The 46,589-nt window shown below is 41.6% G+C and carries 48 protein-coding genes and 3 tRNA genes (1 of these 51 only partly in view); 37 read left to right on the top strand and 14 right to left on the bottom strand.

Annotated elements, in window-relative coordinates; translation table 11 throughout:
* Positions 1-245: 245 nt before the first annotated feature.
* Together cysD and cysN are read left to right on the top strand one after the other, a co-directional pair.
* Entirely contained in the window at positions 246-1,151 is a 906-nt protein-coding gene (cysD, locus tag DK187_RS15655) for a sulfate adenylyltransferase subunit CysD (protein WP_111608271.1), read from the top strand.
* A gap of 18 nt (positions 1,152-1,169) precedes the next feature.
* Positions 1,170-2,783, top strand: a complete 1,614-nt coding sequence (cysN, locus tag DK187_RS15650; RefSeq protein WP_111608270.1) for a sulfate adenylyltransferase subunit CysN — start codon at positions 1,170-1,172, stop codon at positions 2,781-2,783.
* Positions 2,784-2,835: 52 nt separating this feature from the next.
* Here the strand turns inward: cysN and DK187_RS15645 are convergent, their stop codons facing one another.
* On the bottom strand, positions 2,836-3,576 hold the full coding sequence (locus tag DK187_RS15645) for a siderophore-interacting protein (protein ID WP_111608269.1): 741 nt from the start codon (positions 3,574-3,576) through the stop codon (positions 2,836-2,838).
* A complete protein-coding gene (locus DK187_RS15640; protein WP_111608268.1) occupies positions 3,569-4,030 on the bottom strand; it encodes a MarR family winged helix-turn-helix transcriptional regulator in 462 nt (153 codons plus the stop codon). The genes DK187_RS15645 and DK187_RS15640 overlap by 8 nt, the downstream gene beginning before the upstream one ends.
* Before the next feature lie 212 nt (positions 4,031-4,242).
* On the opposite strand from DK187_RS15640, the gene DK187_RS15635 reads away from it, so the two are divergent.
* The 14 genes from DK187_RS15635 to nadA all read left to right on the top strand — a co-directional run bounded on the left by DK187_RS15635 (position 4,243) and on the right by nadA (position 15,091).
* Entirely contained in the window at positions 4,243-4,734 is a 492-nt protein-coding gene (locus DK187_RS15635) for a transcription elongation factor (RefSeq protein WP_111608267.1), read from the top strand.
* A gap of 190 nt (positions 4,735-4,924) precedes the next feature.
* The gene (gene aspS / locus DK187_RS15630) at positions 4,925-6,697 is read left to right on the top strand and encodes an aspartate--tRNA ligase (RefSeq protein WP_111608266.1); all 1,773 of its coding nucleotides are present in this window, start codon (positions 4,925-4,927) and stop codon (positions 6,695-6,697) included.
* Positions 6,698-6,857: 160 nt separating this feature from the next.
* Positions 6,858-7,415: a crossover junction endodeoxyribonuclease RuvC gene (gene ruvC, locus DK187_RS15625; protein ID WP_229676480.1), complete on the top strand. Its 558-nt coding sequence runs from the start codon at positions 6,858-6,860 to the stop codon at positions 7,413-7,415.
* Positions 7,412-8,014 (top strand): Holliday junction branch migration protein RuvA, encoded by a 603-nt coding sequence (gene ruvA, locus DK187_RS15620; protein ID WP_111608264.1) that lies wholly within the window; start codon positions 7,412-7,414, stop codon positions 8,012-8,014. Before ruvC ends, ruvA begins: the two co-directional genes overlap by 4 nt.
* A gap of 2 nt (positions 8,015-8,016) precedes the next feature.
* Complete coding sequence (gene ruvB / locus DK187_RS15615) at positions 8,017-9,030, top strand: Holliday junction branch migration DNA helicase RuvB (RefSeq protein ID WP_111608263.1); 1,014 nt, start codon at positions 8,017-8,019, stop codon at positions 9,028-9,030.
* Between the two features lie 9 nt (positions 9,031-9,039).
* Positions 9,040-9,720: a protein TolQ gene (gene tolQ, locus DK187_RS15610; RefSeq protein ID WP_111608262.1), complete on the top strand. Its 681-nt coding sequence runs from the start codon at positions 9,040-9,042 to the stop codon at positions 9,718-9,720.
* Positions 9,720-10,148, top strand: a complete 429-nt coding sequence (gene tolR, locus DK187_RS15605) for a protein TolR (RefSeq protein WP_111608261.1) — start codon at positions 9,720-9,722, stop codon at positions 10,146-10,148. Before tolQ ends, tolR begins: the two co-directional genes overlap by 1 nt.
* Positions 10,148-11,134 carry a cell envelope integrity protein TolA gene (tolA, locus tag DK187_RS15600; RefSeq protein WP_111608260.1) on the top strand — a complete coding sequence of 329 codons (987 nt, stop codon included), beginning with the start codon at positions 10,148-10,150 and terminating at the stop codon, positions 11,132-11,134. The genes tolR and tolA overlap by 1 nt, the downstream gene beginning before the upstream one ends.
* Positions 11,134-12,432 carry a Tol-Pal system beta propeller repeat protein TolB gene (gene tolB / locus DK187_RS15595; protein ID WP_111608259.1) on the top strand — a complete coding sequence of 433 codons (1,299 nt, stop codon included), beginning with the start codon at positions 11,134-11,136 and terminating at the stop codon, positions 12,430-12,432. Before tolA ends, tolB begins: the two co-directional genes overlap by 1 nt.
* Positions 12,433-12,451: 19 nt before the next feature.
* Positions 12,452-12,997 carry a peptidoglycan-associated lipoprotein Pal gene (pal, locus tag DK187_RS15590; RefSeq protein ID WP_111608258.1) on the top strand — a complete coding sequence of 182 codons (546 nt, stop codon included), beginning with the start codon at positions 12,452-12,454 and terminating at the stop codon, positions 12,995-12,997.
* On the top strand, positions 12,997-13,779 hold the full coding sequence (ybgF, locus tag DK187_RS15585) for a tol-pal system protein YbgF (protein WP_111608257.1): 783 nt from the start codon (positions 12,997-12,999) through the stop codon (positions 13,777-13,779). The genes pal and ybgF overlap by 1 nt, the downstream gene beginning before the upstream one ends.
* A 41-nt stretch (positions 13,780-13,820) precedes the next feature.
* Positions 13,821-13,896 (top strand) — tRNA-Lys (locus DK187_RS15580).
* A gap of 27 nt (positions 13,897-13,923) precedes the next feature.
* Positions 13,924-13,999: transfer RNA gene (locus tag DK187_RS15575), tRNA-Lys, on the top strand.
* A 42-nt stretch (positions 14,000-14,041) separates the two neighbouring features.
* Positions 14,042-15,091, top strand: coding sequence for a quinolinate synthase NadA (nadA, locus tag DK187_RS15570; protein WP_111608256.1), 1,050 nt, complete (start codon positions 14,042-14,044; stop codon positions 15,089-15,091).
* Between the two features lie 17 nt (positions 15,092-15,108).
* On the opposite strand, the gene DK187_RS15565 is transcribed toward nadA, so the two are convergent.
* Positions 15,109-16,617: a coiled-coil domain-containing protein gene (locus DK187_RS15565; RefSeq protein ID WP_111608255.1), complete on the bottom strand. Its 1,509-nt coding sequence runs from the start codon at positions 16,615-16,617 to the stop codon at positions 15,109-15,111.
* Positions 16,618-16,728: 111 nt separating this feature from the next.
* Here DK187_RS15565 and DK187_RS15560 point away from each other — a divergent pair, with 111 nt between their 5' ends.
* Together DK187_RS15560 and DK187_RS15555 are read left to right on the top strand one after the other, a co-directional pair.
* Entirely contained in the window at positions 16,729-17,295 is a 567-nt protein-coding gene (locus tag DK187_RS15560) for a nitroreductase family protein (protein ID WP_111608254.1), read from the top strand.
* 91 nt (positions 17,296-17,386) lie between these two features.
* A tRNA-Ser gene (locus DK187_RS15555) sits at positions 17,387-17,474 on the top strand.
* Between the two features lie 80 nt (positions 17,475-17,554).
* Here DK187_RS15555 and DK187_RS15550 read toward each other — a convergent pair.
* The gene (locus DK187_RS15550) at positions 17,555-18,496 is read right to left on the bottom strand and encodes a hypothetical protein (RefSeq protein WP_162623533.1); all 942 of its coding nucleotides are present in this window, start codon (positions 18,494-18,496) and stop codon (positions 17,555-17,557) included.
* A 391-nt stretch (positions 18,497-18,887) separates the two neighbouring features.
* On the opposite strand from DK187_RS15550, the gene DK187_RS15545 reads away from it, so the two are divergent.
* Positions 18,888-19,499, top strand: coding sequence for an inovirus Gp2 family protein (locus tag DK187_RS15545; protein WP_162623532.1), 612 nt, complete (start codon positions 18,888-18,890; stop codon positions 19,497-19,499).
* A 71-nt stretch (positions 19,500-19,570) separates the two neighbouring features.
* Here DK187_RS15545 and radC read toward each other — a convergent pair whose 3' ends face one another.
* Positions 19,571-20,032 (bottom strand): RadC family protein, encoded by a 462-nt coding sequence (gene radC, locus DK187_RS15540; RefSeq protein ID WP_111608251.1) that lies wholly within the window; start codon positions 20,030-20,032, stop codon positions 19,571-19,573.
* Positions 20,033-20,136: 104 nt separating this feature from the next.
* Here radC and DK187_RS15535 point away from each other — a divergent pair, with 104 nt between their 5' ends.
* Complete coding sequence (locus DK187_RS15535; RefSeq protein WP_308422562.1) at positions 20,137-20,349, top strand: AlpA family transcriptional regulator; 213 nt, start codon at positions 20,137-20,139, stop codon at positions 20,347-20,349.
* A 40-nt stretch (positions 20,350-20,389) separates the two neighbouring features.
* Here the strand turns inward: DK187_RS15535 and DK187_RS15530 are convergent, their stop codons facing one another.
* The gene (locus tag DK187_RS15530; protein ID WP_111608250.1) at positions 20,390-20,785 is read right to left on the bottom strand and encodes a hypothetical protein; all 396 of its coding nucleotides are present in this window, start codon (positions 20,783-20,785) and stop codon (positions 20,390-20,392) included.
* A gap of 160 nt (positions 20,786-20,945) precedes the next feature.
* Here DK187_RS15530 and DK187_RS15525 point away from each other — a divergent pair, with 160 nt between their 5' ends.
* From DK187_RS15525 to DK187_RS15475, 14 genes are all read left to right on the top strand, one after another.
* The gene (locus DK187_RS15525) at positions 20,946-21,257 is read left to right on the top strand and encodes a helix-turn-helix domain-containing protein (RefSeq protein ID WP_111608249.1); all 312 of its coding nucleotides are present in this window, start codon (positions 20,946-20,948) and stop codon (positions 21,255-21,257) included.
* Between the two features lie 230 nt (positions 21,258-21,487).
* Positions 21,488-22,195, top strand: coding sequence for a zeta toxin family protein (locus tag DK187_RS15520; RefSeq protein ID WP_111608248.1), 708 nt, complete (start codon positions 21,488-21,490; stop codon positions 22,193-22,195).
* A 17-nt stretch (positions 22,196-22,212) separates the two neighbouring features.
* A complete protein-coding gene (locus DK187_RS21250) occupies positions 22,213-22,383 on the top strand; it encodes a hypothetical protein (RefSeq protein ID WP_188322983.1) in 171 nt (56 codons plus the stop codon).
* Between the two features lie 432 nt (positions 22,384-22,815).
* Complete coding sequence (locus DK187_RS21505; RefSeq protein ID WP_261599246.1) at positions 22,816-22,938, top strand: hypothetical protein; 123 nt, start codon at positions 22,816-22,818, stop codon at positions 22,936-22,938.
* 45 nt (positions 22,939-22,983) lie between these two features.
* Positions 22,984-23,190 (top strand): hypothetical protein, encoded by a 207-nt coding sequence (locus DK187_RS15515; RefSeq protein WP_111608247.1) that lies wholly within the window; start codon positions 22,984-22,986, stop codon positions 23,188-23,190.
* A complete protein-coding gene (locus DK187_RS15510; protein WP_111608246.1) occupies positions 23,187-25,367 on the top strand; it encodes an ankyrin repeat domain-containing protein in 2,181 nt (726 codons plus the stop codon). The genes DK187_RS15515 and DK187_RS15510 overlap by 4 nt, the downstream gene beginning before the upstream one ends.
* A gap of 226 nt (positions 25,368-25,593) precedes the next feature.
* On the top strand, positions 25,594-25,770 hold the full coding sequence (mads1, locus tag DK187_RS15505; protein WP_111608245.1) for a methylation-associated defense system helix-turn-helix domain-containing protein MAD1: 177 nt from the start codon (positions 25,594-25,596) through the stop codon (positions 25,768-25,770).
* The gene (locus tag DK187_RS15500; RefSeq protein ID WP_111608244.1) at positions 25,767-26,711 is read left to right on the top strand and encodes a restriction endonuclease; all 945 of its coding nucleotides are present in this window, start codon (positions 25,767-25,769) and stop codon (positions 26,709-26,711) included. Before mads1 ends, DK187_RS15500 begins: the two co-directional genes overlap by 4 nt.
* Before the next feature lie 9 nt (positions 26,712-26,720).
* A complete protein-coding gene (hsdR, locus tag DK187_RS15495) occupies positions 26,721-30,134 on the top strand; it encodes a type I restriction-modification system endonuclease (RefSeq protein ID WP_111608243.1) in 3,414 nt (1,137 codons plus the stop codon).
* 95 nt (positions 30,135-30,229) lie between these two features.
* A complete protein-coding gene (locus DK187_RS21585; protein WP_373289505.1) occupies positions 30,230-30,382 on the top strand; it encodes a hypothetical protein in 153 nt (50 codons plus the stop codon).
* Positions 30,383-30,406: 24 nt separating this feature from the next.
* Entirely contained in the window at positions 30,407-31,915 is a 1,509-nt protein-coding gene (locus DK187_RS15490; RefSeq protein WP_111608242.1) for a class I SAM-dependent DNA methyltransferase, read from the top strand.
* Complete coding sequence (locus DK187_RS15485; protein ID WP_111608241.1) at positions 31,912-33,534, top strand: restriction endonuclease subunit S; 1,623 nt, start codon at positions 31,912-31,914, stop codon at positions 33,532-33,534. The genes DK187_RS15490 and DK187_RS15485 overlap by 4 nt, the downstream gene beginning before the upstream one ends.
* Positions 33,531-35,129, top strand: coding sequence for an AAA family ATPase (locus DK187_RS15480; RefSeq protein WP_111608240.1), 1,599 nt, complete (start codon positions 33,531-33,533; stop codon positions 35,127-35,129). The genes DK187_RS15485 and DK187_RS15480 overlap by 4 nt, the downstream gene beginning before the upstream one ends.
* Entirely contained in the window at positions 35,129-36,007 is an 879-nt protein-coding gene (locus DK187_RS15475; RefSeq protein ID WP_111608239.1) for a hypothetical protein, read from the top strand. Before DK187_RS15480 ends, DK187_RS15475 begins: the two co-directional genes overlap by 1 nt.
* A gap of 284 nt (positions 36,008-36,291) precedes the next feature.
* Here DK187_RS15475 and DK187_RS15470 read toward each other — a convergent pair whose 3' ends face one another.
* From DK187_RS15470 to yciH, 5 genes are all read right to left on the bottom strand, one after another.
* Positions 36,292-37,542: a tyrosine-type recombinase/integrase gene (locus DK187_RS15470; RefSeq protein WP_111608238.1), complete on the bottom strand. Its 1,251-nt coding sequence runs from the start codon at positions 37,540-37,542 to the stop codon at positions 36,292-36,294.
* A 370-nt stretch (positions 37,543-37,912) separates the two neighbouring features.
* On the bottom strand, positions 37,913-39,811 hold the full coding sequence (locus DK187_RS15465) for an alkaline phosphatase D family protein (RefSeq protein ID WP_111608237.1): 1,899 nt from the start codon (positions 39,809-39,811) through the stop codon (positions 37,913-37,915).
* Between the two features lie 59 nt (positions 39,812-39,870).
* A complete protein-coding gene (locus tag DK187_RS15460) occupies positions 39,871-40,281 on the bottom strand; it encodes an acyl-CoA thioesterase (protein WP_188322982.1) in 411 nt (136 codons plus the stop codon).
* 26 nt (positions 40,282-40,307) lie between these two features.
* Positions 40,308-41,336: a GGDEF domain-containing protein gene (locus DK187_RS15455; RefSeq protein WP_111608236.1), complete on the bottom strand. Its 1,029-nt coding sequence runs from the start codon at positions 41,334-41,336 to the stop codon at positions 40,308-40,310.
* Between the two features lie 147 nt (positions 41,337-41,483).
* Positions 41,484-41,828 (bottom strand): stress response translation initiation inhibitor YciH, encoded by a 345-nt coding sequence (gene yciH, locus DK187_RS15450; RefSeq protein ID WP_111608235.1) that lies wholly within the window; start codon positions 41,826-41,828, stop codon positions 41,484-41,486.
* A 136-nt stretch (positions 41,829-41,964) separates the two neighbouring features.
* Between yciH and DK187_RS15445 the strand changes: the two genes are divergently transcribed.
* Positions 41,965-42,519, top strand: coding sequence for a GNAT family N-acetyltransferase (locus tag DK187_RS15445; RefSeq protein WP_162623531.1), 555 nt, complete (start codon positions 41,965-41,967; stop codon positions 42,517-42,519).
* On the opposite strand, the gene DK187_RS15440 is transcribed toward DK187_RS15445, so the two are convergent.
* From DK187_RS15440 to DK187_RS15430, 3 genes are read right to left on the bottom strand one after another with little or no spacing between them, the layout of a single operon-like run.
* Entirely contained in the window at positions 42,482-43,264 is a 783-nt protein-coding gene (locus DK187_RS15440; RefSeq protein ID WP_223232373.1) for a pseudouridine synthase, read from the bottom strand. The genes DK187_RS15445 and DK187_RS15440 overlap by 38 nt on opposite strands.
* The gene (locus tag DK187_RS15435; protein ID WP_111608233.1) at positions 43,261-44,205 is read right to left on the bottom strand and encodes a D-2-hydroxyacid dehydrogenase; all 945 of its coding nucleotides are present in this window, start codon (positions 44,203-44,205) and stop codon (positions 43,261-43,263) included. Before DK187_RS15435 ends, DK187_RS15440 begins: the two co-directional genes overlap by 4 nt.
* A 10-nt stretch (positions 44,206-44,215) precedes the next feature.
* Entirely contained in the window at positions 44,216-44,842 is a 627-nt protein-coding gene (locus DK187_RS15430) for an arylesterase (RefSeq protein ID WP_111608232.1), read from the bottom strand.
* A gap of 25 nt (positions 44,843-44,867) precedes the next feature.
* On the opposite strand from DK187_RS15430, the gene DK187_RS15425 reads away from it, so the two are divergent.
* Together DK187_RS15425 and DK187_RS15420 are read left to right on the top strand one after the other, a co-directional pair.
* Complete coding sequence (locus DK187_RS15425; protein WP_111608231.1) at positions 44,868-45,551, top strand: ABC transporter ATP-binding protein; 684 nt, start codon at positions 44,868-44,870, stop codon at positions 45,549-45,551.
* Positions 45,548-46,589 carry the beginning of an ABC transporter permease gene (locus DK187_RS15420; RefSeq protein WP_111608230.1) on the top strand. The gene runs 1,418 nt beyond the window's last position, so 1,042 of the gene's 2,460 nt are visible here — the first part of the coding sequence; its start codon is at positions 45,548-45,550; its stop codon lies off the right edge, out of view. The genes DK187_RS15425 and DK187_RS15420 overlap by 4 nt, the downstream gene beginning before the upstream one ends.

Raw genomic sequence — 46,589 nt, 5'->3', positions numbered from 1 at the left:
ATACGAGGCCCGTACGTACGGTTCTGTGAGAGGGATGAGGCGGCAACGCCTCACCCTACTCGATATGTTTGAAATGCTGTATTTGTTGTTATTTTGAGGATTAATAGTTGTTCCCTTAGAGGTTCTCCTTATAAAGCTTTTTTAATATGCATATGCCACTAAAGTCTATATGAGATGCTTTTTATAACCTAAAGGCATGTTATAGTTCAAAAAATGCTGAAGCCTGACAACAGAGATGGGAAATTATGACAGAGGCAAGACTGACTCACTTAAAACAGCTAGAAGCGGAAAGTATTCATATTATCCGTGAAGTAGCGGCAGAATTTGATAATCCAGTGATGCTGTATTCAATTGGTAAAGACTCGGCCGTGATGCTGCATCTTGCCATGAAAGCGTTTTATCCTGGTAAACCACCGTTTCCATTGATGCATGTGGATACCGGATGGAAGTTTAAAGAAATGATCACCTTCCGTGATGAAATGGTGGCCAAGCTTGGTTTAGAGCTTATTGTGCATCAGAACCAAGAGGGTATAGAGCAAGGTATCGGGCCATTTACGCATGGTAGCTCTAAACATACGGATGTCATGAAGACTCAAGCATTAAAGCAAGCGTTAAACAAATATGGGTTTGATGCGGCTTTTGGTGGTGCTCGTCGGGACGAAGAAAAATCGCGCGCTAAAGAGCGTGTGTACTCTTTTCGTGACAAACAGCATCGTTGGGATCCGAAAAACCAGCGTCCTGAGTTATGGAATATCTACAACGGTAAAGTAAACAAAGGCGAGAGCATTCGAGTTTTCCCATTATCCAACTGGACGGAACTTGATATTTGGCAATATATCTACTTGGAAAGCATTCCCATTGTGCCACTTTATTTCTCTGCGAAGCGTCCGGTAGTAGAACGTGACGGTACTTTAATCATGGTAGATGATGAACGTATGCCGTTAAACGGTGAGGTGCCCGAAATGAAGTCGGTTCGCTTCCGTACATTGGGCTGCTACCCATTAACCGGTGCTGTTGAGTCTGAAGCGGCTTCTTTGCCTGAGATTATTCAGGAAATGTTGCTGACAAAAAGTTCAGAGCGTCAAGGGCGAATGATTGACCATGATTCATCTGGATCCATGGAAGAGAAGAAGAAACAAGGCTATTTCTAAGTTTGGAGTAAAGAAAGAATGTCTCACCAGTCAGAATTGATCAGCCAAGACATACTTGGTTATTTGAAACAACACGAAGAAAAAGACTTACTGCGTCTTCTCACCTGTGGCAATGTTGATGACGGAAAAAGTACCTTAATTGGCCGCTTACTTCATGACTCTAAGTTGATCTATGAAGATCACTTAGATGCTGTGAAGCGTGACAGTAAAAAGTCTGGCACACAGGGCGAAGAGGTGGATCTGGCTTTGTTGGTCGATGGTCTACAAGCAGAGCGTGAGCAGGGCATCACAATCGATGTGGCGTATCGTTATTTTTCTACGGAAAAGCGCAAGTTCATTATTGCCGATACACCAGGGCATGAGCAGTACACTCGAAATATGGCGACCGGTGCATCTACCTGTGATCTTGCTATTATTTTGATTGATGCGCGTTATGGCGTTCAAACACAAACTCGTCGCCATAGTTATATTGCGTCCTTGTTGGGCATCAAGCATGTTGTTGTCGCCATTAATAAGATGGATTTGGTGCATTTTTCAGAGGAAACGTTTAATCAGATCAAACAGGATTATCTGACGTTTGTGGATCAGCTGGGCAATCGCAAGCCGGAAGACATTCATTTTGTACCCATGTCTGCACTGCGTGGCGATAACGTCGTCAACGCGTCTGAGAGTACGCCTTGGTATCAAGGTGGTCCACTCATGTCGATTTTGGAAACAGTACAGATTAATCGTGATGTGAAACGTGATTCGTTCCGTTTTCCTGTGCAGTATGTGAATCGCCCTAATTTAGACTTCCGTGGTTTCTCTGGAACCATTGCCGCAGGCGCTGTGAAACCTGGCGACAAAGTGGTCGCTTTGCCATCTGGAAAAGTGTCTACGGTTGAAAGAATCGTCACATTTGATGGGGATTTAGAGACAGCGAAAGCAGGGCAGGCCGTTACGATCACGCTGGAAGATGAAATCGATATTAGTCGTGGCGATATGCTGTCACACCTTGGACAAGAGCCGCTCATTGCAACCACACTGCGCGCTTCTATTGTTTGGATGGCGGATCAGCCGTTAGTGCCGGGTAAGTTGTACGACTTCAAATTAGGTACACAAACGGTTCCTGGTAAAGTGCATCACTTTAATCATCGAGTGGATGTCAATACTCTGGAAGTTAGCCATATAGATTCATTAGAGCTTAATGGTATCGCTGATGCTGTATTGCAGTTCGATGCGCCGGTTGCGTTCGATGAATATACGGACAGTCGCTTTACCGGTGCATTGGTTATTATTGATCGACTCACGAATGTGACGGTTGGCGCTGGGATGGTGGAAGAGGCTGTCGCTGAAATCGATCAAGATATGATTGTTAGTGCAGAAGATCGTGCCGCCAGACTTGGGCAGAAGCCCGCCGTTATTGCACTATCGGCTGACGTATTGGGGCAAAGCAGTATCCTTGAGCGGTTGTTGTTGCGCCAAGGAGTGGTTGCCTTGGTTAAAGCGGATGCAACGGAACAAGAGGCGGTGTTAATTCGCCAGACAGGGATCGCTTTCTTGGTTGGTAATCCAACAATAGCCGATTCCCATATTACGGAATCATCTTTGGATGCCGTGGTTGATTTGATCATTGAGAGTGTGCGGTTATAAAGCAAACACCAAAAGCCAGCTTATTTAAGCTGGCTTTTTTATGAATCAATGGTTATTGCTCCATTTCTTCTAAGTCAATGCGCTTTACTTCTTTATGCTGGTCTTCGTTGCTGCCTAACTTCCAGTAGCTAGATAAATACAAATTTTCCCTCTCAATTTTGGCGTCCTTTTTAAAAAAAGCACGTAACATCTTCATGCTACTGAATTCGCAAGCTGCCCACACAGAAACTTGACCTTGTAGCCATGGCAGTAATTGAACCTGTTCCACTAATAAGTTAGCGTTTTCGCCTGGGTGCGGATTAATAACCCATTTTAATTCTATGTTTTTAGGGTGTCTTAACGGCTGAATATCCTCTTGAGAAATGACTTCAATAATGGCATAGCCTTTTGCGTCCTGCGGAAGCATTTCTAGGTTGACACTAATTGCGGGGAGGGCCGTCATATCGCCAACAAAAATGTGCCAATCCGCTGCTTCGATGAGTTTTTTCGGTCCAGGACCACCAACAAGGATCAAATCGTTAGCTTGTGCTTGCTTGGCCCAAGATGACGCAGGGCCGCTGTCTTCATGAAGTACGAAATCAATGTCTATTTCGTCTGCACGCTGATGTCTAATGGTATAGGTTCGGACACACGGTTTTTGATCCTCTCTTGGAAAAATGAGTTTGACGTAACCGCTTTCTTGGTTTGCTGGAATGGTGTGTATATTGTCGCCACCTAATGTTACTCGGAGCATGTTGGTTGTGATCTGTGCCTTTTTGATTACAGTAAGTTCTCGTGGTAGTGGTCTATTCATTAGTGGCTCCTGAATCTTGTTTATGACAAAGTGATGGATAAGGGTTGTTCGTCATCATTTCTGCAATGTAAATGAAATCAACGATTTGTTGCTCAGTTAAATGGCGTGTCATCTTTTCGACGGCCAGTTGATCGAGCGTCATGAGTTTATTGAGTAATGCGTCACCCGATTCAGTGAGGCTCAGTAGCTGGCTACGGTGGTTGTCTGGATTGCGTACTTTTTTAACATAACCCAGGCTGACCAATTCTTTTAGAACTCGAGTGATTTGTGACTTATCGAGAGAAAGCCTCTCTGCTATGTCTTTGGCATGGCAGTTTTGAATTCTATGAATGCATTTAAGTGAGCGAATATGGCTGACAGGAATGGAAATGCCTGACCTTGATGCTTCCTCGCGCATATGGTGACGATAACTGTGTACGAGTTGGTGGAGCGACTCGGCAATTTTTTCCTTCATAAAAGTCTGTCTTGTTAATTGTGAGAATGGTTATCACTATAATTTTATTGGTTGATACTGTCAACTGAAGATTTCACGCTTTAAAAAGGCATTTTTTTACGCTTTTTGGTAAGGTGAGCAGCAGGCAAGTTATTTGAGAATAAGGCACTGATTTTTTTTATTCATATGAATCGCTACAATGCATAAATTGAAACGAAGCGGATAACATTCTGATGGATAAACAAGAGGTACATAGGGCTGTCACTGAAGCACTGCTACGCCGTTATGAAACAGCAAAGTGGGCTGCGAAACAGGCGCATGAAGCGGCAACGAACGAAGAAAGTATTGCTGAAAATAAATACGATACTTTTGGGTTGGAGGCGTCTTATTTAGCCCATGGTCAATCCCAGCGAGTATTGGAGTGCGAAAAGGATTGGTTGATTTTTAGCAAAACTACCCCTGTTATTTTTGCGGAAGGTAGTGCTGTTGGTCTATGGAGTATGGTGAGCCTGTCTGATTTGGCGTCCTCCTGTGGTGAGAAAAAATGTTTTTTCATTTCACCTTGCGCGGGCGGTCTTCACATTGAAGTTGAGGGGAGGGTGGTTTATCTCGTCACCACGTCATCGCCTGTTGGCAAAGTTTTATTTGGCAAAGTGATGGGCGATGAGGTTGATTTGCCTCAAAATGGTAAACAAATAGCTTATGAAATAACCACCATTGCATAATGCGTCTATTGTGTTAGACAAATTTGGTTCAGACCCTAGAGAGTCAGACTCGGTTCGCATATAATGCTTTGCCTTAAAATATTCTGTTATTCTATTCGGAGCTTAAAAATTCAGTTTACATTGCTGATCGAGTAGAAAACGTTCTAAGAAAAAATCACTCTCTTACTGAGAAAGTAATAGGAAAGAAATTATGCGCAGCCATTATTGCGGCGAGTTAAATGCTACTAATATTTCACAAGAAATTACCCTCTGCGGTTGGGTTCATCGTCGTCGCGACCACGGTGGCGTTATCTTCTTAGACGTACGTGATCGTGAAGGTATTACTCAAGTTGTTTTTGATCCAGATCGCGCTGAGAGCTTTGCGCTTGCCGATAGTGTTCGTAATGAGTTTGTTGTTAAGCTAAAAGGGTTGGTGCGCGCTCGTCCTGAAGGGACAACTAATCCCAATATGCGTACCGGTGAGATTGAAGTGCTAGGCACTGAACTTGAAATTCTTAACGTGGCAAAAACGCCTCCATTTCAGTTGGATGAGCATCAATCTGTTGGTGAAGACGTACGCTTGAAAAATCGTTTTATCGATTTGCGTCGTCCTGAAATTCAACAAAAAATGCGTTTTCGTTCAAAAGTGACTTCTGTTTTGCGTCGTTATTTGGATGGCAATGGCTTTTTAGACATTGAAACGCCTATTTTGACGCGTGCAACACCAGAAGGTGCGCGTGATTATTTAGTACCTAGTCGTACGCAGCAAGGTAGTTTTTTTGCGCTTCCTCAGTCACCACAGCTTTTTAAGCAGCTATTGATGGTGTCCGGTTTTGATCGCTATTATCAAATCGCAAAATGTTTCCGTGATGAAGATCTTCGTGCTGATCGCCAACCAGAATTCACTCAAGTCGATATTGAAACGTCGTTTATGAGCGAAAAAGACATCATGGCGATGACAGAAACGATGATTGTTAGCTTGTTTAAAGAGCTAATGAATGTTGATTTGGGTGTGTTTCCACGTATGCCTTACTCCGAAGCAATGGAGACATATGGCAGCGATAAGCCGGATCTACGCATTCCGTTGACCATCGTTACGGTATCTGACTTGATGGCCGATGTAGACTTTAAAGTGTTTTCTGGCCCAGCCACCGATCCAAAAGGCCGTGTTGCTGCGTTAAAAGTGCCCGGCGGAAACGCGCTGACTCGTAAGCAGATTGATGATTACACCAAATTTGTTGGTATTTATGGTGCAAAAGGTCTGGCTTATATTAAAGTGAATGACAAATCAAATCTTGAAGAAGGTTTGCAGTCACCGATCGTTAAGTTCTTGCCGGTAGAAGTTCGTGCAACTTTACTTGAACGTCTTGATGCTCAAGATGGTGATTTGATTTTCTTTGGTGCAGACTCTGCGAAGGTTGTGAATGAAGCCCTTGGCGCGCTTCGCTGCAAGCTAGGTGAAGATCTAGATCTTTACACTTGCAAATGGGCGCCATTGTGGGTTGTGGATTTCCCAATGTTTGAAGAAACCAGTGATGGCGGAATCACGGCTATTCACCATCCATTTACAGCGCCTTCTTGTTCACCAGACGATCTTAAGGCAAGCCCCTTGACGGCGCTTTCTCAAGCCTATGATATGGTGTTGAATGGTACGGAACTTGGTGGTGGCTCTATTCGTATACACCAAGCTTCAATGCAGGAAACTGTGTTTGAATTGCTAAATATCACTAAAGAAGAGCAAGAAGAGAAGTTTGGCTTCTTATTGGATGCACTTAAATTCGGTGCGCCGCCGCATGGTGGTTTGGCGTTTGGTTTGGATCGTCTTGTGATGCTAATGACAGGCTCTAGCTCAATTCGTGATGTGATTGCTTTCCCTAAAACGCAAAGTGCAACCTGTCTGTTGACTCAAGCGCCAGGCGAGGTAAGTGAGAAGCAATTAAAGGAATTAAACATTCGCGTCAGAAAGCCGATCGCTGAATCTTAGTTTTTTGCGATTAAAATCGCCTTAAAACAGTGAGTTATGTTAAAGAATTGCAAGTAAAATGTAAAAGACCGCTAATAAGCGGTCTTTTTTGTGTTTTGGCATTGCATACTTTGTAAAGGGCTGTTGAAATATACAGTAACTATGCAGGGCGTAAAGATTTATGGTCATGACCAGAATTTTAGCGATTGATCCAGGTTCTAGAATAACAGGCTTTGGCATTATAGACGTCATAAATGGCAAGACTCGCTATGTGAATAGTGGTTGTATTAAATTGCCTGACGAAGTTTTGTCAGTCAGGTTAAAGCATATTTTCAATTATATTTCTGTATTATTGGAAGAATATAAGCCTGATGAGTTTGCGATTGAGGAAGTGTTTTTAGCGAAAAATGCCAATTCTGCATTAAAGCTAGGCCAAGCAAGAGGGGTTGCCATTGTGGCCGCGTCTTTGCGGGAGCTTGCAGTGCATGAGTACGCTGCTAGGCGAGTTAAGCAGTCTGTTGTGGGTAACGGTAATGCAGATAAAAGCCAAGTCCAGTCAATGGTTCAGTTGCTGCTTAATCTGTCTTCTAAGCCTCAAGCAGATGCGGCAGATGCTTTGGCTATTGCCCTATGTCATGCCAATACACGTACTTCAGGTGGTTTAGAGTATGGCGTTGGGAAGAGAGCGGGGCGTTCATCTAAACGCTGGACTGAACTAGATGTAAGGAAGTCATTGTGATTGGTCGAATCGTTGGTACTTTGGTTGAAAAAGCACCGCCAGAACTGCTGGTTGATGTGGGTGGAATTGGGTATGAAGTGAGCTCCCCCATGACGACTATTTATGATTTGCCTCAAGTGGGTGGGGTAGTCACTTTATATACTCATTTGATGGTAAAAGAAGATTCTCACACTCTTTATGGCTTTATTGATAAAAATGAGCGTGCTCTGTTTCGCATTCTCATCAAAGTGAATGGTATTGGCCCAAAAATGGCGTTGGCGATTTTATCTAGTATGTCGGCTGAAGAGTTGATTGGTAATGTGCAAGAATCCGATGTCACCGCTTTGACTCGCATTCCTGGCGTTGGCAAAAAAACCGCTGAGCGTTTAATTATCGAGTTGCGAGATAAACTTGGTCAAGCTGCGAAAAATGATTTATTTTCTGCGCCAGCCGTGTTGCGACAAGTGCAGGCAGATCCAAGGCAAGAAGCTGAAGCTGCGCTTATTTCTCTTGGTTACAAGCCTCAAGAGGCGGCCAAAGCCATTGCGGGTGTCCCGGTTGATGCAGCAAATAGCGAAGATGTAATAAAAGCAGCCCTAAAAGGCATGCTAAGGCAATAAGCATGATTGAGCACGATAGAATTATTTCTGCTGAGCTAAAAGGTAATGATCGTCAAGTTGACCGGGCAATACGTCCGCAGGCACTTGCAGAGTACATAGGGCAGCCCGTTGTTCGTGAGCAGATGGAAATCTTTATCGAAGCGGCTAGGCAGCGCCACGAACCGCTCGATCATACTCTTATTTTCGGACCTCCTGGCTTAGGCAAGACAACGCTTGCTCATATAATAGGCAATGAAATGGGGGCGGAAGTAAGAACAACATCTGGCCCTGTTTTGGAAAGGGCTGGCGATCTTGCGGCTCTGTTAACGAATTTAAATGAAGGTGATATTTTATTTATTGATGAAATTCATCGCTTGAGTCCGGCCATTGAAGAAGTGCTGTATCCAGCAATGGAAGACTATCAGCTTGATATAATGATTGGCGAAGGTCCAGCGGCAAGGTCAATTAAAATTGAACTCCCGCCCTTTACACTTGTCGGAGCAACAACTAGGGCTGGTTTGTTAACCTCTCCTTTGCGAGACCGATTTGGTATTGTGCAACGCTTAGAATTTTATGATGTGGAGTCGCTAACAACGATTGTTGCTAGATCTGCAGGAAAAATGGGGATGCAGCTCGATCACTCAGGATGTTTTGAGGTGGCCAGAAGGTCAAGAGGCACACCTCGAATAGCAAATCGCCTACTGCGTCGAGTGCGTGATGTTGCCCAGGTGAGTGGCGAACATCTTGTTGGGCAAAAAGTTGCTCAAAGGGCGTTAGATATGTTAAGTGTAGATAGTCAGGGCTTTGACCATTTAGACAGGCGTATGCTATTGACCATGATAGAAAAGTTTGACGGGAGGCCTGTTGGCCTAGACAGTGTTTCAGCAGCATTAGGTGAAGACAAAGATACAATAGAAGATGTTATAGAGCCGTTTTTGATTCAGCAGGGCTTCATAATTAGGACGCCACGAGGGCGTCAAGTTACGAAGCGTGCTTATGAGCATTTTAATTACCAACTACCTACGGATTTTAAATAGAGGTTAATAATGTCAATTTGGGGACTTATCGCCAGTGCTAGTTTCGTTGTTCAACTTGTTATGTTGACGTTATTAGCTGCTTCCATTTTTTCATGGATTGTTATATTTCAAAGAATTCGAGTGCTAAAAGAAGCAAAAAAAGTTCGTGCTACATTTGAAGAGAACTTTTGGTCTGGTATTGATCTCAGTCAGCTTTACCGTAAGCTTACTCAGGAAGGTCGAAAAGTGGAGGGGATGGAAAATATTTTTACATCCGGCATAAAAGAATTTACTCGCTTAAGACAGAGCCATAATGTGGATCCTGAAGCGATTATGGATGGCGTTCAGCGGGCTATGCGGGTTGCGTTGTACCGTGAAGAAGAAAAGTTAGATCAACATCTACCATTTTTGGCCACAGTGGGTTCTACCAGTCCTTATATCGGTCTTTTTGGGACTGTTTGGGGGATTATGCATTCGTTTATTGGTTTGGCAGAGGTACAGCAGGCTACATTGGCGACCGTAGCCCCCGGCATCGCTGAAGCGCTTATCGCAACGGCCATAGGTTTGGCTGCAGCAATACCTGCTGTTATTGCTTACAACCGTTTTTCTTCGACTGCAGAATCGCTTGGCTCTAGTTACGAGAACTTTGCAGACGAATTTACAAGTATATTACATCGCAAGGTGCATGTTAGAGAGGGAGGCGCTGTATAGTGGCTCGTTCACGCAGAAGAAATAAGCGTCGCCCAATGGCGGAAATAAACGTTGTTCCGTATATCGACGTTATGCTCGTATTATTGGTTATTTTTATGATCACAGCACCAATGTTAACTCAGGGTGTTGACGTAGAATTGCCTAATGCAAATGCCACGCCAATACAGGATGATGAGAATGATATTCTCATTGCATCAGTAGATTCTAAGGGTCAATTTTATTTAGATGTGGGTGGCAAGCAAGAATCTATTGCTTTATCGCAATTACAAGATAGAGTACGCAAAGTTTTAAGCCAGAACCCAAAAATGTCCGTTTTGGTACGAGGCGATAAGAATGTGCCATATGGTGATGTGATTGGTTTGATGGTGGCTTTGCAAGGGGCTGGTGTTCCAAATGTTGGTTTAGTGACAGAGCCGGAAACGAATTAATGAAATGGCTACGCAGTGATAGTTATAGTATTCCAACAGTACTGGCTGTAGGTTTGCACGCTAGTATTGTTGTGGCTGGTTTAGTGGTGATTGACTTTGGTGATACTGAGCCGCCAAAACCTAAAAAGCCTCCAATTGTTAATGCTACCGTCGTGGATGTTTCGCAAACAATCATAGGTCAGCGTGAATCAGAACAGAGAGAGGCACAAAAGCAGGCTGCGGTTGCAGAAGAGAAGCGAAAAGACGCTGAACAAAACCGCAAAAAAGAAGCTGAGAGAAAAGCATTGGAAGACAAGCAAAGACAGCTTGCCCAAGCCAAAGAGGCTAAAGAGAAAGAAGACGCTCAGAGAAAAAGAGAAGATGAGCAAAAGCGTCAAGCACAAGAAGCCGAGCAGAAACGCGTAGCTCAAGAAGCTGAAACAAAACGCGTAGCTCAAGAAGCAGAAAAAAAGCGTTTAGCTGAGAAAGAGGCTGACGATAAGAAACGTAAAGAGTTGGAGCGTAAGGCTGAGGCAGATCGCTTAGCCGAAGAAAAGCGAAAAAAACAAGCTGAAGCAGATCGTTTGGCTGAACAAGAGCGTAAGCGGCAAGAAGAAGCGTCCCGCTTAGCTGAGCAGAAAAAAGCGGAAGCAGCGGCAGCCAAAGCGGCTGCAGAAGAAGCGAAGGAACGAGCCGTGGCAGAAGCGCAAATGGTTCAATCTATTAGTAGCTTGATTAATAACCGAGTAACGGCAGCTTGGATTCGTCCGCCTAGCGCACGAAATAATATGGTAACCCAGTTGCGCATTCATTTTTTGCCTACTGGTGAAGTAATGAATGCCCAAGTAACGAAAAGTAGTGGTGATGCCTTATTTGACCAAAGAGCTGTTGATGCTGTTTATAAAGTAAGACGAATAGAGGAGCTCGCAAAAGTGGACTCTTATGTTTTTGAGCGAAATTTCCGTCAGGTAGATTTAATTTTTAACCCGCAGGATTTGAGAAACTAATGATGTTTAAAAAATGGTTGAGTATACTATTTACGTGTTTAGTATTTGTGAGTTCAGCTAGGGCCCAATTAGTTATTGAAATAACCAGTGGTGCAGATCAGCTGCTTCCTATTGCGGTAGTCCCTTTTGGTTACGCTGGAATGGATGCTCTACCTGAAGACGTAGCGCAAATAGTGGAAGACGACTTGGCTCGTAGTGGTTTGTTTCAGCCGGTTCCACGAGCTAACATGTTAAGTATGCCAACTAGAGAAGCGGATGTTTTTTACCGTGATTGGCGCTTATTAAAGAGTGACTATGTGGTTATTGGTACGGTGCAAAAATTGCCAAATAATCAGTATAGAGTTGGGTTTGAGCTGTTAAATGTGTTGAGTCAAAAGCCAGTTGAAAGGCATAATTCGATTGACGTTAGCGCAAGAAATTTAAGAGACGCTGCTCATTATATTAGTGATAAAGTTTACGAATTATTGACAGGATCAAAGGGCGCATTTAGTACTAGAATATTATATGTTACCGCAGAGGGAGATAGAAAATCCCCCTTATTTAAATTGCAGGTAGCGGATGCTGATGGCCATAGACCACAGGTTATTGTGGAGTCTAAAGAACCCATTTTATCACCATCTTGGAGTATGGATGGCCGTAACATAGCGTATGTAATGTTTAGAAATCGCCGTCCTAATATTTTTACTCAGGAATTGGCAACGGGTAGACGTCAGCAGATAGCGCAGTTTAGAGGGTTAAATGGAGCGCCTTCATGGTCTCCAGATGGAAAGAAATTGGCATTGGTATTGTCTAAAGACGAGAATCCAGAAATTTATACGTTGGATATCGCGACGCAAAAATTAGAGCGTATGACAAACCATTATGCTATTGATACAGAGCCAAGCTGGGAACCAGATGGCAAAGGAATAATTTTTACGTCTGATCGTGGCGGTAACCCGCAAATATATCGATTAGATGTAAATAGTAAGCGAGTAGAAAGAGTCACATTTGAAGGTGAGTTAAACACTAGAGCAAGAATGACACCAGATGGTCGTTACCTTGTCACCGTTCAGAAGAATGATGGTAATTATCATATTGCTCTACAGGATATGAAAACAGGCCGCGTTCAGACTCTTACTGAGACTTACTTAGACGAATCGCCTAGCATTGCACCGAATGGTAGCATGGTGATGTATGCCACAACCTATCAAGGAAAGGGTATCCTAGCCGTAGTATCCGTTGATGGCCTAGTTAAATATAGGATACCATCAGCAGAGGGTGATGTACGAGAGCCATCTTGGTCTCCGTATTTCAAATAAAGACATTGAGGAGTGAATAATGAGTGTAAACAAACTAGGTAAGTTTGCTGTAATTGGATTGTCTGCAGCTTGGATCGCGGGTTGTAGCACAACAGCAACTGATACTGATTCTTCAACTGTTGCTGAAGATGCAAATTCAGCAGCAAACACTGATTCAGCATACGGTGCTGGTCAAGATAACGCTACGACTAGCGTTATTGTTGAAGACAAAGATACAGGCATGGATTCTTTGGCAGGTGTAGAGACTGTGTTCTACTTTGATTTTGATAAATCAATTGTACGCCCAGAATCTCGTGAAGCTTTGGCTAAACATGCGGCATACCTTGTATCAAATCCAGATGCGCGTGTTGTTTTAGAAGGTCATGCTGATGAGCGTGGCACTCGTGAATACAACATGGCTCTTGGTGAGCGTCGTGCTAAAGCAATTAGCCGTTATTTGACTATCCAAGGCGTTGCTGCTTCACAAATTGAAACAGTAAGTTTTGGTGAAGAAGTTCCTGTTGCCTTCGGTCATGATAGCAATGCTTGGCAGTTAAACCGTCGAGTTGAAGTACGTTACGAATAATGTTCTACAAAGATGTGAAAATTCACTCTTTTGCGATGGTGCTGTGTTTCACAGCACCATTAGCAATGGCTGAAATTCCGCAAGTAAGTAGCGGCGGTGGCCTGTCAGCCAACGCCGCTGCTGACTTACTCTTTCAATTGGAAACACTGCAACAGGAGGTTCAGAGCCTTCGTGGACAAGTGGAAGAGCAGGGGCATGAATTAAGGCTAATGAAAGAGAGTCAAAGGGATCGTTATATTGATCTTGATAAACGCATATCAATACTGATGTCAGCTCCTGCAATTGAGCCGAATAATTCAGTTGCTCCGATTGCGCAGATAGAACAGATACCCGATGAAATAGAAAACACTCCCATTAATACACTCGTTACTTCTCCTCTAGCGCCTGTTAGTCTGCAGCCACCCACTGAAGAGGCTCAACAAACCTACGACAATGCGTACAACTTGATTCGTGAAAGACAATTTGATCAAGCTGAGACCGCTTTTGCTAATTTTGTGAATTCCTATCCTAATAATTCTCTAACCGGAAATGGTTATTATTGGTTAGGTGAAGTGAAATTAGTTCAAGGGAAATCTAGAGAAGCATTAGACGCTTTTTCTACTGTGATTCAACGTTTTCCAGGTCATAGCAAAGAACAAGACGCATTGTACAAGTTAGGCACTGTTAGCGATCAGATTGGTGATACTGCAAATGCTAAGTTGTACTTACAGGATGTTATCAGGCGTTTTCCTGATACAAAAGCTGCTCAACTAGCGGCTGGTTATTTAAGTAAAATTAAATAGCTTGCATTCCTCAGCGGGCTCTGTATTATACGCAACCCGTTGGGTCGTTAGCTCAGTTGGTAGAGCAGTTGACTTTTAATCAATTGGTCACTGGTTCGAATCCAGTACGACCCACCAACATGTTTTATTCCTTTTGTGATTTTTGGGTCGTTAGCTCAGTTGGTAGAGCAGTTGACTTTTAATCAATTGGTCACTGGTTCGAATCCAGTACGACCCACCAAAAAACACTCATTCCGCTCCCAGTTTCTTAAGGGGTAATGATATGTCTAAACTTTACGATAAAGCAGCACTTCGCGACACTGTTCAAAGATACCTATCTGAAGCCGAAAAAAGTCTTGAAATACAATCTGTCGATGACGATGAAATTCGTGAAGAGATCAAGTCTTTGCTTAAGCAAAAGAATGCTGTATTGGTAGCTCATTACTATACAGAAGATGCTATTCAAGAATTAGCTGAAGAGACTGGCGGAATCATTGCTGATTCGTTAGAGATGGCGCGTTTTGGTGCCAATCATGAAGCTAAAACATTGGTTGTTGCTGGTGTTAAATTCATGGGTGAAACGGCCAAAATATTAAGCCCAGAGAAAACCATTTTAATGCCAACGTTAGAAGCCACTTGCTCACTAGACATTGGCTGTCCTATTGACGAATTTTCTGCTTTTTGTGACCAATATCCAGATCGTAAGGTTGTTGTGTATGCAAACACATCAGCAGCGGTTAAAGCACGTGCGGATTGGGTTGTTACCTCTAGTATTGCTCTGGATGTAGTGAATCATCTCGTTGATCAAGGTGAAAAAATTATTTGGGCGCCTGATCAACACCTTGGCGGCTATATTCAACGAGAAACGGGCGCTGACATGATTCTGTGGGATGGCGCTTGTATTGTGCATGAGGAGTTTAAAGCAAAAGGAATTTTAGATTTAAAATCTATTTATCCAGATGCCGCTGTTCTTGTTCATCCTGAATCCCCTGAATCGGTTGTCGAAGTGGCGGATGTTGTCGGTTCAACATCACAGCTCTTAAATGCGTCAAAGAATATGCCAAATGATACTTTTATTGTTGCCACCGATAGAGGTATTTTTTATAAAATGAAGCAAGCCTCTCCGCAGAAGCGTTTCATCGAGGCGCCTACCGCTGGCTCTGGGGCAAATTGCCGTAGTTGTGCGCATTGTCCTTGGATGGCATTAAACAGTTTGGAAATGCTTCGTAACTCTCTGAGGGATGGTTCTGGTGAGATTCATGTACCAGAAGAAACGAGAGTGAAAGCGTTGATTCCATTACAGCGCATGTTGAATTTTCAAGTTCAGCGTTAAGCATTCAATGGGGATTGCTATTCGTTTAGCGTCCCCAAATATTTCATTTCTAAATCAGAAAACGCCAGCTGTAAACGATCGCATTCTAGACTCTTTTTGTTGTAGCTTACCCTAAGAGCTTGATAATCTTTGTTGGACGCCATCTTTAACACTTTATTTTTTAATTCCGTGGTTATTAAAACTAACTGTCTATTCCTTTCTCGTTGCTCAAAAAGTGGTCTGGATAGTTTTGATGAGACCATATTTTTACTTAAAGCAAGACGTTCAATTTTTTGTTTTAACTGATCATTGGTGTCTTCTGCAATATCCAGCTCTTGAGCCAATAAGGTGACGCAGGTTTCCGATTCGTGGAGAAGTCGCTCAAGCATTTTTGTGTCTTTATCTTGTTCGATAAGGCTGTCAGTTGATCTATTCTCAAGCGCTGTATTGAGTTCATCTCGAAGAGAGTCAAGCGTTTCTTTTTTATTTGCGTTAAGCACTTTAAGGTTGCCTATGGCTGTCTCGTTGCTACTAGCAAGTTGTCGTTCTATTTCAGCAAGTTTTGCATCTTTGGCGCTAATATCCTCTTTTAACGAGATGATCGATAAATTAGATGTTTTTAGCTCTAATTCAAGCTGTAATATTAGCATTTGAGACTCGTCTGAGATGCGTTGCAATTTTGCGATAGCGACTTTTTGTGCTTCTAACGAATTGGTTGTATTGCCATCTTTCTGAGCTTTTTTAATTTCAGATTTAAGCTGATCAATGACCATTTTTTGACGATTGGAAAGACTGTTTAAACTCGATATTTGTTTAAAAGATTCATCGCGAATTTTCTTTTCTATTGTTTGAGCAATAGGTATCTCCAAGTTAAAATCTGACGAGAGACTGAGGTTTTCGCTTCTGCAGTGTTCCAAGAGCTTGATTTTTATGGTCAGTTGATTAATTTCCGTTTCTAGTCGTTTTTGCTCTTCCTGTTTCATATCGAGCTGCTGAACACGTTTTTGGGTTCTACCTATATTTTTGCGTAAATCTTCGTTTAGAAGAGCTTGTCTTTTTGTGAGGGACTCTTTTGTTATCAGTAACTCAGCAGTCTGGAAGAACTCACTTTCCATGTCTTTGAGGTTTTGTTGCAATTCATCAGGCTTGGCTGTTTGTAACTTCGTAGCGGATAACGCGTAGAGTAAACTGGATAAAAAACGATTTAAGATAGGCTTCGGCCTATCGCTAACTTGGTTCAAGAGAATTGCTCTCTCTGCTTTTAGTAGGGTCCCCCATATTTTTAGCTTATTTGTCTCATGTACACTAGTTTTTCCAGGAGAAATAGCATTCGCGGCGAATTGAATTTGCGTGTTGATATAGTGCGCTAGCCTTTTATAATAAACAGACTCATTAGATATAGTGAAATCGTTCGTGGTTTCAGCGACTCTTTTTTTTTCTTGCTCAATTTTTTTGCCGAGGGTGTGTGATAACCACAAAAATATAAGGCTGCCCAAGAGTAAAAGAGTGCTTAATTCTATCAACATCCAAATTAGCCACTTTTGCATAAAAAACCCCTAGACCTTAAACTGACGATTGTGATATTCATTATCATTAAGCAATGGCAAAATGCACTTTAAATATACGCTTTGCCTCATGTTAACGGAATAAAATATTTTATGAACAAAGAATTTATACGCTTTATGCGCAATCGTGTTTCTCAGCCTGCTCTTAATGCACCAGCGCCGACTGAAGAGGAGTGGGAATTGGTTTTGAGTGCGGCAAGCCGTGCGGCGGATCATGGGAACCTTAAACCATGGCGATTTTGTATCTTCGAAGGAGAAGGGCGCGAGAAGTTAGGGCAAATCTACTGGCATCACGCTTTATCTGAAGTGGAGTCAATGCCAGAGAGCAAAAAAGAAGGCTTTATTAAAAAAGCCTACCGTGCTCCAGCCGTGCTTCTGATTTATGCCAAAATTCAATCTCATCCCAAAGTGCCAGCGATAGAGCAGGTGATGGCCACTTCCGCGGCAGCTCAGCAGGTTTTATTGGGATTAAATGCACTAGGATATGGTGCCATGTGGCGAAGTGGCCCTGCATGCTTCACGCAAAAAACCAAAGAATTATTAAACTTGCATGAAAATGATCAAATTGTAGGCTTAATCTACGTCGGTACGCCCAATGAAAAACCAGCTTTTATCCCTGAAGTTGATATTGAGTCGCACCTAACATGGGTAAGAGATTAATTTTTAAGGTTTATTTTTAAAAATGGGTTGCAATCTCTAGCCTTCATAATTAATATACGCGCACAAATTACGCACTGCGTATAAAAGTTTTGGTGAGCTGTCCGAGTGGCCGAAGGAGCACGCCTGGAAAGCGTGTATGTCGAAAGGCATCAAGAGTTCGAATCTCTTGCTCACCGCCATTATCCCAGTAAAATCAAGGGTTACAGAGTGATTTTACAATTTGTACATCAAAAAGTACATCAATAGAAAACCGAATAGATTAACCTCTATTCGGTTTTTTTACGTTAATACGATATTCTGTGTGAGCCTCATTAATCAACGATTCTAGTGTTTCTGTCTTTGATCTACCACGATGTTTCGCTAACTCATTAAGCATTTCAATTGTGTCTTTGTCAAAGCTGTAGTTCCGTGCAACCTTTTTGACATTTTTAATCTTGTGCTTTTTTTGAGACCAGGCTCCTTTGACTTTAAGCTCAAAGAGGTCATACAAACTAGGCATTGCCATTGCTTTGATCATGCAGTTTGCTAGCATCTTATCTAAAGCGTATTTATCAGTTTCTGGCTGTATTATTAGCAAATTTTGTATCTGATATTTCTCCGTATAGAACTTGTTTTGATAGTTACAAATCCAGGATGTAAATTCTGATAGTAGCTCTTCTTGAATCCCATCTTTTAGGTGCAAAGTGCCTGATATTTTACCTCTGGCCGTTTGTGCTTTTTGCTTGAGATTATTTAGCAATGTAATTTTACCTTCAACGGTACCTGAAAGACATAAATCGATCAGGAGAACAATTCTCGTGGCTAAGTACTCTTCGCTCCAGTGAATGGATAGAGGAGGGTATCCTGACTGGCATAGGTAGGAGGCTGTACCAATCGAAAATGCGATGGGCTGTGTCTGAGATCCGAGAGATAGGTTAAATCCCTGAGTCACGTCATTGTCAATAAAGAGAAGCTCAAAGGGTGTTGCGCTAAATAGCCACTTAACCTCATCTTCAGGGCAGATTCCATTTGCACAATATAGTTTAAGTTCTTTCAGAAGGTAACGGTTTACAGTTTCATCGAAAAGGTTGTAGTGGCTGAAAACTCTTTGGTTCATTGCAGATAGGTCTGTACCCAAATAGCTTATGGGGTTGTCTATTTGAGTGTGTGGGATCGGTATTGATTCGCCGCGTCTAAAGAATGGAAAGATGGCTAAATACAAGCATTCACGCCTAGTAAAATAGTGATTGTGTTCGGTAGATTTCTTGTATACAACCATTGCATAAGCCTAATTACTTAGTAAATTATAAGAAAATTATGAATCGATAATAAGTCGTTTTTCAGTAGATTGATAGTGAATTATAAGGCTACTATATTAAGCTGTATTTGCCATAAATAGCTACTTCTAGGGCGATTAGGGCGATTTCAGCCTATGTCTAATGTCAGAGTGGCTTTTAAAAGATTATTCAAACACGTAGGTAGCATAGTCATCCTCCTGATGACGATTTTTAGAATTTGGCTTGTCGGTTTAATAATATATATAGCCACCAAGCAAAGTAAGAAATTACACGTCTTCTCTTATGTGGGATAAACCACAACAAGAGGTAAGACACATGCATTACTACAATGATTTTCATATCCATAGCCCATTGGAAGAATCTAACGAAAGATACTTAAGATTAATTCATCAAATCATTCAGTCGAGTGTTCAGAGATCGGCAAGAGTAGCGGCATTCCGTTTTGATTTACGGTTTCCTGAAGGGGTAACTAACCAGAGTGATAAGGTGATTACCCGCTTCTTTGAATCCTTAAAAGCACAACTAAAAGCCAAAGAAAAAAAACTAATGCGCGAGGGACAAAGGGTTCACTTCCATAATCTTCAGTATGTATGGGTTAGAGAGCGTGACTCGTCCAAATCAGATCACTTTCATTGCGTTATATTGGTTAATAAGGACGCTTATTCTATTTTGGGCAACTATGACAAATGGGAGGGGAACATGGCATCTAGGATCAAGTTGGCTTGGGTTAGTGCGCTGGGTGCGTCAAAAACACCAATTGATGGGTTAGTTCATTTTCCCAAAAATGGTACATACTACCTAGATTTAAACAAAGAGGATTATTTGAAAAATTATTCGGATTTATTTTATCGGCTCAGTTACTTTGCGAAAAATGCTACTAAATGTTACGGCGATGGGCGTAGAAGCTTTGGGTGTAGTCGGCTTTAGTTGTTTTTTGAAGATAATATATATTTAAGCATTTTTAAAATCACGGGGCTGAAATGCCCCGTGATTTTTGACTACAGATACCCATTTCCAGCCAGTGAATACGAATCCTCGCCCACAATAATGTGGTCGAGGGTTCTGATATCAATAAGCTCTAATGCTTTCTTTATTCGTTCTGTGATCTGTATGTCTGCTTGGGATGGAAGGGTAATTCCTGATGGGTGGTTATGCGATAAAATAACCGCTGCTGCATTATGAGCTAAAGCGACTTTAACAATTTCTCTTGGGTAGACAGAGGCGGAATCAATGGTGCCAAAGAAAAGCTCTTTATAAGCAATCAAACGATGCTGCGAATCAAGTAGTAATATGGCAAATACTTCTTGGTCACGACAGGATAATTTGGTCATAAGGAATCTCTGAGCTTCTGTGGCGCTGGTGTATTCGCCACCTTCGCGTCGAAAGTGTTCTTTAATGATGCTTGCTGCGGCCTCAAGCACATCTTGTTTCGTTCTGTAGGTAAAAGGGTAAGTGGTCATAGGTTGCTCCTTGATTTGGTTTGTATCATCAAGGGGATGATGTAGATCTGAATTTTTTTGAAATGTGATGAGTCTTCAGACAAAAAATACAGCCCCGCAATTTGATGAACCAATACGAGGGCATCAAAATGCGAGTCATGAAATTAAACGAAGTCATCAACACTACAGGGCTATCTAGATCATCCATTTACGCTTACATGTCAAAAGGCAATTTCCCTAAGCCAATTCAGCTAGGGCCTAGGGCAGTTGCTTGGGTTGAAGGGGAGGTTGTAGCGTGGTTGCAAGAAAAGCTAAGTGCGCGTGATTATAGGAGGTAAGAATGAGTGCGTACCAACAGCATACGCACTCATTAGAAAATTAACGCCCTCTGGTCATAATGGTAGCTAAAATCCTAGATTTAATTTCATTGACACCGTATACAGCAATGTCAGTTTCACCAGAATCCTCCAAATAAGAAAGCTCATAGGTGAAATCTTTATTGTAAGGCTTTCCGCTGTGTTCGAAATTAAATGACGCTGAACAGGTGTAATAATCAATTTTCTCATCATATGAAAGCGTTTTGATGCCAGTGACTGAGTAGTCCCCAATGAGGCCTTGTTCTTCACCTTCCTTCGCCCATTGGGCTTTATGTATTGAGCTTGTGATAATCTCAAAGACAGTATCTTTGACATTACCATCATTACAAGGAAGGGTTGAGCTACTGCAACCAGCCAAGGCAAGTGATCCAATCATCACGGTAAGTCCTAATTTCATAATTTTTTACATATCTCCTTATGAGGTGTTTAAAGGGGTCATATCTAACTAGATCGAAGAATACAGCTACTGTATCTATATACACTAAGTAATACTTAGTATCTGGTCAAGCTTTTTACTAAGAAAATCTTAGCTTCTATTTTCTTGGGAGGTTAAGAGCATCAACGTTTTTACTAAACGACTAAAAGAGGCGCGGCTTAAGACTGGCCTATCTCAAAAAAAACTTGGAATTGCAGCCGGTTTAGACCAATTTGTGGCGAGCCCAAGAATGAACCAGTATGAAAAAGGTTCGCATTTACCAGATATCAATACGACAAAAAAAATATGCGAGGTGTTAGGCGTACCAGTTGCATATCTTTACTGTGAAGATGATGAGCTTGCTCAGCTTATCGAAAAATATGGCAAATTATCTGATGAGACGAAGCAAAAGATTAGAAATGTGGCAGGGCTGAGCCTAAATGACTTTTCCTAAATTCAAGCAGTGTGTCACACCTTCTGGAGGGCTCAAACAGCATTTTTCCTACCTTTACTGCACAAAAATATGTTTCTATTTGGTAATCAACAAGTGAATAAAAATGTATATCCGCTGAGCGTTGATCTTACTGATACGGAATGCATAAATTACTGGCTTATGAAAATGATAGGCTTGGCTAGAATCATCCTTAAATAAGCAGTTTTTAAGAGGTCACTACCAGTATAAAGATGAATGATGAGGAAATCACAGAACTGGCAATTTTAGACGCCAAAAAACGGAAAAAAGTTATCGCTAGAGAGTTAGTTGATAATAATATTCCGGAAGATTCCCCAGTATCCGTGTTTATGGCTGGGTCGCCTGGTGCAGGAAAGACTGAGATGGCGCGTATAATTATCAAGCAGTTCAGCTCCGAATATGGCGTTACTCCAGTGCATATTGAGAATGACGAGCTTAGAAAGGAATTTAACGCCTACAATGGAATAAACTCACCACTCTTTCAGAGGCCGGCAACGATTTTGGTTGAGGCAATTCATGATAGGGCGTTAAAGCGTTCAGTTAGCTTTATACTGGATTCCACGCTCTCAAATTATGATAAGGCCGTCAGCAATATCCAGCGATCTCTGGATAAAGGGCGATATGTTCAGATAATTTTTGTCTATCAAGATCCGAAGCAAGCCTGGAAGCTTGTTCTTGCAAGAGAGTCAGTCGAGGGGAGGAGAGTTCCACCAGACGTTTTTGTTGATCAGTTCATGGAGTCTCAGGTAGTTGTGAGTAAGCTGAAGAAACATTTTGGGCAGAGCATTGGTATTATTTTTATTGAAAAAAATATTGAAAGTACCAGCAAACGACCACAGTTCAACGTGACCGACATTGACGCTGTTTTGCGTAAAAAGTACAATCGTGAGTACTTACAGGCTATAGTTAAGTCGCAATAGCTTAGGAGATAAACAAAATGATGAACACTGATAAAGAACGAGTGAAATCAACGCCATTTTCAGATTTTTTTCGAAATGCTAAGTCTGCTGAAAAGCGACAGTTTTTTGATAAAGTTGCGCGTGAAGCTATCAAAGAGCAGCAAGAAATGATCGCCCTTGCAAGAAAACACACCCTTTCAGAAAAATAGAGTCGAGTATTGCTACTCGACTCTATTCTTAGCGTAATTCAGCTTATCTTAAGCAAGATAGTAGTATCGTCTTCAACTAATTTACCGTCATCCCTTTTTTCGTAAAAAACCCTTGCATTTATAACCTATGGTTTGTCTCAAATGTCATCATCAATGACTTTTTGAGTGGCTAGTGGATGTGATGAACTAGGAATGACAGAATGCTTTTTCGCGTCGACTGATAGGGAGGGCTTCGCAAGTCCAACTTAAACGACCAGAAGGGAAGTGTTGTCAAAAGTTGATGAAGCATGCGATTAATGCATAGGAAAACTACAAGGTTTAAGCCAAAAAAGTAAAATAAATATTTTTCCGCACTGTACTACGTCGATCGACTCGTCCCAATCTCTTACATTTCTCCATGCTCACTAACGAGCTAATTAAAGGAGAAAGTTCATGTCTACATCTAAAGGTAATTCACGTCCAGCTTCGTCTCATCCAGGTCCAGGAGGGAACTGGCCGAGCACAACCGGAGGGAAATCAGGTGGTGGCCGTGGCAATGCTAAACCTAGCAAATAGATCACTTTAAGGGCCCTAGAGGCCCTTTTTTGCATAGGAGGCATTATGAAATATTGCAGCAATAAAGACACAAATAAACTGATACTGAACTTATTAAAAAGAGGCTGGGGGTTTGTAAAATCAAAAAAACATTTGAAGCTTAAAACACCTAATGGAAAAATCGTTGTAGTATCGCGGACACCTGGTGATAGACGTGCATATCAAAACTTTCTATCTGACATAGGGCGCATCAATGAAAAGGAAGCATTGTGAAAAACACTTATCCAAATTTTGTAGAAATTATTAAGTTTACGGCTTTGACGTTTGATTTACAGCCTAAATGCATGAAAGAGCTAGATGATCTCGAAGGCAACGTCGTAGTCGATCCACATAAGGTTAACTATCTATTTGATACCGGCATAAAAGGCCGTTTCGAACATCTAGTTGGAAAAGACATTGGAGGGCTGTTATCGAACAAATTCCGGCTCATTCTAGATGATTATATTAGCTTAGTGTCCAAAGTTGATGTAAGTGGTTTAAGGCGAGAACAAGTCATATCACCTCTGGTGGAGTGCTTCTTAATAAGCCATATCCTAAGTATCTTTGATTTACCATTTATGAGTCAGTTGAAAGCGACACCTTCGTTTATTCTTACTTGTGAAAGAAGCGCTGTTGTAGAAATCTTAGAGTGGTTATCAAAGACCAATCCGCAATCCATAAAGGCAATGACTAAAGAAGACAGAGACTTGGTGTTAGCATGGAGAAAAGGACAATATATACCAAGCTCGTCGAGCCTTTCCCGACTAATAGATAACGACCTTCATCGTACTTATATTCTGATAGCATGTTCTTTAGAGCGCTTGAAAAAATTTGAGTATGGCAAAGCACTTGTCGTTAGTACAAGAAGTCGATTACTTGGTCTTAAACCTAAAGCGATTTCATTTGTAACAGCGGCCTCTAACTTACAAAGTCACCTAAAGCCAAGATTAGACAAATTTGGCCGCGATATTTGCATAGTTCAAGATAAACTTAGACGAACTAAGGCCAAAAGTCCTGAAGATAAAATTGCTACAGATTTTTCTTTAAAACATTTGGAGAAAGGTTACTCTTGCGATGAGTTACCAAATAGCAGTTACTTTGTGCATCACCATAGAGCACGATGGCATGTTTATTGTGGGAATCTAGATCAAGCCAATGTTGAGTATGAAAAAACGATTAATTTGGCTGCACTCATGGCAGGAGAAGAGCAGAGGGGCATTCTTAAAGAAGCTAAAGCCGTTGCAGCATGCTTGAATAGCCCGGATAAGGTCTTTCTAAAAAAAATCAGATGGATAGAGCAAATTTTTCGGTACGACATCGAATCAGTAGAGAGAGCGGAGCCATCAAACAAATTTACTGACACCATTGAAGATTGGGAGCTTGATCTATGGAAACAATCGTTTTATGGACTGTTTCCTAAGGATGGCTTTTTTCCAGGGTGCGATTATCCAGAAATCACCTTAAGAACTGGGTTTATCAGCATGACGGATGAAGATTCACGCATCACCATTGATTTGAAAAACCCAAATAAAAAAGTATGGCTTGGGCTAAACAAGCAAAAAAAGACACATCAACTTATTTGGTTCTCAGAAAAAGGAGATGTGGACTCGGTAAAAGCACTTTTGGATGCTGGTGCAAGCGTCGATGTGAAATCTGATGTGGATGAAACTCCTTTAATATTTGCGTTGCAAGCTATGAACCTTAGTGAAAAGTTTGGTCCAATTGATGCTTCCTTGTTTAAATTAATCTCTAATCATCCTCATAAAGCTGAAAGTATAAATAGCAGGACACAAAAGAAACGTATGACGGCACTGTCTCTTGCAGTGAGGACTGGTAAGTTATGGGTCGTTCAGAAAGTGCTTTCAATGGGGGCTGACGTGCATCAATTATCAGGCTCAGACCGCCAAACAGCTTTAAATCTGGCAATGAAATCAATCGCTCTTTTAAAGGATATAGAAAAAGTTATAAAGGTTCAGCGCGAACCAGATGATTCCGATATTGCAGTTGACTCTTTCAGAAGAGAAACGAGTGGCCTTTTTGGCGCCGATCTTGAAAATAATAGAAAGGTAAGAAATGCATTTCTTAACGAGTTCAATTTGTATGGTGATGACCATATGCTTCAGTGGCATGAAAACCTTAAAAAACACTCAAGTGTACGTGAACTTATAGATATTGCCCGCGAACTGATTTTTGCTGGTAGTGACCCTAACGCGGAGCACGAAACACCCTTGAAAGGTTACACACCACTAATGTTAGCTGCTGAGAATGATGAAAAAGAGCTTTTCGAAATGATGATTCAGTATGGCGGTGATCCCTTTAAGAGTTTCTTCCAGCCTCTCATGCGACGAAATTTAGACAGTTATGAAATAATGTCACTTTGGCGGCAGAAGAGAGCCTGGGACGCAGCTTGAAAGAACTTGTAATACTCATTTCTCTTCCTCTCTAAGCTAACCATGTGACCATGGTTAGCTTAGAGAGGAATGTACAAGAAATGAACATTATACACCGCGATTTCAAATGCTACCTTTATTGTGCTATCCCATTAATTTAATTTGATTTATTGTCCATTCCCCAATTTTCTCGTATTCTCTCAGTTTCAAATCTAAGTAACCTAATCCAAAGAAGGTGGCATTCTGTATGGACGATCAAATCCTTACCTTGAAAGAGGTAGCCGCTTATTTGAAGTTGGCAGAGAAAACCGCATACAGACTAGCAAGTGAAGGCAAGCTGCCAGGCTTTAAAGTGGGTGGCTCGTGGCGTTTTAAACGTCATGACTTAGATGTATGGATAGAGAAACAAAAGGAAAGCCGATGATTCCCAATTATCAAGATTGCATGAAGCCTTTTTTGCTTACTCTTCAGAAGTCTGGCTCAGAGGAAGTGAAGCTTCGCGATATCATCATCAGCATTGCGGATCACTTTGAATTAACAGATGAAGAACGAGTCGAGCCGCTGCCAAGTGGCAAGCAACCAATTTTAGATAACCGTGTTGGTTGGGCACGAACCTACCTTGCTAAAGCGGGCCTTATCGATAGCCCACGTCGTGCGAACTTTGTCATTACTAATCGAGGTATTACTGCCTTAAACACACCGAACCTAGAAATTAACAATCAATATCTTAAACAGTTTGATGAATTTGTTGCCTTTACGAGTTTAAGCAACACAAAAGTAACAGTAGAAAACACGCAACAAGCGTCAATAAAACTAGACCAACAACAAGAAGGCAGTGGCATCACACCTGATGAGGCCCTTCGTAACGCGTATAAGACAATTAACGACGCACTAGCTCAAGATATCTTGGAACGGACTCGTAACGTCTCTCCGGCCTTCTTTGAACAGTTGTTAATAGACTTGCTCATTGCTATGGGTTACGGCGGCACAGAAGAGGGCACAGCCCACGCCCTAGGGAAGTCTGGTGACAACGGTGTAGATGGGGTCATCAATCAAGACCCGCTCGGTGTCGATCAAATTTACATCCAAGCGAAACGCTACAAACAAGGTAATAATATCAGTTCTGGAGACATTCGAGACTTCTTTGGTGCGTTAAACCTACACAACGCCCAAAAAGGTTTATTTATCACCACGTCAGACTTTACCAGCTCTGGGATAGACACTGCTCAAAAGCTCAGTACCAGAATCGTATTAGTAAATGGCAACGACTTAGCCAGGCTCATGTTGCGCTACAACATTGGTAGCCGCGATGAACAGGTATTAAAGCTCAAAAAAATTGATGAAGAGTTTTTTGAAGGATTCTAAGGAAAGATTATGAGACAAGTAAGTAATTTCGATTTTTTAAAAAAACACCAAGATTGGTTATTTAAATTAGCTGAAAGCGCTGAACTAAACTTTTCTTCTGACCCTAATACTTCGCTTATAAAGGTGCGGCAACTAGGTGAGGCTATAGCGCAATCAATTGCCGCACGCATTGGTGTTGAATCTGGTAGTGGCGTAAAGCAAGTCGATTTGCTAAAAGATCTAGATTATAACTTACGTTTAGATGATAACGTTCGAGATGCATTTCACACCATCCGAAAGCTAGGTAATACAGCAACCCACCAATTTGATAGCACTAGCCATAGAGATGCGTTAAAAGCGATGATGGTTAGTCATGCCTTAGCTATGTGGTTTCATACTACCTTTGGTGGAGATGCTGCCAAAGGCTTTAAAATAACAAAGTTTATTAAGCCACAAGACCCGTCTGAATATGTTCGTCAACTTGAAGAGCAAGTTGAGCAATTAAAAAGTGAATCACAGCGAAGCTCCGAACGAATCAAAACCGCTGAAAAACTGAACAAAATTGAATCAGAAAAAGTATTAGCAGAACGCAAGCGTGCTGAAATAATGGCTGAAGATAAAGCCGTTTGGGAGCAACTTGCCTTAGACAGTGAAAAAGAAGCCGAAAGATATAAAGCTGTAGCAGAAGCGGCCAACCAAGAACATGCTAAATCGTTCCAAGCAAAACCAAAACAAGAGCAAGCGGCGGAACTCAAACGTATTGAAAAATCAATGTTTGAAATGGATGAAGCTGAAACTCGAGTTGTGATTGATCAACAATTAAATGATGCAGGCTGGGAGGCGGATACTGAAAACCTACGTTATGCCAAAGGCGCTCGTCCTGAGCCAAATAAAAATAAGGCAATTGCAGAGTGGCCGACTCAATCTGGACCTGCTGACTATGCTCTATTTATAGGATTGACACTTGTTGGTGTGATTGAAGCGAAGAAGAATGCAAAAAACGTATATGGAGCAATAGATCAAGCTAAACGCTATGCAAAAGGTCTCGAAAATCTTCCTGAAGACGTGGAGGCGATTCAATATGGAGAATTTAATGCTCCGCTTACCTTTGCCACCAATGGTCGTGCTTATTTAAAGCAATTAGAGCAAGAAAGTGGTATCTGGTTTTTAGATGTTCGCGACAATAGCAATCGCCGTAAAGCGTTGAAAGGTTGGTATTCGCCGCAAGAAATTAAAACGTATTTACGTCAAACACCGCAACAAGCCAATGCTGAATTGGATGATATGGGTTTTGACTATGAACTAAAGCTTCGTGATTATCAAAAAACTGCAATTTTAAATGTTGAACAAGCCATTAAAGACGGTAAAGAAAGTGCGATGGTTGCTATGGCAACAGGGACGGGTAAAACTAAAACCTGTATCGCGCTTGTTTATCGACTACTTAAAGCTGAACGATTTCGTCGTATTCTCTTCTTAGTGGATAGAAGTGCGCTGGGAGAACAGGCCACAGTCGATTTTGGCGAAGTAAAAATGGAAAGTATCACTAATTCATTTGCGGATACATTTGAAGTCTTAGGTATTGAACCAGATAAATCAGCCAAGCCATTTCCGGAAGAAGATACAAAAGTTCATATCGCAACAGTTCAAGGATTAGTAAAGCGTATTATGTATCCTTCAGATAACGCTTCGAAACCCGGTGTTGGTCAATATGACTGTATCGTTGTAGATGAGTGTCACCGAGGTTATCTGCTAGACCGTGAACTAAGTGACACGGAAGTAACGTTCCGAGATCAGAAAGATTACATGTCAAAATACAGAACCGTCATCGAGTATTTTGACGCATTCAAAGTGGGCCTAACCGCAACACCTGCTCCACACACCAAAGAAATTTTTGGCGCCCCCGTATTCACTTACACTTATACAGAAGCCGTAATCGATGGCCACTTAGTCGATCATTTACCGCCAATTCGTATTCATACCAAACTTAATACGGATGGTATTAATTACAAAGTAAACGAAGAGGTCCAAGTTTACAATCCGTACACTCAGCAGTTAGATCTTATTAATACACCAGATGAGCTTAATTTTGAGGTTGCTCAATTTAATCGCAAAGTCATTGCACCTGAGTTTACTAAAGAGATCTGCCGTTGGTTGATAGAGAGTGATTCATTAAATCCTTACTCTCAAGAAAAAACTTTAATATTCTGTGTTACTGATAAACACGCAGATGAAGTGGTTGAAGCGTTAAAAGAGGCCTGTGAAAGCTACTTAGGCGAAGTCGATGATGATGTTATTCAAAAGATAACGGGGGCATCAGATAAACCGCTGGAAAAAATACGTCGATATAAAAATGATAGGCTACCTAATATCGCAGTGACAGTAGATCTACTTACCACAGGTGTGGATGTGCCAAAAATTTGCAACTTGGTCTTCTTACGACGTGTAAACAGCCGAATTTTATTTGAGCAAATGTTGGGCCGTGCGACACGTCGTTGTGACGAAATATCCAAAGAGAGATTTCGTATTTTTGATGCGGTAGATATCTATAAACAGCTTGAAAAAGTAAACACCATAAAACCTGTTGTGACCAAAGTTGATATCACTTTTACCGAACTTGAAGATGAAATAAAACAAGACCTTGATCCTAAGTTACAGCAGTTAGCAAAAGATCAATTTCTTGCCAAATTACAAAGCAAAAAGAACTATCTTTCACCTGAACAACATGCAGAGTTTGAAAGCATAGTCGGTAAACCACCTAAAGAGTTTGCGCAAGAAATCAAAAACATGGGGCTTCAACAAGTCGCGGATTGGTTTGTGAATAACCCAGGGTTAGGCGAACTACTTGATTTGAGGGTGTCAGGAGCAGGTGGTAACAATCACATTGTTATCTCCGCACATAAAGACAAAGTTACCGGAACTTCAACAGGCTACGGCAGTGGACAAAAACCAGAAGATTATCTCTCAGCCTTTAACCAGTTTGTTAACGCTAACAGTAACCGTATGGTTGCGATTCAAACCGTCATACAACGTCCGTGGGAATTAACCCGAGATGGACTAAAGCAATTAGCATTAGAGCTAGAGAAAAATGAATTTCGTGAGCAAGATCTAAAAGTCGCTTGGAAAGAGGTGAAAAATGAGGATATTGCCGCGCGTATTATCGGTTTTATTCGTCAAGCGGCATTAGGTGGCGCATTGGTTCCCTATGAGCAACGAGTTGATAATGCCTTAGCGAGTATTCTAAGTCGCCAGCCATGGAAAACACCACAACGAGAGTGGCTCGAAACGATCGCAGGGCAAATAAAGGCAAATGTGATTGTTGATGAAAGCAACCTTAACGAAGGTATCTTTAAACAAATTGGTGGTACCAAACGGGCTAATAAATTGTTTGAAGAACCCATTGCCGATATTTTGAGTGACTTTAATAAAGCACTTTGGGCAAGCTAATACACATTGAAATTTAAACTATGCGCATGTTTTTTAGTGTGCACAGAAAAACAGGAAAGCGGTGACAAATACTCATTGTATCTCCTTAAACGAGGGTGGAATTTTTAGTGAATGAACTAAATATTCACCGAAATACAGCCAGTAAATACTTAAATCAACTGGTTGAGATTGGAGTATTAACGAAACACAAACTGGGTAGAGACAACTACTACCTAAACACCGAATTATTTAATTTGTTTACTAATTAACGGGTAAACAACCCAAGGACAAACATGAGCACTCAAGACCTGATCAACAAACTCTGGAATCTATGTAACCTGTTGCGTGACGATGGTGTTACTTACCACGAATACCTAAACGAATTGACCTACCTTGTATTTTTAAAAATGGTGGAGGAAACAGGGCAAGAAGAGCTTATTCCTGAAGGTTATCGCTGGTCAGACATCGAAAAATTTAACGCAGTAACCCGTTTAGAAGAATATAAAAAACTGCTTATTCACTTAGGCTCAAATGGCTCACTTATTACGAAAGCCATTTTTGCCGATGCTTCAACCTGTATTCGTAAACCTGCCACGTTAAATAAATTAGTGTCTGAAATTGATAACTTAGATTGGTATTCCGCTAAAAACGAAGGGTTAGGCGACATGTACGAAGGCTTGCTAGAAATCAACGCAAGCGAGAAAAAATCAGGTGCAGGGCAATACTTTACACCGCGCGTCTTAATTGAAGTGATGGTTGAACTTATGAAACCAAACTTGGAAGACGTGATTGTTGACCCAACAGCCGGCACAGGTGGTTTCTTAATTGCCGCGCATCATGAGCTTAAAAAACACCATGACATAAAAAACCTTGATGAAGTGGCTTACAAAAAATATCAGCATGCCACCTTCTTTGGGATGGAATTAGTGCCAGATACACGCCGCTTAGCCATGATGAATCTCATGCTACACGACTTAGCTGTAGATGATGATAACGCAGGTGTCCTTTACGGCGATACACTTTCAAATGAAGGTAAAGCCTTACCGAAAGCAAGCTTGATACTTGCAAATCCACCCTTTGGCACCAAACAAGGTGGCGGTATTCCAAGCCGTGATGACTTAGTGCATTACACCTCTAATAAACAGTTAGCCTTTTTGCATGCCATGTATCACAGCATGTTAAAACCCGGCGGTCGTGCAGCAGTCGTCTTGCCGGACAATGTATTATTTGAAGGTTCAACGGGTCGTAAAATCCGTAATGACCTAATGGAAAAGTGTAACCTGCATACTATTTTACGTTTGCCGACGGGTATCTTTTATGCCGCTGGCGTGAAAACCAATGTGCTGTTTTTTGATAAGCCAACAGACGTGAACAAGGATAAGGGCAACACTAAAAAGGTCTGGGTATATGACCTCAGAGCCAACATGCCACAATTTGGTAAACGCACCGTTTTAACCAAGACTCACTTTGATGAATTCTACAAAGCGGTTGGTAGCGATTTAACTCAAGTCAACGAAGCACAACGCCAAGCTTTTATTGATAACCATCAAAACGGCAGCGAAATCGGTAACGTCGATACTTGTCGATTAAGAGTTTTTACCCGTGAAGAGATTACGGGTAAAGAAGATTCTCTCGATTTAGCATGGATACGTGATGACAGTATTGAGGATGCTGCCAATCTGCCAGAGCCGGATATCCTAATTAATGAAGCGATTGAAGAGCTAGCAGGTGCTATTACTGATCTACAGTCGATTTTAGTAGAGCTAGATGCAGCGGTAGATACTGACGAGGTTTTAGTATGAGTCAGTTACCTAAAAACTGGAGTTCTATTCAACTAAAAAATCTACTCTCTTTTGTTTTAGGTGGCGATTGGGGCAAAGACGCTGATTATCAGGATGATGATTTTGAAACTGTTTTTTGTATCCGTGGCACGGAGTTTAAGAACTGGTCTAAAGAGAAAGGTATAACCAGCGTAGAGCGTAAAGTAAAAAAAGCTAGTGCTCAAAAGAGAGCGCTTAAGCTTGGCGATATTTTGGTAGAAATATCAGGCGGCGGACCAGAGCAACCTGTAGGAAGAACAGTATTAATAGATGAGGACGCCTTAAAACATAACTCTAATTACCCAAAAGTTTGTACCAACTTTATACGATTAGCTAGACCAAGTGACTCGATAGATTCAAGATACCTCAACTACTACTTAAGAAGTTTTTATGCTTCTGGCGAAGTAGTGAATTATCAAGGTGGAAGTAATAACTTACGAAATTTAAAGTTTAAAGAATATGAAACTATTGAAGTGCCTATTGCACCTCAATCAGAACAAAAACGCATTGCTGATAAATTGGATTCGGTATTAACCAAAGTCGAAACAGCACAAGTACGCCTCGACAAAATCCCAACCATTTTAAAACGCTTCCGCCAATCTGTTCTCGCCGCCGCCACCTCAGGCGAACTCACCAAAAACTGGCGAGAGAGTAATGGGTTGGAAGATTGGGAACATGTTAAGCTTAAAGATGTTGGCAAAGGTTTTAATTATGGTTCTTCTACCAAATCACAATCAGAGGGTAAAATTCCTGTCTTAAGAATGGGAAACTTACAAGGCGGAAAACTAGACTGGGAAAAGTTAGTGTTTACATCTGATGAGGCAGAAATTGAAAAATATAAACTTCAGCCTGGAGATGTATTATTTAACAGAACTAACAGCCCTGAACTAGTTGGGAAAACCTCTATTTATCGTGGTGAAAGAGAAGCTATTTTTGCAGGCTATCTAATAAAGGTTCAAGGCACTGATAAGTTAGATGCAGAATATTTAAATATCCAATTAAATAGCTCTCATGCAAGAGATTATTGCTGGGCAGTAAAAACAGATGGTGTTAGCCAGTCAAATATCAATGCTAAAAAATTACAGGCTTATGAGTTCGAACTTCCCTCCATTGAAGAGCAAATAGAAATTATTCGTGTTGTAACAGAGCTGCTTTCAAGTGCAGATCTTGTAGAAAAGCAATACAAAGCTGCAAAACTTCGTGTTGATAAAATGACTCACTCAATATTAGCAATAGCATTTAGTGGCAAACTCTTCTCTCCAATTTCTGAAGAAGATAGAGTAGCTGTTACAGTCAAAACACAGAACTCTGAGCCTCAGCATAATCAACCTAAGGCTATCGATAAAGAGCCAGATCAGCAGACTGAAGTAGTTTCGAAAACAGTAAATAAAAGCAGTAATGAGCAAGCTAGTGAGGTATTTCAGCTATTAAAAAAGAATAGCAAAGGCATGTCTGCACAAGCATTATTTGATGCTCAATCTGAAAATACCTTCAACGCAATTGATGATCTGTTTAGTGAATTGAAAAAACTTATTGAACAAGAAATGGTTATTCAAGCTGGTGAAGGTGAAAACTGTACTTTTAAGGCGACTAAAAAGTGAAGGTAGATTTTTTAAAAATCAGGGGTGGCTTTAAAAATATTCACAACTTAGAAATAGATTTTGACGATAAAGAATTATTAACCGTTCTTATCGGCAGAAACGGCTCTGGGAAATCGAATGTTATTGAAGCCTTAGTTCGTATTTTCAGGGCTTTAGATCTTGGAGAAGAATTCGCACCCTTTAGTTATAAATTAATATATTCCTTAGGCGCAAATAATGAAAAGCGCATTGAAATTGATGCCTCACCAGATTATGGCACAACTCCTCACCAACAGCACAAAATTAAAGTGGCTATTAAACAGGAAGATAATAGCTTCTCAAAGTTTGAGACCGTTGCTTTGTCAAAAGTTAAACGTGATAAAAATGGGGCTTCTGACTACTTACCTCAACACCTATTCGCTTATTACTCTGGGCCAAGTGATAGGTTAGAAGACTTGTTTAAACTGCATAGAACTAAGTTCTATAATCAGCTACTAAAAAATAAAGTAAAAATAGAAGATGAGGTTCGTCCTTTATTTTACGCGAAGCCATTTCATAGCCAATTTGTACTGCTTGCTTTCTTTTTAAATCAACAACATGGTGTAGGCCGTGAGTTCTTAGCAGAGCAATTGGGCATAAAAGATTTTCATTCTGTTCACTTTGTATTTCGCAGGCCTGAATGGGGTAAAAATAATAAGAAAGATATTTTTTGGGGGGCTCGTGGTGTAGTTCGTGAGTTTTTAGACAGGTTACTTCCTTATAGTTATGGACCAGTAAAGTCGACACGAGAAGAAGCAACATCGTTAACAGGCAAAGGCGTTGATAATGAATTTGTATATTTATTCTTGCCCGATATCTATGGTTTAAAGAAAGTAGCTAAGGGGTTAAAACCGAAAGACTTTTTTAAAATGCTAGAAAGCACATTGCTTTCTGAGCTTATTGATAGCGTAAATATTAAAGTTAAATTACATAACGATGAAATTGTTAGCTTTAGTGAATTAAGTGAAGGTGAGCAGCAATTGCTCACTGTATTAGGTCTTCTAGAATTTACTGTTGAAGATGATTCGTTGTTTTTATTGGATGAACCAGACACTCATTTAAACCCCGCATGGGCAGCTAAATACCATACTTTTCTCAAACGCTTTATACCTAATCAAAAATTCTGCCATATACTAATGGTAACCCATCACCCGCTAGCGATTGCAGAATTAGACAAACATCAAATACAAGTTATACGCAATAACAAAGATGGCCAGTCGATAGCTGAAATACCCGCAGAAAGCCCGATAGGAATGGGCGTTAATGGCATACTTACCAGTGACATGTTTGGCATGGCAACAACGCTAGATAAATACACAAGCGGTGTTATTGAGAAACGTAGAGCATTACTCGAAAAAGAATCTTTAACTGAGCACGAAACCAAAGAATTAAGAAAGCTAAATGGTTCGTTAGAGCGGTTAGGTTACGGCTATACACACCCAGATGAAGATTATAGACAGTTCCTAATTGCTAGAAAAAGAGCACTACACACCAATAACATACCTGATACGAAAACTGTCGAAAACCGCATAAAACTGTTAGAAGCGATTTTAAAAGACCAAGGGCTAATCGATTAATGAGGCATATAGATTTAAATAAGATCAACAATTGCAAACCTAATAACTGGGATCAAAATGTAACTCAATGGAAGCAACAGGTTGTTAATGCCAATGACAAATCGGAAAAAATAAAAAAAATAGGAAATAAATGGTCAGATTTTAAGCCTGGATTCATCAGAGAATATGGAGATAAGTGTTGGTACTCTGAAACTCCTAGAGTCATGACTGATTTCGATGTTGATCACTTTAGGCCTAAAGGAGCTGTTAAAAAATCTGATGGGACAAAACCTAAAAGAGTCATAAATGGTGTGTCAGATACTCACCCTGGTTATTGGTGGTTAGCTTTTGAGCCTTTGAACTATAGATATTCTTGCGTATTTTCTAATAGGCCAAGAGATAAAGGTGGTAAACATGATTACTTCCCATTGACTGATGAAAATACCAGAGTCTGGGTATCAAGCTCAATAACGGCGCATGCTAATGAAAAAATTAAACTTTTAGACCCATGCTCTCTTAATGATGTTTCTCTCCTGTCATATGACAAAATTCCGGGTACAGTTCAGTCTCGATTTGATAATACATCTAACCCGACCGCATATTCAAAAGTTCGAGAAAGCTGTAAGCGTTATAATCTCAATCATAAAACCATTAAAGGGGCTAGAAGTAAGGTTATTAAAGACGTACAAAGTGCAATGGAATTTCTAAAAACATGTTGGAGTTTTCCTGCTAACCAGGTAAATCCATTTCAACAATTTCGGCCTGATATTGAAAAGAAGCTGATCGATGCATGTAATCGAAAGTCTGAGTTTTCTGCTACCGCTATTGCTTTTGTTAGGCCATATAGAGCAGAACCTTGGTTGGCTAACATTCTAAATAGGTTAGATCTTAGTGATTAAAATCTTTTCGGAGTACAGGGTGATTAGATTTTTTTGTCGCGATGACATAAAAGTGTGATAATCGTATTAAATAATACCTCTCAATTTTAGCCTCACTGAGATTTTGGTATTTTAGCATAAATTTTTTTGTACAAGTTATATGGCAACTTTGCTATTAGGCGGACCAACTAACGTTAGCTTTTTTTTAAAACTATTAATTTCTTAAGAAAGTGTATTTACTGAAATAGTATCTCTACAGTTAAAGGTAGCTATAAGTTCTACTTCTAACTTTTAACACTTATCAACTAATTTTTTGACGATAATGAGTTCTGAAAAATCGGAATTGATTCTCTGTACCACTCTTCCATCAATAACTTTCTTTTTTGTAATAAGTCACCACGCTGGTATGCAGCCTCAGCCTGGTCCTTAAGCTTATGGGCTAGTGCATGCTCAATGACTTCTCTGGGGAAGCTGGTGGTTTCACCAGCCCAATCCCTGAAAGTAGAACGAAAACCATGTTGAGTTAAGTCTTTACGATCCATACGCTTTAGAACGGCTGTGAGCGTCATATCTGACATCTGCTTACCTTGTTGGCCTGGAAAGACTAAATTGCCACCAGCAACTCTAGGGAGCTCTTGAAGTATCTTAATGGCACCCGTTGAAAGAGGGACGCGGTGCTCCTTGCGGGCTTTCATGCGTTCTGCTGGAACTATCCATATCTTGTTTTCAAAATCAATTTCATCCCATGTAGCGCCACGTACTTCACCAGAGCGAGCAACTGTTAAAATTGAAAATTCAAGCGCTCTGGCTGCAAGGCCAGGGCGCTTGGAAAGCTCTTTCATAAAATTAGCAATGTCAGCATAAGGGAGGGCGGCATGGTGCTTGCGATTTTGTATTTTACTTGGTTCGGGAAGTAGCGGTTTAAGCATGCCTTTCCAACCCGCTGGGTTATCGCCGTCAAAAAGTTCTTTCGCTTTGGCATAGTCCAAGATCGTTTCAATGCGACCACGAAGGCGACTGGCTGTTTCGTTCTTTTCAAGCCATATAGGTTGAAGCACTTCAAGAATGTGTGTTTTGTTTATCTGGTTTACTGGCAAATGACCAATAACAGGGTAGGCGTATTGCTCTAGACTGGAACGCCATTGAGCAATGTGCTTGATGTTCTTTAGCTCTTTCTCTTTGATGCTTAATACTGACTGAGCACACTCACTGAATGTTTTATTTCTGGCTTGCTGCCGAATAGCTTCTTCTTTGCGCTCTTGTTTGGCTTCAAGAGGGTTGATGCCAGCTTTGATCTCACTACGAAGCTCTCTGGCTTTATCTCTTGCTTCAGCAAGGGGCACTTCAGGGTAACTACCTAAACCGAGGAAAAGCCGGTTAGGGACCTCTTTTCCTGCTTTGTCAATTCTGGTCCCCATGAGCATATTTAAAACCCAGCTTCTAGAATTACCTGCCACTTTTAAGGAGAGGCCGCTAACACCCCCAACGGCATGACGACCATCTTTGTTTATCTTAGAGACAGCTAGGGCTGTAAGCTCTTTTACTATTTTTGGCATCGAATTTCCTTGTACATCAACTAGTACATCAATAAACGTTGGATTTTAGTGTATCTGGCTGGACGTGATTGGAAAAGAAATATTTATAAGTTACTGATATATAATGATTAAATATATTATATTGCACTTAATTGGAAACTATTATGGCGGACTTGCTCACCGCCATTATCCCAGTAAAATCAAGGGTTACAGAGTGATTTTTGATTTTATACTGCATAAAGTACATCATAAAAAACCGCTTAGGGTTATATCCTAGGCGGTTTTTTTTAATTCACTATGATTATCTAGTTACTTTACGTGGGCGTATTGTAGAAATCAGTAAAAGATTTATAGAGATTTCCCATAACAATACAAAGTGCCTTTCTCTATCTTATTCCCAGGTTGCGTCTTCTTCTGAGAGAACAAATTTAATGTCTCTTCCATCCGAGCACAGTTGTATAACCGCCTGAGGTGATCCATCGGAATGAAATCTGACTAAACTCACTCCGGAGGCGTTGAGCAAGCGTTCACCGTGGTCTGCTGTTTCAGGTTTGTGTGGGATAACTTTCATGCGGCGGCGTCTAGTAAACCAGTTTAGTGGGGATTTAGGGGAGTATAGCCAGCGGTTTGTGCGGTCAAAGATGTCCAATAATCGTTTGGGAAATTCGTTTTTGATGCCGCTACTGGTAATCTGCCATAGATCTGGCCCTCTGTTGCTGCCACGTAATTGAATGTCATACACAAAAGAGTAATGTACATCGCCAGATAAAATCACAAAGTGCTTTGGGGTTTTCTTATGTCTAAACATATTCATTAGGGTATGCGCAGAACCTCGGTGTGCCATCCAATTTTCGGCATCAACCATCAAGGGATGGCCAAACCAAGTGAATATACGCTGGATGGTTTCAATCAGTTTCACACCAAAAATGGGGGCGGGCGAGACCATAATAACGGCGTCTAAACCTTTAAGCTGTTGCTGAAGATCTGTTAGTGCCTCCCAATCCATTAAGCCTGAGGGGCTTTCTAGTGATCTCTCTGAGCGCCAACGCTGAGTACGCGTATCAAGAACGACCAAAGGTGGCGTGGTTTGCCATGTGTAATTCCATTGTGAAAAGCCAAACAATGTTCGTAAAAAATCATCGTGTTCGTCTCCTCCAGGTGTTTCTAGAACATGCTGGACCTCATGGATGAGTTGAGGAGAGAAGCGTTCTGGACAATTTCCCCATCCTTGGCAAATTAAATATCCAAGCAACGCGTTGCCGATAATGCGGGCGGAAAACGGATGATTGTAAGCTGTTTGCTCCCAAGCCGCGGTTAGATTCCAATCATCGGTTATGTCATGGTCGTCAAAGATCATGGCCACAGGAAGATGGGCGAGGGCACGACGTACTTTGGGCAAGCCTTCAACAAAGCTTTGCAGTATGGCTTGCCGTTGTAAATAATCTGTTTTCTGCGCCTCGGTCAAACCAGAGGGCATTCCCCAGCCATTATTCTCAAGTAATGACTCCCAGCCTGCGGGAGACCAAACAAGAACGTACATGGCGAATACTTCCCCTAGGGAAATAAGATGATTGTGAGCAGTGTCTGTCGTAAATACTGGCTTACGCACACCACCAAACACCTGTGCCAGCATGCCGCGATTGGTTTCATTTGCCGGTAAAAGCGTTTCCCTTGCGTAATAGTAGGAATGATCTTGATGTAACGCTTGAGAATTGTCTATTTCCACGCAAGGCAGTGCTTCATTAGGCATGTTAAAACTAGGGACAAGCTGATGGATTGCCCATAACATAGGAGCGGCAACATCATCGGAATAGATTTGATCTCCACTCATCATCAGCAAACTTGGCCATTCAAGCGGCGGTGTGTTTTCGAGTAGTTCATCGACTCTCAATAAACCATCTTTGCTGGGATGATGTGGTTTACGACAAGAACCATGTAGCAAGTTGCTTATCTTTGGCTGTAACACAAAAAAAGGTAATGCGTGACCAGGATAAACCAAATCCTTTGACCAGTGAGTCCAATCCAGTCCGTTAAGGCGAAGATCGTAATGAATGATCGTGTTCGTAGGCAGAGCATGGTCGAGCTTAATATCCAGTAAGTGGACGTATAGATTGTCACCTGCTTTTAGCTGACTATGACAGTCCGCTATTTCGGCGTCTTTTAATGCTAGGATTGTCTCCTGATTTTGCAGCAATCCAAGAGAGGCGCTAACGGGAGCGCTGGTTATTAACCAAAATGTCAGTCGCTCTGTTGTCATTCTTCGAAGTATTGGGCCAGCTAATACCTGCATGCGTTTCCTTGTATTATTGATTGTGCACCAACTGGATGGTGCTTAAAAATGACAGTGTGTTAATGGGTAAGCAAAAGGTCTGCTTGTTCAAACACTATTGGGCGACCTGCTTGCGTGGTGGAAGTCACTGTCATTTTTGCGTTTAACATCAGCTGATCATCTTGGCTTCTAAAAACCTGTTGATGAAAGGCGAGCTTTAATTTTGTTTCTCTTTCAACACGCGTTTCTATGTAAAACGCGTCGCCACTTTTCAACGAACGCTTATACTCAAGTTCCGCTTTTATCAATACCAGATGGATGCCTTGCTTTGTAATATCAGCAAAATCCAAGCCTTTTTCTTTAATAAACAGATGTCTGGCATGCTCTAAATAATTTTGATAAACGGCATTGTTTACAATGCCTTGCATGTCACACTCATAGTCTCGTACTTCAAACTGAGAAAGGCCTATTTTTTTCAATTTATCTGTCATTCAAATGCCTTAAATATCGTCATTTTTTATTCGTGGTGAGCAATTCGATTTTTACCAGAGTGTTTTGCATACAATAAATAGTGTTGGGCTCGCTCTACCAATTCAGTTGGACTTTCATCGCCAAACAACGTTGCCACACCAATCGATATGGTCACTGGGCGAAGCAACATCTTGGTGTTTTTATAACGTATTTTTTGCGCGGCCACTTCCTGGCGTAACGATTCAGCTAACTGAGCGGCAATGCTTAGCTCTGTTTCGTCAAGCAATACGGCAAAGCGTCCGCCATTCAAGCGTGCAAGAAAGCTCTGTTCTGGCAAATGTGAGAGCAAAAGTTTGGCAATGTATCGAATTAAAGATGTGCCGACTTTATTACCATATTCTTGGTTAATGCCACTAAGATCATCAATATCAATCAGTAGTAGGGTTAAATCATCTTCAGCATGGGGAAGCAAAGAAAATAAGGCGCGTTCAAAGCCTTTTTCATTTGCCAGCAATGTCATGGCATCGAGTTCACCATTTTTCTTGACGTTGGATAGCTCAGATCTTAGTGAAGCAAGCTCTTCTTGAGCTGCCTGTAAGGATTGGCTAAAGTGCTCGATGGCTTGATTCGCTTTAAAGGCGCCTTGTTCAAGTATGAGAGCAAGGCGCTCCAGTTGCTTAGGATCGTCCAGATTGGTCAGTACTTCTTTTGAGCGTTTGAGCGTGTTGCTCAATTTTTGCAGCTCGCTTGAGACCTGTGTGGTGTAAGTTTCTAAATTCGTTGTTAGATTTTTTAATGCCGCTCCCTGATGATCTGCCTGCTGAAATTCTTCGGGCAATAAAAATTCATGAAAAAGCTCTCTTGAAACAAACGCAGGCAAGCTGCCAAATCGGCGTAGAGCGCGATCAACGACTTGATTGAGTTTTGGATTTCTATTGGACGCATATTCATACCAAATCCCGTAATTATAAGGAGTTGGGGGAATATCCAATTTTACCATAAGCGGAATAGCTGATCGCATTAGCTGATTCGCTTGTTTTATATTGTGTTGGAACATCGGAACCTCTGCTGCCATTTATCATCCAAAGACGTCCCATTTCATTGGTGGTAATTTATATTGAAAGCTCGGTCACATCACGGCTTCGATTTGATAACCTACTCAGGGTTACTTTACGCTGTAAGTACTAGAAAACATAGTAACTCCGATGCTTTTCTAGATCCATTAACCTCCCGTAAATTTACTTGAAAATCCTTCTTTTTCAAGAAGCTCTTTCACTTTTTGACGATTGTCTCCTTGAATTTCGATATGTCCCTCTTTTACCGCTCCACCTGTACCACATTGTGTTTTTAATTTTTTCCCTAATGCCTTTAATGCATCTTCGGTCAAAGGAAGACCGGTGACGATAGTCACCCCTTTGCCTTTGCGACCTTTGGTTTCTAATGCAATCAGAACTTTGCCGTTACCGACTATACTTTCGTTCTTACACTGGCAATCAGAAACAGGGCGTTCGCAGCTAGGACACAAGCGCCCCTGATCGGTTGAGTAAACTAAGTTGCTGTTTTTCATTAACTTCAAAGCCTTTCTCTTTCATTGAATGGGAATATTTTATCATTTCAATCCAGATATAAAATGTATTATTCCGCTTTTTATTAATAATTACGCTAAGCTTAAAATAGCGCCAATGATAAGGTGTTTATGCGGTATGAAAAAAATATTGACGATTCGTCAAGGGACGGAAGCTGATCTTAGAAGTATTCTGCTTTTCGAATTTCGAAATCGAGCTTGGTTCGCGCGTTTTTTACCTTATCAGATGTTATGCCGACAGACTGAGGGTTACTTTAAGCCATTGCTCAGCAGCAAACTCAATGGGGTTCAATATCTGGTGTGCCTACCTAATGATGTGCTTATTGGGCGTTTTAGTATGCAATTCTTAGACAGTAAAAAACACAGTGTTGAAATTTCCTATCGTATTGCCAAACACTTTACCAATCGAGGTATCGCAACATATGCCCTGAAGCATTTACTGCTTATTTGGGCGAGCCATGGCATAAGAGAAGTGTATGCACGGGTAGCGGACCATAACAAAGCATCAATAAAAGTACTTCTTGCTTGCGGCTTCGAATTCCTTGAAATTCAAGTAGACGCCATAAACTTGGCGCCAAAGATTCACGATAGTCTGGTTTTTCGTTGGTATGCTGAAGAGCTTATGCATGGTTCACCTATACTTGATAAGGCAACAGTTTATTCAGAACATTGAGGATTTCATCGCTCAATTCAGCCTTTATCGTCATGGTTTGGCCAGTTATAGGGTGAGAAAAACGAAGACTTGACGCGTGCAGCATGAGTCTAAAATCTTCTGGCCAAATGTCTTTTGTCACTTTATTAATATGACGGCACCCGTAACACGAGTCGCCAACCAGTGGGTGCAGTTGGTGTTTAAAATGTCGGCGTATTTGATGCTTTCGCCCTTGCTTCGGTGTGACCTCAACCCAGCTTAAACGCATGGCGTCGTAGCGGCTCACAGGAATGGGAAGTTGATATTGCGCCAGACATTTAAAGTGTGTTTCCGCTTCTTTTTCCGTGCCTTCTATTTTAAAACGCGAGCGCCCCTTTTGTTCGTTAAGTTTTGCCAGAGGGTAATGAATAACCCCCACCTCGTCGCAAAAGCCCCTTACCAAGCAATGATAGGTTTTCTGAGTCTCTGAAGCCGAAAACTGCGCGGAAAGTCGTCGCGCCACCTCGGGCGTAAATGCCATCACCAATACCCCAGATGTCCCCCGATCCAAACGATGAACAGGGAACACCCATTGTCCAGTTTGATCTCTCAACCGTTGAACAACAGCATCCTCCTCATCCTTTGCTAAATTAGTGCGGTGTACCAGTAAGCCCGAAGGCTTGTTAACAACAACGATATGGTCGTCTTGAAATAAAATGCTTAGAGGCTCAGGCTCGATGTTTGGGCTCGTTGACAGACGGTTAACAGTCGCCTCTAACATGCTCATTTACTCTCCAATTTGTCGACAAAAGAGGCTATTTTATCCATTGCCATGTTGACTAAGGTTTGCATGGCTTCATTGCTGGCCCAAGCGATATGAGGGGTGAGTAAAAAGTTGGGGTATTTCGTAAGGGCCTGAAGGGGATGGTCTATTGGCATGGGCTCTTGTGTGGCAACGTCGAACGCCGCCCCTGAAATCTGGCCGTGTTCTAAGGCATGTTTTAACGCGTACTCGTCAACAATGCCACCACGACTGATATTGAGCAACAAGCACTCTGGTTTCATTAAAGCGAATTCACTACTTCCAATAAGGTTTTTACTTTCTGCAGTAAGTGGGCAATTCACACTAATAACGTCCGCACTTTTTAAAGCGCTTTCAAATTCAACATACCCGTCTCGAATAATAGTCGCGCCTTTGCGTTCCGCAAACAGGATCCTCATACCAAAAGCCGAAGCGATGGTTGCGACTTTCTTGCCTAAAGTTCCAGCACCAATAATGGCCATGGTTGAACCTGACAAATCTTTAATAGGATAATCGAGAAAACAAAAATACTCGGAATCAGCCCATTTACCCGCTTTGACATCGTCCAGATACGCGACTAAGTTTCTTCTTAGCGCCAACAGCATGGCGAAAGTATGTTCAGGCACGCTGATTGTGGAGTAATCCGCCACGTTTTGCACGGCGATATTGCATTGCGCGCACGCCTCTAAATCAACATTATTCATGCCAGTCGCCATGACCTGCACCAAGCGTAAGTTGGAAGCTTGGTGAAGTGCAGCACCCTTTAATACCACTTTGTTGGTTAATACAATGTCAGCGTCTTTAATGCGCTCTGCTACTTTTTCTGCAGCAGTATTTTCATATTCAACCAGCGTCTTAACGGAGGCTGGTAAGGCAATGGACACATGACTTGGAAAAGATCCTCTGTCTAAGAATACCGCTTTCATTTACTTTTCCTTATTTTTTGTCTAAGAGTGGTTGTAAATATGGCAGAATGTTTTGCAGTACAATGGGTTGGCCTTCTTTATTAGGATGTAGACCATCGCTTTGCATTAAATGTTTGTTTAGCGCGACATCTTTGAGCATAAAAGGGACGTAGGCAAGTTCATATTTAGTCGCGATGTCTTTGTATAGATTGAAAAACATTTCGGTGTAGCGCTTACCATAATTTTGTGGGATTTGATTACCGACCAATAAAACTAGGGCGCCAGCGTTATGAGCTTGCTCAACCATTTTTTCCAAATTTAATGTGGTCTGATTCAGTGGATAGCCACGTAAAGCATCATTAGCACCAAGCTCTAAGACAACCCAGTTCGGTTTATGGTTTGCTAAAAGCGCATCAAACCGAGACAAACCACCTTGAGTTGTCTCTCCACTGACACTGGCATTGACGACCTTTATTTCAGGGTGAGATTGAGAAAGTTGATTTTCAAGTAAACTAACCCAGCCATCTTGTTGTCGTAAGTTATACGCTGCGCTGAGGCTGTCACCCATAATGAGCAAAGTAGAAGCCGACGCAAATGAATGCATAAACAGTAGAGCTGTGATGATAAACAGTTGTCTGATTTGTCTTTTAAAAAACATATGAACCCTTTTAGAGTGAATAATTATGGCTAGCAATACGGCGATCAAAGTATCTAATTTAACTCACACCGTGACGTCAAATACAGGGGATTTAACCATATTGAAAGGAATTAATATGGAAATTAAGGAAAGCGAGTCTGTCGCCATTGTGGGATCATCTGGATCAGGCAAGTCCACCTTGCTGGGTTTACTGGCAGGGCTTGATGTGAATACATCAGGTGAGGTGTTTCTTTACGATCAAGCCTTTTCCGGTCAATCAGAAGAGCGCAGGGCGCTAATTCGTGGTGAATACGTCGGTTTCGTCTTTCAATCTTTTCACCTATTACCAAGTTTGCAAGCCATTGAAAATGTGATGCTTCCAGCGGAACTCAAAGGCGACAAAGAGGCTCGCAAGAAAGCTGAGGTGTTACTGGAGAAAGTGGGGTTGTCACACCGATTGACTCATTACCCTAATCAACTTTCTGGCGGCGAGCAACAGCGTGTGGCTATTGCTCGCGCTTTTGCTTCCAATCCCAAAATACTCTTCGCTGACGAACCAACAGGGAATTTGGATGAAGAAAACGGCAAGCTTATTATCAAGCTGTTGTTTGAACTCAACCAATCACAAGGTACTACCTTGGTTATGGTGACTCATGATAACGAACTTGCCAAAATGTGCGATCGTCAATTGGTCATGTCTGCAGGTCAGCTAACGGAAAAATCCCTATGAGTTTTACTTTTCGTCTAATGTTAAGAGACCTTCGCAGTGGTGATCTTCTCACGCTTTTACTGGCGTTGGTTATTTCGGTGAGCACAGTCACTTCGATTGGGTTGTTTATCGATCGTCTGCAATTATCTTTTGAACAAGAATCGGCCAATTTATTAGCAGCGGACCGCTTGGTGCGCTCAGATGACGAGCTACCAGATGAGTGGAAAGTAAAAGCAGAGGCGTTATCGCTACGCTACGCGGAGCGAATCTCTTTTACGACCATGATGTTTGCTGATAACTCGCTTCAGCTTTCCCAATTGAGTGCTGTGACAGAAGGCTACCCACTAAAAGGCGCTTACCTTGTTGATGACACGTTGTTTGGGACAGGGCAGTCGTCGACTGAGGCGCCACAACCGGGCGAGATTTGGGTTTCTTCACGTCTTGCCAGTTTGTTAAATGTTCAAATAGGCAATCAAGTTGACGTTGGTGATGCCACTTTTACCGTCACAAAATATTTAGTGCGAGATCCAGGCTCTAGCACATCGGCCTTTGCGATCTCACCGCGTGCGGTCATGAACATGGCGGATCTTGCCGCTACAAACGTGATTATTCCTGGTAGTCGTGTGCGCTATTCTCTGTTATTGGCTGGTGAGCGTGCTGCGCTTAGCGAGTATGAAGACTGGATCACACCGCAATTAAACGAAGGTCAACGTTGGCAGACCCCTACACAGCGCGGTGAACGTATTGGGGACACCATTGGCCGAGCCGAGTCATTTTTACTGTTAGCAGGAACCCTGGCCGTTATCATGTCTGGTGTGGCTATGGCGCTTGCCTCGGCTCGCTTTGTTAAACGCCATTTGATGCAAGTTGCCATTTTAAAAACCCTTGGTGCTACTCCTAAGTTATTAGGTAAGGTATTTTTTCAGCAGCTCTTTACGCTTTTTCTAGCCGGTGCGCTGATTGGCTTGGGCATTGGCTGGGCAATTCAAGAACTCATCGCTTCGATTCTTTCCGGTTTAATGTCTACCGCCTTACCAGAACCTTCTGTTTCTCGTTTGT

This window comes from Marinomonas arctica (assembly GCF_003259225.1).
In the GTDB taxonomy this organism is placed as follows: domain Bacteria; phylum Pseudomonadota; class Gammaproteobacteria; order Pseudomonadales; family Marinomonadaceae; genus Marinomonas; species Marinomonas arctica.
This window is presented reverse-complemented; position numbering and strand designations above follow the sequence as displayed.

What these genes read in the sequence shown, in the direction of transcription:
- cysD (WP_111608271.1), top strand. Translation starts at nt 246, where the DNA reads ATGACAGAGGCAAGACTGACTCACTTAAAACAGCTAGAAGCGGAAAGT.
- yciH (WP_111608235.1), bottom strand. Translation starts at nt 41,828, where the DNA reads ATGAAAAACAGCAACTTAGTTTACTCAACCGATCAGGGGCGCTTGTGT.
- DK187_RS15455 (WP_111608236.1), bottom strand. Translation starts at nt 41,336, where the DNA reads ATGGCAGCAGAGGTTCCGATGTTCCAACACAATATAAAACAAGCGAAT.
- mads1 (WP_111608245.1), top strand. Translation starts at nt 25,594, where the DNA reads ATGGACGATCAAATCCTTACCTTGAAAGAGGTAGCCGCTTATTTGAAG.
- DK187_RS15535 (WP_308422562.1), top strand. Translation starts at nt 20,137, where the DNA reads ATGAACCAATACGAGGGCATCAAAATGCGAGTCATGAAATTAAACGAA.
- nadA (WP_111608256.1), top strand. Translation starts at nt 14,042, where the DNA reads ATGTCTAAACTTTACGATAAAGCAGCACTTCGCGACACTGTTCAAAGA.
- tolA (WP_111608260.1), top strand. Translation starts at nt 10,148, where the DNA reads ATGAAATGGCTACGCAGTGATAGTTATAGTATTCCAACAGTACTGGCT.
- DK187_RS15500 (WP_111608244.1), top strand. Translation starts at nt 25,767, where the DNA reads ATGATTCCCAATTATCAAGATTGCATGAAGCCTTTTTTGCTTACTCTT.
- pal (WP_111608258.1), top strand. Translation starts at nt 12,452, where the DNA reads ATGAGTGTAAACAAACTAGGTAAGTTTGCTGTAATTGGATTGTCTGCA.
- ruvB (WP_111608263.1), top strand. Translation starts at nt 8,017, where the DNA reads ATGATTGAGCACGATAGAATTATTTCTGCTGAGCTAAAAGGTAATGAT.
- cysN (WP_111608270.1), top strand. Translation starts at nt 1,170, where the DNA reads ATGTCTCACCAGTCAGAATTGATCAGCCAAGACATACTTGGTTATTTG.
- DK187_RS15440 (WP_223232373.1), bottom strand. Translation starts at nt 43,264, where the DNA reads ATGAGCATGTTAGAGGCGACTGTTAACCGTCTGTCAACGAGCCCAAAC.
- tolB (WP_111608259.1), top strand. Translation starts at nt 11,134, where the DNA reads ATGATGTTTAAAAAATGGTTGAGTATACTATTTACGTGTTTAGTATTT.
- DK187_RS15425 (WP_111608231.1), top strand. Translation starts at nt 44,868, where the DNA reads ATGGCTAGCAATACGGCGATCAAAGTATCTAATTTAACTCACACCGTG.
- hsdR (WP_111608243.1), top strand. Translation starts at nt 26,721, where the DNA reads ATGAGACAAGTAAGTAATTTCGATTTTTTAAAAAAACACCAAGATTGG.
- DK187_RS15435 (WP_111608233.1), bottom strand. Translation starts at nt 44,205, where the DNA reads ATGAAAGCGGTATTCTTAGACAGAGGATCTTTTCCAAGTCATGTGTCC.
- DK187_RS15445 (WP_162623531.1), top strand. Translation starts at nt 41,965, where the DNA reads ATGAAAAAAATATTGACGATTCGTCAAGGGACGGAAGCTGATCTTAGA.
- DK187_RS15515 (WP_111608247.1), top strand. Translation starts at nt 22,984, where the DNA reads ATGAAATATTGCAGCAATAAAGACACAAATAAACTGATACTGAACTTA.
- DK187_RS15530 (WP_111608250.1), bottom strand. Translation starts at nt 20,785, where the DNA reads ATGAAATTAGGACTTACCGTGATGATTGGATCACTTGCCTTGGCTGGT.
- DK187_RS15635 (WP_111608267.1), top strand. Translation starts at nt 4,243, where the DNA reads ATGGATAAACAAGAGGTACATAGGGCTGTCACTGAAGCACTGCTACGC.
- DK187_RS15640 (WP_111608268.1), bottom strand. Translation starts at nt 4,030, where the DNA reads ATGAAGGAAAAAATTGCCGAGTCGCTCCACCAACTCGTACACAGTTAT.
- DK187_RS21250 (WP_188322983.1), top strand. Translation starts at nt 22,213, where the DNA reads ATGATGAACACTGATAAAGAACGAGTGAAATCAACGCCATTTTCAGAT.
- DK187_RS15470 (WP_111608238.1), bottom strand. Translation starts at nt 37,542, where the DNA reads ATGCCAAAAATAGTAAAAGAGCTTACAGCCCTAGCTGTCTCTAAGATA.
- DK187_RS15560 (WP_111608254.1), top strand. Translation starts at nt 16,729, where the DNA reads ATGAACAAAGAATTTATACGCTTTATGCGCAATCGTGTTTCTCAGCCT.
- DK187_RS15545 (WP_162623532.1), top strand. Translation starts at nt 18,888, where the DNA reads ATGCATTACTACAATGATTTTCATATCCATAGCCCATTGGAAGAATCT.
- DK187_RS15520 (WP_111608248.1), top strand. Translation starts at nt 21,488, where the DNA reads ATGAATGATGAGGAAATCACAGAACTGGCAATTTTAGACGCCAAAAAA.
- DK187_RS15490 (WP_111608242.1), top strand. Translation starts at nt 30,407, where the DNA reads ATGAGCACTCAAGACCTGATCAACAAACTCTGGAATCTATGTAACCTG.
- ruvC (WP_229676480.1), top strand. Translation starts at nt 6,858, where the DNA reads ATGGTCATGACCAGAATTTTAGCGATTGATCCAGGTTCTAGAATAACA.
- aspS (WP_111608266.1), top strand. Translation starts at nt 4,925, where the DNA reads ATGCGCAGCCATTATTGCGGCGAGTTAAATGCTACTAATATTTCACAA.
- DK187_RS15565 (WP_111608255.1), bottom strand. Translation starts at nt 16,617, where the DNA reads ATGCAAAAGTGGCTAATTTGGATGTTGATAGAATTAAGCACTCTTTTA.
- DK187_RS21505 (WP_261599246.1), top strand. Translation starts at nt 22,816, where the DNA reads ATGTCTACATCTAAAGGTAATTCACGTCCAGCTTCGTCTCATCCAGGT.
- DK187_RS15645 (WP_111608269.1), bottom strand. Translation starts at nt 3,576, where the DNA reads ATGAATAGACCACTACCACGAGAACTTACTGTAATCAAAAAGGCACAG.
- DK187_RS15485 (WP_111608241.1), top strand. Translation starts at nt 31,912, where the DNA reads ATGAGTCAGTTACCTAAAAACTGGAGTTCTATTCAACTAAAAAATCTA.
- DK187_RS15460 (WP_188322982.1), bottom strand. Translation starts at nt 40,281, where the DNA reads ATGACAGATAAATTGAAAAAAATAGGCCTTTCTCAGTTTGAAGTACGA.
- DK187_RS15430 (WP_111608232.1), bottom strand. Translation starts at nt 44,842, where the DNA reads ATGTTTTTTAAAAGACAAATCAGACAACTGTTTATCATCACAGCTCTA.
- DK187_RS15465 (WP_111608237.1), bottom strand. Translation starts at nt 39,811, where the DNA reads ATGCAGGTATTAGCTGGCCCAATACTTCGAAGAATGACAACAGAGCGA.
- radC (WP_111608251.1), bottom strand. Translation starts at nt 20,032, where the DNA reads ATGACCACTTACCCTTTTACCTACAGAACGAAACAAGATGTGCTTGAG.
- DK187_RS15475 (WP_111608239.1), top strand. Translation starts at nt 35,129, where the DNA reads ATGAGGCATATAGATTTAAATAAGATCAACAATTGCAAACCTAATAAC.
- tolQ (WP_111608262.1), top strand. Translation starts at nt 9,040, where the DNA reads ATGTCAATTTGGGGACTTATCGCCAGTGCTAGTTTCGTTGTTCAACTT.
- ybgF (WP_111608257.1), top strand. Translation starts at nt 12,997, where the DNA reads ATGTTCTACAAAGATGTGAAAATTCACTCTTTTGCGATGGTGCTGTGT.